General features: G+C 71.4%; 47 protein-coding genes, 1 tRNA gene and 1 pseudogene. 25 read left to right on the top strand and 24 right to left on the bottom strand.

From position 1 onward, the window contains the following. The first annotated feature begins 123 nt into the window (after positions 1–123). Together ACRX5S_RS25790 and ACRX5S_RS25795 are read left to right on the top strand one after the other, a co-directional pair. Complete coding sequence (locus ACRX5S_RS25790; protein WP_436775471.1) at positions 124–735, top strand: XTP/dITP diphosphatase; 612 nt, start codon at positions 124–126, stop codon at positions 733–735. Positions 736–829: 94 nt separating this feature from the next. Next, complete coding sequence (locus ACRX5S_RS25795; RefSeq protein WP_436775472.1) at positions 830–2,491, top strand: molybdopterin-dependent oxidoreductase; 1,662 nt, start codon at positions 830–832, stop codon at positions 2,489–2,491. A gap of 50 nt (positions 2,492–2,541) precedes the next feature. On the opposite strand, the gene ACRX5S_RS25800 is transcribed toward ACRX5S_RS25795, so the two are convergent. The 3 genes from ACRX5S_RS25800 to bcp all read right to left on the bottom strand — a co-directional run bounded on the left by ACRX5S_RS25800 (position 2,542) and on the right by bcp (position 4,144). Beyond that, positions 2,542–2,621, bottom strand: a tRNA-Leu gene (locus tag ACRX5S_RS25800). 42 nt (positions 2,622–2,663) lie between these two features. After that, positions 2,664–3,521, bottom strand: a complete 858-nt coding sequence (locus ACRX5S_RS25805; protein WP_436775473.1) for an HNH endonuclease signature motif containing protein — start codon at positions 3,519–3,521, stop codon at positions 2,664–2,666. 149 nt (positions 3,522–3,670) lie between these two features. Then, positions 3,671–4,144: a thioredoxin-dependent thiol peroxidase gene (bcp, locus tag ACRX5S_RS25810; RefSeq protein ID WP_436775474.1), complete on the bottom strand. Its 474-nt coding sequence runs from the start codon at positions 4,142–4,144 to the stop codon at positions 3,671–3,673. Between the two features lie 218 nt (positions 4,145–4,362). Here bcp and ACRX5S_RS25815 point away from each other — a divergent pair. The 7 genes and pseudogenes from ACRX5S_RS25815 to ACRX5S_RS25845 all read left to right on the top strand — a co-directional run bounded on the left by ACRX5S_RS25815 (position 4,363) and on the right by ACRX5S_RS25845 (position 9,908). After that, positions 4,363–5,492 (top strand): annotated as a pseudogene (locus ACRX5S_RS25815) (energy-coupling factor ABC transporter permease). Positions 5,493–5,703: 211 nt separating this feature from the next. Then, positions 5,704–6,471 carry a cobalt ECF transporter T component CbiQ gene (gene cbiQ / locus ACRX5S_RS25820; protein ID WP_436775613.1) on the top strand — a complete coding sequence of 256 codons (768 nt, stop codon included), beginning with the start codon at positions 5,704–5,706 and terminating at the stop codon, positions 6,469–6,471. 11 nt (positions 6,472–6,482) lie between these two features. After that, on the top strand, positions 6,483–7,469 hold the full coding sequence (locus tag ACRX5S_RS25825) for an energy-coupling factor ABC transporter ATP-binding protein (RefSeq protein WP_436775475.1): 987 nt from the start codon (positions 6,483–6,485) through the stop codon (positions 7,467–7,469). A gap of 106 nt (positions 7,470–7,575) precedes the next feature. Continuing rightward, the gene (locus ACRX5S_RS25830) at positions 7,576–7,986 is read left to right on the top strand and encodes a DUF3618 domain-containing protein (protein WP_436775476.1); all 411 of its coding nucleotides are present in this window, start codon (positions 7,576–7,578) and stop codon (positions 7,984–7,986) included. Positions 7,987–8,160: 174 nt separating this feature from the next. Further along, entirely contained in the window at positions 8,161–8,463 is a 303-nt protein-coding gene (locus ACRX5S_RS25835; RefSeq protein ID WP_235057120.1) for a GroES family chaperonin, read from the top strand. A 327-nt stretch (positions 8,464–8,790) separates the two neighbouring features. Further along, positions 8,791–9,117: a DMT family transporter gene (locus ACRX5S_RS25840; protein ID WP_436775477.1), complete on the top strand. Its 327-nt coding sequence runs from the start codon at positions 8,791–8,793 to the stop codon at positions 9,115–9,117. Positions 9,118–9,260: 143 nt separating this feature from the next. Next, positions 9,261–9,908 (top strand): RICIN domain-containing protein, encoded by a 648-nt coding sequence (locus ACRX5S_RS25845; protein WP_436775478.1) that lies wholly within the window; start codon positions 9,261–9,263, stop codon positions 9,906–9,908. Between the two features lie 13 nt (positions 9,909–9,921). On the opposite strand, the gene ACRX5S_RS25850 is transcribed toward ACRX5S_RS25845, so the two are convergent. Together ACRX5S_RS25850 and ACRX5S_RS25855 are read right to left on the bottom strand one after the other, a co-directional pair. After that, on the bottom strand, positions 9,922–11,373 hold the full coding sequence (locus ACRX5S_RS25850; protein WP_436775479.1) for a catalase: 1,452 nt from the start codon (positions 11,371–11,373) through the stop codon (positions 9,922–9,924). Positions 11,374–11,378: 5 nt separating this feature from the next. Beyond that, a complete protein-coding gene (locus ACRX5S_RS25855; protein ID WP_436775480.1) occupies positions 11,379–11,840 on the bottom strand; it encodes a Fur family transcriptional regulator in 462 nt (153 codons plus the stop codon). Between the two features lie 149 nt (positions 11,841–11,989). Here ACRX5S_RS25855 and ACRX5S_RS25860 point away from each other — a divergent pair, with 149 nt between their 5' ends. Next, entirely contained in the window at positions 11,990–13,081 is a 1,092-nt protein-coding gene (locus tag ACRX5S_RS25860; protein WP_436775481.1) for an LLM class flavin-dependent oxidoreductase, read from the top strand. Between the two features lie 83 nt (positions 13,082–13,164). On the opposite strand, the gene ACRX5S_RS25865 is transcribed toward ACRX5S_RS25860, so the two are convergent. Together ACRX5S_RS25865 and ACRX5S_RS25870 are read right to left on the bottom strand one after the other, a co-directional pair. Further along, complete coding sequence (locus ACRX5S_RS25865) at positions 13,165–15,036, bottom strand: ABC transporter ATP-binding protein (protein ID WP_436775614.1); 1,872 nt, start codon at positions 15,034–15,036, stop codon at positions 13,165–13,167. Positions 15,037–15,110: 74 nt separating this feature from the next. Then, complete coding sequence (locus ACRX5S_RS25870; RefSeq protein WP_436775482.1) at positions 15,111–16,970, bottom strand: ABC transporter ATP-binding protein; 1,860 nt, start codon at positions 16,968–16,970, stop codon at positions 15,111–15,113. 264 nt (positions 16,971–17,234) lie between these two features. On the opposite strand from ACRX5S_RS25870, the gene ACRX5S_RS25875 reads away from it, so the two are divergent. Then, on the top strand, positions 17,235–17,804 hold the full coding sequence (locus ACRX5S_RS25875) for a nucleotidyltransferase family protein (protein WP_436775615.1): 570 nt from the start codon (positions 17,235–17,237) through the stop codon (positions 17,802–17,804). Between the two features lie 71 nt (positions 17,805–17,875). Beyond that, positions 17,876–19,849 carry a hypothetical protein gene (locus ACRX5S_RS25880; protein ID WP_436775483.1) on the top strand — a complete coding sequence of 658 codons (1,974 nt, stop codon included), beginning with the start codon at positions 17,876–17,878 and terminating at the stop codon, positions 19,847–19,849. A gap of 49 nt (positions 19,850–19,898) precedes the next feature. Here ACRX5S_RS25880 and ACRX5S_RS25885 read toward each other — a convergent pair whose 3' ends face one another. Beyond that, positions 19,899–20,675, bottom strand: coding sequence for an IclR family transcriptional regulator (locus ACRX5S_RS25885; RefSeq protein WP_436775484.1), 777 nt, complete (start codon positions 20,673–20,675; stop codon positions 19,899–19,901). A gap of 381 nt (positions 20,676–21,056) precedes the next feature. Here ACRX5S_RS25885 and aceB point away from each other — a divergent pair, with 381 nt between their 5' ends. Both aceB and ACRX5S_RS25895 read left to right on the top strand, forming a co-directional pair. Next, positions 21,057–22,661, top strand: a complete 1,605-nt coding sequence (aceB, locus tag ACRX5S_RS25890) for a malate synthase A (RefSeq protein WP_436775485.1) — start codon at positions 21,057–21,059, stop codon at positions 22,659–22,661. A gap of 162 nt (positions 22,662–22,823) precedes the next feature. Beyond that, positions 22,824–23,213, top strand: a complete 390-nt coding sequence (locus ACRX5S_RS25895; RefSeq protein ID WP_436775486.1) for an allophanate hydrolase-related protein — start codon at positions 22,824–22,826, stop codon at positions 23,211–23,213. 60 nt (positions 23,214–23,273) lie between these two features. On the opposite strand, the gene ACRX5S_RS25900 is transcribed toward ACRX5S_RS25895, so the two are convergent. From ACRX5S_RS25900 to ACRX5S_RS25930, 7 genes are all read right to left on the bottom strand, one after another. Beyond that, entirely contained in the window at positions 23,274–23,804 is a 531-nt protein-coding gene (locus tag ACRX5S_RS25900) for a hypothetical protein (RefSeq protein WP_436775487.1), read from the bottom strand. A gap of 322 nt (positions 23,805–24,126) precedes the next feature. Further along, the gene (locus ACRX5S_RS25905) at positions 24,127–25,539 is read right to left on the bottom strand and encodes an 8-oxoguanine deaminase (protein ID WP_436775488.1); all 1,413 of its coding nucleotides are present in this window, start codon (positions 25,537–25,539) and stop codon (positions 24,127–24,129) included. A gap of 14 nt (positions 25,540–25,553) precedes the next feature. Then, entirely contained in the window at positions 25,554–26,465 is a 912-nt protein-coding gene (gene pucL / locus ACRX5S_RS25910; RefSeq protein ID WP_436775489.1) for a factor-independent urate hydroxylase, read from the bottom strand. A gap of 4 nt (positions 26,466–26,469) precedes the next feature. Next, the gene (gene uraH, locus ACRX5S_RS25915; protein WP_436775490.1) at positions 26,470–26,820 is read right to left on the bottom strand and encodes a hydroxyisourate hydrolase; all 351 of its coding nucleotides are present in this window, start codon (positions 26,818–26,820) and stop codon (positions 26,470–26,472) included. After that, positions 26,817–27,398: a 2-oxo-4-hydroxy-4-carboxy-5-ureidoimidazoline decarboxylase gene (uraD, locus tag ACRX5S_RS25920; RefSeq protein WP_436775491.1), complete on the bottom strand. Its 582-nt coding sequence runs from the start codon at positions 27,396–27,398 to the stop codon at positions 26,817–26,819. Before uraD ends, uraH begins: the two co-directional genes overlap by 4 nt. A gap of 284 nt (positions 27,399–27,682) precedes the next feature. Beyond that, on the bottom strand, positions 27,683–28,048 hold the full coding sequence (locus ACRX5S_RS25925; protein ID WP_436775492.1) for a helix-turn-helix domain-containing protein: 366 nt from the start codon (positions 28,046–28,048) through the stop codon (positions 27,683–27,685). Further along, positions 28,045–28,293: a thiamine-binding protein gene (locus ACRX5S_RS25930; protein ID WP_436775493.1), complete on the bottom strand. Its 249-nt coding sequence runs from the start codon at positions 28,291–28,293 to the stop codon at positions 28,045–28,047. Before ACRX5S_RS25930 ends, ACRX5S_RS25925 begins: the two co-directional genes overlap by 4 nt. 150 nt (positions 28,294–28,443) lie before the next feature. On the opposite strand from ACRX5S_RS25930, the gene ACRX5S_RS25935 reads away from it, so the two are divergent. The 7 genes from ACRX5S_RS25935 (at position 28,444) to ACRX5S_RS25965 (ending at position 38,662) form a co-directional block, all read left to right on the top strand. Further along, positions 28,444–29,289 (top strand): hydroxypyruvate isomerase family protein, encoded by an 846-nt coding sequence (locus ACRX5S_RS25935; protein ID WP_436775494.1) that lies wholly within the window; start codon positions 28,444–28,446, stop codon positions 29,287–29,289. Then, the gene (locus ACRX5S_RS25940; RefSeq protein ID WP_436775495.1) at positions 29,286–30,251 is read left to right on the top strand and encodes a 2-hydroxy-3-oxopropionate reductase; all 966 of its coding nucleotides are present in this window, start codon (positions 29,286–29,288) and stop codon (positions 30,249–30,251) included. The genes ACRX5S_RS25935 and ACRX5S_RS25940 overlap by 4 nt, the downstream gene beginning before the upstream one ends. Beyond that, positions 30,251–31,972, top strand: coding sequence for a glyoxylate carboligase (gcl, locus tag ACRX5S_RS25945; RefSeq protein ID WP_436775496.1), 1,722 nt, complete (start codon positions 30,251–30,253; stop codon positions 31,970–31,972). The genes ACRX5S_RS25940 and gcl overlap by 1 nt, the downstream gene beginning before the upstream one ends. A gap of 398 nt (positions 31,973–32,370) precedes the next feature. After that, positions 32,371–33,531, top strand: coding sequence for a glycerate kinase (locus ACRX5S_RS25950; protein WP_436775497.1), 1,161 nt, complete (start codon positions 32,371–32,373; stop codon positions 33,529–33,531). Further along, the gene (gene allB / locus ACRX5S_RS25955) at positions 33,528–34,880 is read left to right on the top strand and encodes an allantoinase AllB (RefSeq protein WP_436775498.1); all 1,353 of its coding nucleotides are present in this window, start codon (positions 33,528–33,530) and stop codon (positions 34,878–34,880) included. The genes ACRX5S_RS25950 and allB overlap by 4 nt, the downstream gene beginning before the upstream one ends. A 1,161-nt stretch (positions 34,881–36,041) precedes the next feature. Further along, positions 36,042–37,124: an allantoicase gene (gene alc, locus ACRX5S_RS25960; protein WP_436775499.1), complete on the top strand. Its 1,083-nt coding sequence runs from the start codon at positions 36,042–36,044 to the stop codon at positions 37,122–37,124. Between the two features lie 80 nt (positions 37,125–37,204). Then, positions 37,205–38,662, top strand: coding sequence for a catalase (locus ACRX5S_RS25965; protein WP_436775500.1), 1,458 nt, complete (start codon positions 37,205–37,207; stop codon positions 38,660–38,662). Positions 38,663–39,210: 548 nt separating this feature from the next. On the opposite strand, the gene ACRX5S_RS25970 is transcribed toward ACRX5S_RS25965, so the two are convergent. Next, the gene (locus ACRX5S_RS25970; RefSeq protein ID WP_436775501.1) at positions 39,211–40,041 is read right to left on the bottom strand and encodes an SAM-dependent methyltransferase; all 831 of its coding nucleotides are present in this window, start codon (positions 40,039–40,041) and stop codon (positions 39,211–39,213) included. A 224-nt stretch (positions 40,042–40,265) separates the two neighbouring features. Here ACRX5S_RS25970 and ACRX5S_RS25975 point away from each other — a divergent pair, with 224 nt between their 5' ends. Further along, a complete protein-coding gene (locus ACRX5S_RS25975) occupies positions 40,266–43,082 on the top strand; it encodes a TPR end-of-group domain-containing protein (RefSeq protein WP_436775502.1) in 2,817 nt (938 codons plus the stop codon). Between the two features lie 379 nt (positions 43,083–43,461). Here ACRX5S_RS25975 and ACRX5S_RS25980 read toward each other — a convergent pair whose 3' ends face one another. Both ACRX5S_RS25980 and ACRX5S_RS25985 read right to left on the bottom strand, forming a co-directional pair. Next, positions 43,462–44,514, bottom strand: coding sequence for a helix-turn-helix transcriptional regulator (locus ACRX5S_RS25980; protein WP_436775503.1), 1,053 nt, complete (start codon positions 44,512–44,514; stop codon positions 43,462–43,464). Beyond that, positions 44,511–45,335, bottom strand: coding sequence for a DUF4097 family beta strand repeat-containing protein (locus ACRX5S_RS25985; RefSeq protein ID WP_436775504.1), 825 nt, complete (start codon positions 45,333–45,335; stop codon positions 44,511–44,513). The genes ACRX5S_RS25980 and ACRX5S_RS25985 overlap by 4 nt, the downstream gene beginning before the upstream one ends. A 247-nt stretch (positions 45,336–45,582) precedes the next feature. Here ACRX5S_RS25985 and ACRX5S_RS25990 point away from each other — a divergent pair, with 247 nt between their 5' ends. After that, positions 45,583–46,458 carry a DUF4184 family protein gene (locus ACRX5S_RS25990; RefSeq protein WP_436775505.1) on the top strand — a complete coding sequence of 292 codons (876 nt, stop codon included), beginning with the start codon at positions 45,583–45,585 and terminating at the stop codon, positions 46,456–46,458. Positions 46,459–46,648: 190 nt separating this feature from the next. Here ACRX5S_RS25990 and ACRX5S_RS25995 read toward each other — a convergent pair whose 3' ends face one another. The 4 genes from ACRX5S_RS25995 to ACRX5S_RS26010 form a co-directional block, all read right to left on the bottom strand. Continuing rightward, positions 46,649–46,825 (bottom strand): DUF6104 family protein, encoded by a 177-nt coding sequence (locus tag ACRX5S_RS25995; protein WP_436775506.1) that lies wholly within the window; start codon positions 46,823–46,825, stop codon positions 46,649–46,651. Positions 46,826–46,949: 124 nt separating this feature from the next. After that, positions 46,950–50,756: a multifunctional oxoglutarate decarboxylase/oxoglutarate dehydrogenase thiamine pyrophosphate-binding subunit/dihydrolipoyllysine-residue succinyltransferase subunit gene (locus ACRX5S_RS26000; protein ID WP_436775507.1), complete on the bottom strand. Its 3,807-nt coding sequence runs from the start codon at positions 50,754–50,756 to the stop codon at positions 46,950–46,952. 330 nt (positions 50,757–51,086) lie between these two features. Continuing rightward, positions 51,087–52,202, bottom strand: a complete 1,116-nt coding sequence (locus ACRX5S_RS26005; RefSeq protein ID WP_436775508.1) for a HAMP domain-containing sensor histidine kinase — start codon at positions 52,200–52,202, stop codon at positions 51,087–51,089. After that, on the bottom strand, positions 52,199–53,053 hold the full coding sequence (locus ACRX5S_RS26010; protein ID WP_436775509.1) for a response regulator transcription factor: 855 nt from the start codon (positions 53,051–53,053) through the stop codon (positions 52,199–52,201). The genes ACRX5S_RS26005 and ACRX5S_RS26010 overlap by 4 nt, the downstream gene beginning before the upstream one ends. 341 nt (positions 53,054–53,394) lie before the next feature. Between ACRX5S_RS26010 and ACRX5S_RS26015 the strand changes: the two genes are divergently transcribed. Continuing rightward, a complete protein-coding gene (locus ACRX5S_RS26015; protein WP_436775510.1) occupies positions 53,395–54,285 on the top strand; it encodes a phosphatase PAP2 family protein in 891 nt (296 codons plus the stop codon). A 134-nt stretch (positions 54,286–54,419) separates the two neighbouring features. Further along, positions 54,420–55,961, top strand: coding sequence for an MFS transporter (locus tag ACRX5S_RS26020; RefSeq protein WP_436775511.1), 1,542 nt, complete (start codon positions 54,420–54,422; stop codon positions 55,959–55,961). Between the two features lie 73 nt (positions 55,962–56,034). Here ACRX5S_RS26020 and ACRX5S_RS26025 read toward each other — a convergent pair whose 3' ends face one another. Both ACRX5S_RS26025 and ACRX5S_RS26030 read right to left on the bottom strand, forming a co-directional pair. Next, positions 56,035–57,207, bottom strand: coding sequence for a T4 RnlA family RNA ligase (locus tag ACRX5S_RS26025; protein WP_436775512.1), 1,173 nt, complete (start codon positions 57,205–57,207; stop codon positions 56,035–56,037). Positions 57,208–57,332: 125 nt separating this feature from the next. Continuing rightward, positions 57,333–57,602, bottom strand: a complete 270-nt coding sequence (locus tag ACRX5S_RS26030) for a hypothetical protein (protein ID WP_436775513.1) — start codon at positions 57,600–57,602, stop codon at positions 57,333–57,335. Positions 57,603–57,671: the final 69 nt, after the last annotated feature.

Here is a 57,671-nt window from a genome sequence, read left to right on the forward strand (position 1 = left end):
GGGCCTCACGGCCCCGCGTACCGGCCTCAGCCGTGTCCGGCCGCGCACCGCACCCGGCCCCGGCCCGCCGACCGGCGGAAATGCACCGGAGGCACCCCGCGGATTTGCGTAGGCTTGCGGTCCATGAGCCGTCTTGTTCTCGCCACCCGCAACACCCACAAGGTCACCGAGCTCCAGCACATCCTCAAGGACGCCGGGCTCGACGTCGAACTCGTCGGCGTCGACGCGTTCCCCGACGTCCCCGACGTCCCGGAGACGGGCCTGACGTTCGCCGCGAACGCCCTGCTCAAGGCACACGCCGTGGCCCGCGCCACCGGCCTCCCGGCGATCGCCGACGACTCCGGCCTGTGCGTCGAGGCGCTCAACGGCATGCCCGGCATCTTCTCCGCCCGCTGGTCCGGCACACACGGCGACGACCGCGCCAACCTCGAACTCCTGCTCGCGCAGCTGTCCGACATCGCCGTCGAGCACCGCGCCGCCTACTTCGCCTGCGCCGCCGCGCTCGCGCTGCCGAACGGCACCGAGCGCGTCGTCGAAGGCCGCCTCAACGGCACGCTCACCCACGCACCGCGCGGCACCAACGGCTTCGGCTACGACCCGATCCTCCAGGTCGACGGCGACAGTCGCACCACCGCCGAGCTGACCCCGGACGAGAAGAACGCCGTCAGCCACCGCGGCAAGGCGTTCCGCGCCCTCGTGCCGATCGTCACCGAGCTGGTCACCGACCGCGCCTGAGGCGGTCGTTCACGAATCGGTAAGGCCCGGGCACGGGCTTTCCGCGCGTCCCGGGGCGATGATGAGGGCACCACGACTGTGAGGAGTAGTCGCCGTGCCCCTCTCACCGGCCGTCCGACGCGTGCTCACCGTGCACGGCCCCGCCGCGCTCTGCGGCGTGCTCGCGGGCGCGGCCGCGGTGGCCGCGTCGGAGTTCGCCGCGGCGTTCGTGCGCCGCGAGGCCGCGCCGCTGGTCACCGTCGGCCAGTCCGTCATCGACCGCACGCCGCGCGGGCTCAAGGAGTACGCGATCCGCGAGTTCGGCACGAACGACAAACTCGTGCTGCAACTCTCGGTCGGCGCGATCCTGCTCGTCTTCTCGGCCCTGCTCGGCGCGGTGGCCCGCCGGTGGCTCTGGGCGGGGCTGGCCGGCGTGGGACTGCTCGGCGTCCTGATCGTCGCGGCCGCGGTGTCGCGCCCGGCGGACGAGGGCACCGACGTCATCCCCGCTCTCGTCGCGGTGGCGGTGGGCGCGGCGACCCTCACACTCCTCACCAGACCGGAACTCCTGCGGCGGGAACCCCCCGAGGCGTACGACGACTTGGTGACCCGTCTCGCCGCCGACTCCGCACCGGCCACCACCGCGCCCGGCCCCGTGACCCTCCCCTCCGATACCTCCACCGCCGCCGACACCCCCACCGCCGCCGGGCCCTCCCGCCGAACCCTCGTCCTCGGCACCGCCGGAGCCGCCGCACTGCTCGCCGGGATCGGACGCTGGCTCCAGGAGATCCGATTCGACGTCAGCGGCTCGCGCAACGCCGTCGTCCTCCCGCCCCCGGCCGCCCCGGCGCCCGCACAACCCCTCGGCACCGAACTCGGCATCCCCGGGCTGAGCCCGCACATGACGCCGAACAAGGACTTCTACCGCATCGACACCGCCCTCGTCGTGCCCGAAATCCGCGCCGAGGACTGGAAGTTGCGCATCCACGGCATGGTCGACCGGGAAATCGAGATCGACTTCGCGACGCTGGCCGCGCGCCCCACCATCGAGCGCCACATAACCCTGTGCTGCGTCTCCAACGACGTGGGCGGCCCCTACATCGGCACCGCCAAGTGGCTCGGTGTCCCGCTGGCCGACCTGCTCCGCGAGGCGGGCGTCCGTCCGGACGCCGACCAGCTCGTGAGCCGCTCCTCCGACGGCATGACGATCGGCACCCCGACCGCCGCCGTCATGGACGGCCGCGACGCGATGCTTGCCATCGGCATGAACGGCGAACCCCTCCCGATAAAGCACGGGTTCCCGGTCCGCATGGTCGTCCCCGGACTCTACGGCTACGTCTCCGCGTGCAAGTGGATCGTCGAGATAGAAGCCACCCGCTTCGCCGACTACGACGCCTACTGGGTTCCCCGCGGCTGGTCCGCCCAGGGCCCCGTCAAAACCCAGTCCCGCATAGACACCCCCAAGAACATGGCCAAGGTCCCCCGAAACCGCGGCCGCGTCCCCGTCGCGGGCGTCGCCTGGGCCCAGCACACCGGCATCGCCGCCGTCGAGGTCCAGATCGACGACGACCCCTGGCAGCAGGCCCAACTGGCCGCCGAGGACTCCGTCGACACCTGGCGCCAGTTCGTCTGGTACTGGGACGCCCCCCGCCCCGGCCCCCACCGCATCCGCATCCGCGCCACCGACAAATCCGGCGCGGTCCAGACCGAGGAAGAAGCAAGCGTCGCCCCCGACGGCGCCACCGGCTGGCACACCATCGCCCTGACCGTCACCTGACCCAAAACCGAAGGGCGGCCACCCAATCAGGGTGGCCGCCCTTCGCAGTGTGCGGCCGGTGGGATTCGAACCCACAAACCCGCAGGTCACAGGACCTAACCCTGCTGCGTCGCCTTTGCGCCACGGCCGCGTCTCGTAATTCCAGCGGCCGGGGCCGGGGATTACGTGCGGTTCATCGTAGTGGAGTCCCACCGGTGCCACGTGAAGCGAGGGAGGAATTACGCCCGCAGAACGTGTCGGTCTGGCTGTGGCAGTTTGGACAGAGGTACCGAAGGTTGTCCGGGCGGTTGTCCCGCCAATCACCGTTGATGTGGTCGACTTCGAGGATGATCGGCTTGCCGTTCCACTCCGCGCCGATGCCGCAGACCACGCACTTGGGTGCGCGCCCGATCTCGGCGAGGGCCCGGCGCAGTTGGTGGACCTTCGTCCGCCGATCGCGGCCAGGGTCGTGCCGGAGGATGTCGGCGGCACCGAGCTTCGGCGCCCGCCTGCCCTTGTTGTGGCCCTGCCCCGGCAGCCCTGAGAGGTCGACGGAGTGCTCGCTCGCCCAACGCCGCACGAGCCGGTATGAGTTCGTCCCGTGAGACAGCCCGAGGGCGCGGGCCACTCCCGCGACGGACCGGGACTCCGCGACGGCCTTCCTCAGGGCGTCGGGGTCCACCGTGTGCCGCATGCCGATTGTCGTGAAGTGGCTGACATCGATTCCGAAGTCCGCGCACCGCTTCCGGATGTAGCCGTAGGCGCTCGGGTACGGCTCCACGCCGAGAAACCGCAGCATCTCCGGGACGCTGCTGCTGCGCGCCGCTGCTTCGGCGAGCTCTTCGCGCGTGTAGGTGTGCCGCTTGTGGTGCTTGCCGAGGTGTGTGAAGTGACTGGTGTCGATCCCAAGCCGCTGGACCTGGCGGCTGATGTGGGTGTGGTGGCCGCCGATGATCGGCAGACCGAGCCGGCGGAGCATCTCGTTGATGCTCCGGGATTCGGCCGCCAGCTCCGCGAGCAGCTCAGGCGGGTACTTCCGGTGTGTGGCCATCGTCGTTCGTCCTCCCCGTAGGGCGTGGCGAAGCCCCCTCGGGGTGGTCAACGACGAACAGGTGTGCGGGTTTCGGGGTGTGATCACACTATTTTCTGACTCTGCGTCATGGGCCGGGCCGGTGGCGATCCGGCCCATGACGGGGAGGATCAGGCGGCGATCTTCAGGTCTTTGAGGAGCTTGGCGACGTGGCCGGTGGCTCGGACGTTGTACCAGGCTTGTTCGATCTTGCCGGATTCGTCGACGACGAAGGTCGAGCGGATGACGCCGGTGACCTTCTTGCCGTACATCGTCTTCTCGCCGAAGGCGCCGTAGGCCTCCAAGGTGGATTTGTCCGGGTCGGAGAGCAGGGTGACCTTCAGCGACTCCTTGTCGCGGAACTTGCCGAGCTTTTCGGGCTTGTCGGGGGAGATGCCGAGGACGTCGTAGCCGGCGTCGGCGAGGAGGGCGAGGTTGTCGGTGAAGTCGCAGGCCTGCTTCGTGCAGCCGGGGGTGAGGGCGGCCGGGTAGAAGTAGACGATCACCTTGCGGCCCTTGTGGGCGGACAGGGAGACGTCGTCGCCGTCGGCGTTCTTGAGGGTGAAGGCGGGGGCGGTGTCGCCGGGCTGGAGTCGTTCGCTCACCGGGGGCCTCTCTCTGGGTTCTTGGCCGGATCTGGTGCGTGCTGCCGCGGATGCGCGGGGGCCTGACCCGGCCACGCTAGGTCCGGCTCCGAATCACGGCAAACGCGATGTGCCGAGGGTCGCTAATTGCGCATCTGTTGCAGGTGCGACCGCTCCTCATAAAATCGGACGGCTCGGCGGTCGGCCAGTGGCCATGTGTTCTTTCGGAGGAGGTCCCCATGCACGTACCCGATGGGTTCATCAACGCCCCCGTGTCGGTGGCTGCGGGGGTGGTCGCCGCCGCCGGGGTCGCGGTGTCGCTCCGCGGCGCGCGGCGCGAGCTCGACGAGCGGACGGCGCCGCTGGCGGGCCTGGTCGCGGCGTTCATCTTCGCGGTGCAGATGCTGAACTTCCCGGTCGCGTCCGGGACCAGCGGGCACCTGCTCGGGGGCACGCTCGCCGCGATCCTGGTCGGGCCGTACACCGGTGTGCTGTGCATGTCGGTGGTGCTGCTGATGCAGGCGGTGTTCTTCGCCGACGGCGGGCTCAGCGCGCTCGGCGTGAACATCACGATCATGGGTATCACCACGGCCGTCGTCGGCTACGGCCTGTTCCGGCTGCTCGCCGGGGTGCTGCCGCGCACGCGGCGGTCGCTCGGCGCCGCGTCGTTCGTGGCCGCGCTGGTGTCGGTGCCGGTGTGCGCCGCGGTGTTCACGCTGGTGTACGCGATCGGCGGCACGACCGACGTGCCCATCTCGAAGGTGGCCGGCGCCATGATCGGGGTGCACGTGCTCATCGGCATCGGCGAGGCGCTGATCACCGCGGCCACCGTGTCGAGCGTGCTCGCGGTACGCCCCGACCTCGTGTACGGCGCGCGCGGCCTCGCCCGTCCGCTGGAACTCCGCACGGGTGCGCAGGAGTCCGCCCCCGCCGCGCAGCAGGCTTGAGACCGGTCCGGGAAGAGGTCAGGGATATGGCGAAGATTCGTACGCGCACGCTGCTCATCGCCGGCGCGATCGTCGCGCTCGTCCTCGCGGGCATCGTGAGCTTCTACGCGAGCGCGCACCCGGACGGCCTGGAAAAGGTCGCGGGTGACAAGGGCATGGACACCAAGGTCGAGGAACACGCCCTCGCCGACGCCCCGTTGGCCGACTACGGCGTGGAGGGCGTGGACAACGAGCGCATCTCCGGCGGCCTGGCGGGCGTCCTCGGCGTCGCCGGGACACTGGTGGTCGGCAGCGGCATCTTCTGGGTCGTCAAGCGCCGTGGCGCGGTGGACGGTTCGGCGGACGACCGGGCCCATGGCGGAACGGGCGGCAGGGGCGAGACGGGCGAGCCCCGGGTCGGCGCCGCAGCCGACGGGTCGTGACGCCGGTCGGCGGGCTGGCGACCCAGCACGGTCCGGGGACCCATCACGGGCCGGGGACGCACCACGCGTGGGGGACCCACCACGGGTTGGGGACCCAACCTGGGCGGGCGACCCACTCCGGGCCGCGGACCCACCCAGGGCCGCGGATCGGCCGCCGGTCGAGGGACCGTTGCGCTCCGCGGATCCGCCGCAGGTCGGGGCCGGTGCGCTGATGGGCGCCGGGCACGCGCACAACCTGTACCGGGCGGGCGATTCCCCGCTGCACCGCTTGCCGCCGCACTGCAAGTTGGTGGCCGTGGTGCTGTTCGTCTTCGCGGTCGTGGCGACGCCGCGCGAGCGGTTCTGGGCGTTCGGCGTGTACGCCCTGCTGCTCGCCGCCGTCGCCGCGGTCGGCCGCGTCCCGCTCGGGTACGTCCTGCGCCGCGTCGTCGTCGAGATCCCCTTCGTGGCGTTCGCCGTCGCGCTGCCCTTCCTTGCTACCGGCCCCAAGACGGAGTTCCTGGGGCTCACGGTGAGCCACAGCGGCCTGCTGGGCGCCTGGAACATCCTCGCGAAGGGCACGCTGGGCGTCGTCGCGTCGATCCTGCTCGCCGCCACCACGCCGCTGCGCGACCTGCTCCTCGGCATGGAGCGGCTGCGGATGCCGCAACTCCTCGTGCAGATCATGCAGTTCATGCTGCGGTACATGGACGTCATCAGCGGCGAGATGGGCCGCATGCGGGTGGCCCGTGAGTCGCGCGGCTTCGTGGCGCGCGACGTACGCCAGCTGCCGGTCGTGGCGAAGTCAGCCGGGGCGCTGTTCATCCGCTCGTACGAGCGCGGCGAGCGCGTGCACCTCGCGATGCTCAGCCGGGGCTACGAGGGCACGATGCCGCGCATCGTCGAGGTGGAGGCGTCCGGGCGGCAGTGGGCGGCCGCGTCGGCGCTCCCGCTGACGGCGGCGCTGGCCTGCGCGGCGGCGTGGTTGGCCGGTGGGTGAGGATGGGCCCCATGGGTGACACGACAGGGACCGAGGCAGGGACCGCGGCAGGGACCGAGGCAGAGCCCGAGTCGGGGCCCGCGACCGGGGCCGGGCCCGATCCGGGGCCCGAGGCCGCCGCCCCCGCGGGCCACGCCGCCCCCGCGCACCCGCCCGCGGCCCCCGGCGTACCCCCGTCCCTGGAGGTCGAGGGTCTGGCCTTCGCCTACCCCGACGGCCACCAGGCGCTCTTCGGGGTCGACATGTGCGTCGGGCGCGGGGAGCGCGTCGCGCTGCTCGGGCCGAACGGTGCGGGCAAGACCACGCTCGTGCTGCACCTCAACGGCATTCTCTCGGCGGCCACCGGCACCGGCCGCGGCACCGTGCGCGTGGCCGGCCTGGAGGTGGCCAAGCCGAACCTGCGGGAGATCCGCCGCCGGGTCGGCATCGTCTTCCAGGACCCGGACGACCAGCTCTTCATGCCCTCGGTACGCGAGGACGTCGCCTTCGGCCCGGCCAACCTCGGCCTGCGCGGCGCGGAACTGGACGAGCGGGTCGCCGAGGCGCTGGGCCGCGTCGGCATGGAGCGCTACGCCGACCGGCCGCCGCACCACCTGAGCTTCGGTCAGCGCCGCCGCGTGGCGGTGGCCACGGTGCTCGCGATGCGGCCGGAGATCCTGGTGCTGGACGAGCCGTCGTCCAACCTCGACCCGGCGAGTCGCCGCGAGCTGGCCGAGATCCTGGACGGGCTGGACGTGACGGTGCTGATGGTCACCCACGACCTCCCGTACGCGTTGGAGCTGTGCCCCCGCGCGCTGGTGCTGTCCGGCGGTGTCATCGCCGCCGACGGGCCCACGCGCGAACTCCTCGCGGACCGCGACCTGATGGACGCGCACCGGCTGGAGCTGCCGTACGGGTACGCCCGTCCGGACTGCCCCCACTGCGCCCCGCGCGACGCCCGCGGCGGCCCGTGGCGGCCGCCGGCACCCGGGCCCACCTGCGGGGTCGAACACGGCTGAGAACCACCCGGATGCCGCGTCCTGGTCCGGATACCTGCTTGACTTGGGGGCACACGCGGAAGACGGCGTGATTCGTGGTGCGGCAGCGGAAGCGAGAGGACGGGCTGTGGGCGAGAACGGGCACGGCGGGCCGGAGCGTTCTGCGGCGGATTTGGAGCGGGCCGGCCGGGCGGCTCTGGGGCGCCAGGTGACGGTCCAGGCGGAGAAGACCCGGGTGGAGCCGGCCGACGGTTCGTCCGGGGCGGAGGTGAACGCCGCGCCGCGCAGCCCGCAGGAGATCGAGGCGGACATCGAGCGCGCGCGGACGAGCCTCGCGGCGACGCTGGACGAGCTGGTGGACCGGGTCAAACCGGCGAATGTCGCGCGGCGTACCTCGGACAAGGTCCGGGCGCAGTTCATCGACACCGACACCGGTGCCCCGCGCATGGAGCGCATCGCGCCGATCGCGGGGGCCGCGGTCGGACTGGTCGTGCTGGTGGCGCTGCTCAAGCGCCGCGGCGGCGACAAGAAGAAGTAGCGGGCACGCGCGGGCGGATCCGGGCGGCGGTCCGGATCCGATCCCTGCCCTGGTGTCACACTCGGGCGCTCGGGCGGGTACTTTTCATGCGTGAGCTCCGACGCGTCCCAGACTTCCGCTTCCCTTTCCCAGGACGGCCCGGTGGCCGGCCTCGGCGAGAAGCTGCCCATCCGCATGCTGCACGACCGCGTTCTGGTCCGGCAGGACGCCGGGGAGGGGGACCGCCGTTCCAGCGGCGGCATCCTGATCCCGGCGACCGCGCAGGTCGGCAAACGGCTCGCGTGGGCCGAGGTGATCGCGGTGGGCCAGAACGTGCGCACCGTCGAGCCGGGCGACCGGGTGCTGTACGACCCCGAGGAGCGCGCCGAGGTCGAGGTGCGCGGGGTGGCGTACGTACTGCTGCGCGAGCGGGACCTGCACGCGGTGGCGGCCGAGCGCGTCGAGGCTTCCGGAGAGGCGACCGGCCTGTACCTCTGAGGCCGCGTACCTCCGAGGCGGCGTACCCCTGAGACCGCATACCTCTGAAGCCGCATGCGCCTGAGGCCGTCTACCTCCGAGGCCGCGTACCTGCGAGGTTCGTGCTTTCGAAGCCGCGTCACCCTGACACGGCGTTCCTCCGAATGCCGTGTCTCCGAGACCCGTCCCACCGCGCCCCGACCCCGGTGACCAACCTCACCGCGCCCGGGTTTTGCCTCCCCGACCCCGTTTGAGAGGCTGGAGGCGGCCGGGCCGACGATGTGGTCCCGCCCCCGACGAGGTGCGACGTACCGGGCCATGACGACGACGCGTGCGAGGTGCGTTGTCATGGCGTGGGTCCTGCTCGGTATCGCCGGTCTTCTGGAGGTCGGCTGGGCGATCGGCCTCAAGTACACCGAGGGCTTCACGAAGCTCGTCCCCAGCGTTCTGACCGGTCTCGGCATCGCCGGGAGCATGGTGCTGCTGTCGATGGCCGCCAAGTCGCTGCCGATCGGCACCGCGTACGGCGTCTGGGTCGGCATCGGTGCGGTGGGCTCCGGCCTGCTGGGCATCGTCATTCTCGGCGAACCGGCGACCGCCGCAAGGCTGTTCTTCCTGAGCCTGATGGTCGTCGCGATCGTCGGCCTGAAGTTCACCGGCGGCGCGGGCCACTGACCCGGACGCCTGTCCGTCCTCCGTCCGGCCGACGCCCCCGAATCGTCCGTTGCCCGCCCCACGGCTGACCCGCGGGGCGGGTTTCTGCCAGGATGGCCGCCCTGAGGGGCCGCGACGGGTGGCCCGGGAGGAGTCGAGCGGACATGGTGTCGCGCCGAATAGTGGCCATCGCGCTGGGGGCCACCGCGCTGGTGGGCCTGCTCTTCGGCGGGGTGTTCGGGGTGCTGGGCGGCGGGGACGACGACAAGTCGCCCGCCGCGGCTGCGTCCCCGACGTCCGCCCCGCCCGGTCCGAGCCCGTTGTCCGCGGCCCCGTCGAGCGCTCCGCCGTCGTCGAGCCCGCCGTCCACGAGTGCGAGCCCCAGCAAGTCGCCGACGACGTCCAAGCCGCCGTCGCTCAAGTCGGGCACGACGTATGTGCTGACGCTGGGCGGCCGGGCCATGGACGTCTACGGCGGCGACAAGGACGACAACACGCCCGTCATCGTCTACACGTCCAACCCGGACAAGGCGAACCAGCAGTGGACCGTGCACGACGCCGGAGGCGGCTACGTGTACCTGGTCTCGCGCGTGAGCAACAAATGCCTCGACATGCAGGGCGGGCACGCGGTGCAGGACGGCTGCGGCAAGGAGCGCCAGCAGTGGCAGGCGCGGCCGAGCGGCAAGGGCTTCGTGCTGGTGAACCGGAGCGGCCAGGCGCTGGCCGTGGGCGAGAAGGTGCGCGGTCAGCAGGGCCTGCGCCTGGTCCCGGCCGCCAGTGGGGCGGTCTGGACGTTCACGCAGGCCCGCTGACCGGCGCGGCGGTTCAGCCGCCGTTGTAGAGCTTCGAGACGCGCGCTCCGAGGTCCGCGTCGACGCTCGTCCAGTACGCGATCACCTTGGGGAGGATCTCGGCGGTGACCGGGCCGTCACTCTTCATGTGGCCGACGATGTTCGAGGCCAGGTTGGCGCGGTCGGTCTCGGACAGCACGTCGCGGTACAGCGTGCCGGGCTGGCCGAAGTCGTCGTCCTCGGCGTGCAGGCGGTACGCGGAGCGGATGATCTCACCGGTGACCCCGTAACCCTCGTGCGCGTAAAGCTCGGGGGCGGCGACGGGGCCGCCGTACGAGTTCGGGGCGTACACCGGGTCGCCGTAGTTCTCGTACCTCATGGCGCCGTCCTTGTTGTACGAGTGGACGGGCACCTTGGGCCGGTTGACCGGGAGCTGGAGGTAGTTCGGCCCGATCCGGTACCGGTGGGTGTCCGGGTAGCTGAACAGGCGGCCCTGGAGCATCTTGTCGGGGCTCGCCGCGATGCCGGGCACCAGGTTGGCGGGTTCGAACGCGGCCTGCTCGACCTCGGCGAAGTAGTTCTCGGGGTTCCGGTTCAGCGTCATCGTGCCGATGTCGATCGGCGGGAAGTCGCCGTGCGGCCAGACCTTGGTGAGGTCGAACGGGTTGAACCGGTAGTCCGCGGCCGCCTCGAACGGCATGACCTGCACCTGGAGGGTCCAGGACGGGTGGTCGCCGGACTTGATCGCGGTGAACAGGTCGCGGATGTGGAAGTCGCGGTCCTCGCCGGCCATCGCGGCGGCCTCGGCGTCGGTGAAGTTCTCGATGCCCTGGTTCGTCTTGAAGTGGTACTTGATCCAGAACTTCTCGCCGCCCGCGTTGATCCACATGAAGGTGTGCGAGCCGAACCCGTGCATGTTGCGCCAGGTGCGCGGCGTCCCGCGGTCGGACATCAGGAACGTGACCTGGTGGGCCGAGGCGGGCGTGCCGGTCCAGAAGTCCCACTGCATGTTGTGGTCGTGCAGGTGGGTGTCCTGGCGGCGCTTCTGCGAGTGGATGAAGTCGGAGAACTGGCTGGGGTCCCGGATGAAGAAGATCGGGGTGTTGTTGCCGACCAGGTCGTAGTTCCCGTGCTGCGTGTAGAACTTGATGGCGAACCCGCGCGGGTCGCGGACCGTGTCGGGGAACCCGAGCTCGCCCGCGACCGTGGAGAAGCGCAGGAAGAGCGGGGTTTCGCGGCCGGGTTGGAAGAGGTCGGCCTTGGTGTACTGGCTGACGTCCGCGGTCATCTTGAGGATGCCGTGGGCGCCGCCGCCCTTGGCGTGGACGACGCGCTCGGGCACCCGCTCCCGGTTGAACTGCGCCATCTTCTGGATCACATAGTGGTCCTGCATCAGCAGCGGGCCGTTGCTGCCCACCGACTGGGAGAATTCGTCGCTCGGGGCGGCGATGCCGGCGTCGGTGGTGGTCGTGGGCCGATCGGTCATGCCGTTCACTCTTTCTGGGTGGGAGACCCTGGACCGGCGGCCGAAGCGCGGCAGTCCGGGCAGCGGCCCCAGAAGGTGACCTCGGCTTCGTCCAGGTCGTATCCGTGCGCGTCGTCGGGGGTCAGGCACGGCGCCGCGCCGACGACGCAGTCCACGTCCTCGACGGCGCCGCATCCCCGGCACACGATGTGGTGATGGTTGTCCCCGGTGCGCGCCTCGAAACGGGCCGGATGGTCGGCGGGGACGATCCGCCGGGCGAGGCCCGCGCGGACCAGCGCGTGCAGTGTGTCGTACACCGCCTGGGTCGAGACGCTGCCGAGCCGGCTGCGTGCGGCGCGCGCCAGCGACTCCGCGTCGCTGTGCGGCCGGGTCCGGATCAGGTCGAGGATCGTGGCACGCGCGGCGGTGACCCTCAGCCCCGCCTCGCGCAGCTGTTGGGGTATGTCCTCGCGGGACGTCCCGGCCATGATTTCCAATATAGGTACATTCTGGACTAGTTCAAGAGAACGCGCATGATCAGAATGTGCCGGCCCCAAATATGCGGAGATCCACGGCCTTGGAGCCGTTCCGGAATGCCCGCCCCGGAAAGTCCGGGGGACCCGCCGGAACAACACGCATGCTGGTCACGTTGCCCCTTGACGTGCCTTCTCATGCCTCGACTCCGTCGATACCGCTGTCCGTGCTGGACGTCGCCCCGGTCGGAACGGGCTACACCGCGACCGAGGCCCTGCGCACCACGACCGAACTCGCCCGGCGCGCCGAGCAGTGGGGCTACCACCGGTTCTGGGTGGCCGAGCACCACAACATGCCGGGCATCGCCAGTTCCTCGCCGCCGGTCCTGCTCGCCCACCTCGCCGCGCACACCACCACGCTGCGGCTGGGGTCGGGCGGCGTGATGCTGCCCAACCACGCGCCGCTGGTCGTCGCCGAGCAGTTCGGCACGCTCCAGGCGCTGCATCCGGGACGCATCGACATCGGTCTCGGACGGGCGCCGGGCACCGACCAGCACACCGCGCGGGCGCTGCGGCGCACCGCCGAGGCGCTGTCGGTGGACGACTTCCCGCAGCAGCTCGGCGAGCTGATCGGGTTCCTGACCGGGTCGTTCCGCGAGGGGCACCCGTACTCGCGGATCCACGCGGTGCCGGGCCCGGCGTCCGGCATCGAGCCGGGCGGGGAGCGGGACGCCTCGCGGGCGCCGATCTGGCTGCTCGGGTCGAGCGGCTACAGCGCGCAGCTCGCGGGCATCCTGGGCATGCCGTTCGCGTTCGCGCACCACTTCAGCGGCGAGCACACGCTGCCCGCGCTGGCGCTGTACCGCGAGCACTTCCAGCCGTCCGAGGATCTGAAGGAGCCGTACGCGATGATCGCCGCCGGGGTGATCGCGGCGGGCACGGCGGAGGAGGCGGAGCGGCTGGGGCGCGCCCAGGCGCTGGGCATGCTGCGGCTGCGCGGCGGGCGTCCGGGGCTCCAGCCGAGCCCGGAGGAGGCCGAGGAGTACCCGTGGACGCCCGCGGAGCGTGACTTCGTCGAGTCGTACCAGCGGCAGCACGTGATCGGGGACGCCGACACGGTGCGTCGCGGGCTGTCCGACCTGGTCGAGCGGACGGCGGTGGACGAGCTGATGGTCATCAGCAACGTGCACGGGCACGCGGCGCGGCTCGCGTCGTACGAGATCATCGCGCGGGAGTGGGGGCTGCCGGGGGTCTGAGGCCGTCGGGGACGCGGGAGCGTCGGCCGCGCCGGACGGCGGTGGGCCGCCCGGCGCGTGCCGGGGCGCTGTTCCGGCGCCCGTCAGACCAGCGACTCGCGCCAGGCCCGGTGGAGGGCGCCGAAGCGGCCCTCGCCGCCGGGTGACCCGGCCACCAGGTCGTCCGGTGTGCCGTCCTCGACAATGCGGCCGTCGTGCACGACGAGCACGCGGTCGGCGATCTCGACGGTCGACAGGCGGTGCGCGATGATCACCGCGGTCCGGCCCTCAAGGACCGTCGCGAGCGCGCGCTGCACGGCCCGTTCGCCCGGGATGTCGAGCGACGAGGTCGCCTCGTCCAGGATCAGCACCGCCGGGTCGGCGAGCAACGCCCTTGCGAAGGCCACGAGTTGGCGCTGTCCGGCGGACAGTCGCGCGCCGCGCTTGCGCACGTCGGTGTCGAAGCCGTCCGGAAGGGCCGCGATGAAGTCGTACGCGCCGAGCGCCCGGGCGGCGTCCTCGACCTGCGCGCGCGTGGCGTCCGGCCGCCCGATGGCGATGTTGTCCGCCACCGAGCCGCTGAACAGGAACGACTCCTGCGTGATCATCGTCAGCTCGCCGCGGAGCTGAGGCGTCGTCAATTCCCGTACGTCGACGCCGTCCAGCCGCACCGTGCCGGCCGTGGGGTCGTAGAACCGGGCGAGCAGCTTGGCCACCGTCGACTTGCCCGCGCCGGTCTCGCCCACCAGGGCGACCGTCTGCCCGCGCGGGATCGTCAGGTCGAGGCGCGGCAGCACGGTCACGCCGTCCTGGTAGCCGAAGCGGACGTCCTCGAACGCCACCGTCCGCCCCTTGCCGGAACGCTCGGGCAGTGCACGGGACTTGGCCGGTTCGGCGACGCCCGGCCGGTGCGCGAGCAGTCCGGCGATCTTCTCCAGCCCGGCCGCCGCGGACTGGTAGGTGTTGAGGAACATGGCCAGCTCGTCGAGCGGTTCGTACATGCGCCGGATGTAGAGCGCGAACGCCGCGAGCACGCCCAGCTCCAGGCCGCCGTCGGCGACCCGGTGCGCCCCGACGACCAGCGCCGCGACGAGTGTCAGGTTGCCGACCAGGAGAAGGAACGGCGCGAACCACGCGAAGAGCACGATGGTTTCGGTGTTGACGTCGGTGTAACGGCGGTTCAGGGCACGGAAGATGCCGATGTTGCGCGGCTCGCGACGGAACGCCTGGACCGCCCGGATGCCGTTGAGCGTCTCGATGTACTGCGTGGTCAGCGCCGCGCTGGTGGTCCGGGTGGCGCGGTATGCCCGGGTCGAGCGCCGCGAGTACCACACCGTCCCGGCCGCCAGCGGGACCAGCCCGGACAGCACGAGCAGCGCGAGCGGCACGTCCAGGACGAACAGGAAGGCCAGCGACACCCAGAAGCTCAGCATCACCTGGGTGATGCCGTCCACGCCGTCGTCCAGGAGCTCCTGCACCGCGTCGACGTCGCCGGTCGCGCGCGACACGATGCGACCGGACGTGTAGCGCTCGTGGAAGTCCAGGCTGAGGCGCTGCGCGTGGCCGAAGATGCGGCCGCGCAGGTCGAACAGCACGCCCTGGCTGACCCGGCCGCCGAGTACCTGGAAGGCCAGATTGGCGGCCGCCGCGACCAGCCCGCAGACCGCGTACGCCGCCACGATCCAGATCAGCGTGGCGTGGTCGCCGGCGATCGCGTCCGGCACCGCGCGGTCGATCGCGAGGCCGATCAGCAGCGGCCCGACGACCATCGAGGCCTGCTGGACCAGCGTGACGGCCGCGACGACGAGCAGGGTGCGGCGGTGCGGCGCGATCAAGGACAGCAGCAGGCGGCGCGCGTCGCCGGCGCGGGCCCGGCCCAGGGGGGTCTCGGCGAGCGGGGTGCCGGCGTCCTCGGCCTCCGCCTCGCGCGCGAGGTCGTCGTCGGACCGCGTGCTGATGCCCCGCCAGGACGTCAGGTCGACCCCGTCGGGCTCCTGGGGTTTGCCGTACGCGCCGTTCCCACGCCGGGCCCGGCCGTCGCCTCCGCTGCTCACACTGCCTCCTCGGCCGGTTCGTGCCCCGTTTCCGTCCCCGTCTCCATCTCTGTCTCGTCCGCCGCGGACCGGAGCCGCGGGGTGTCGGCGGCCATCAGGTGCCGGTATGCCGCGCTGCGCTGGAGCAGTTGGTCGTGTGTGCCCAGGGCGGCGATGCGTCCGTCGGTCAACAGGGCCACCCGGTCGGCGAGTTGCACGGTGCTCGGGCGGTGCGCGACGACGAGTGCGGTCGTGGTGGCCAGGACGTTCCGCAGCGCGCGTTCGACCTGGGCCTCGGTGTGCACGTCGAGCGCGGACAGCGGGTCGTCCAGCACCAGGACGGCCGGGCGGGAGACCACCGCGCGGGCCAGGGCGAGCCGTTGGCGCTGTCCGCCGGACAGGTCGAGGCCCTCCTCGCCGATGCGCGTGTCGAGCCCCCAGGGCAGGTCGTGGGCGAACTCCGCCTGGGCGACCCGCAGTGCGCGCTCCACGTCGGCCTCGGTGCCCTCCGGGAAGCCGAGCAGGACGTTCTCCCGCACGCTCATCGAGAACAGCACCGGTTCCTCGAACGCCACCGACACGATGCGGCGCAGGCGTTCGATCGGCAGGTCGCGCAGGTCGACGCCGTCGAGGGCGATGCGGCCGCCGGTGACGTCGTACAGGCGCGGGATGAGCGAGGTCAGCGTGGTCTTGCCGGAGCCGGTGGGGCCGACGAGGGCGATCGTCTCGCCGGGGCGGATCGCCAGGTCGACGCCGCGCAGCAGGTCGGGGGTGCCGGGCGGGGTCTCGGGGAAGCGGAAGCGCACGTCCTCGAAGGCGAGTGCGCCGCCCACCCGCACGGGGTCGACGGGGTTGTCGCGCTCGGGGGTGTCGCCGCGCGCGTCCATCACCTCGAAGTAGCGGTTGGCGGCGGCCGCGGCGTCCGTCGCCCCGGCCAGCAGCCAGCCGAACGACTCCACGGGCCAGCGCAGGTACATCACGACCGAGAAGAACGCGATCAGTTCGCCGGTCGTCATGGCGCCGTCGGCGACCTGGAGCACGCCGACCAGCATGGCCGCGGCGACGACCAGTTCGGGGATGGCGATGAGGACGGCCCAGATGACGCCGACGAGGCGGGCCTTGCGCAGTTCGGTGCGGCGCAGTTCGCGCGTCATGGCGTCGAACTTGCGGTCCATCGCCCGGTTGCGGCCGAACGCCTTGAGGATCCGGATGCCGAGCACCGACTCCTCCATGAGCGTCGCGACGTCCCCGGCCTGGTCCTGGGCGCGGCGGGTGACCACGCGGTACCGCTTCTCGAAGTAGTGGCTGAGCACGATCACCGGGACGGCCATCGCGGTGACGATCAGCGCGAGAAGGGGGTCGAGCGTGAAGAGGATGACCGAGCCGACGACGAACGTGGCGGCGTTGACGAACAGGTAGACCAGGATGAACGACAGGAACTGCCGCAACTGGCCGAGGTCGCGGGAGGCCCGTGAGAGAAGCTGCCCGGACTGCCATTTGTCGTGGAAGCCGATGGGACGTGTCTGGAGGTGCTCGTACAGCGCGTTCCGCATCGTCTCCTCGACGCGGGTGAGCGGACGTGCGGTCAGCATGCGGCGGCCCCAGTAGAACGCCGCCTCAAGGAGGCCCAGCCCGGCCAGCAGCAGGGCCCACGGCCACAGCGCGCCGGTGTCGCGGTCGGCCACCGGGCCGTCGATGATGCCGGCGATGACCAGCGGGATCATGAGACCCGTGACGGTCGAGCACAGGGCCATCGAGCCACTGGCGATCAACCGCCCGCGCGCCGGACGGACGAACGGGCGCAGGCGGAGGAGACTCGCGGCGGTCGACTGCGTGGGACTGGTCCCGGTCGATGCCGTGGACGAGGGGTCGGCCATGATCCCCGACCGTACGTCGGCCGGGCGGGACGGTCATCTGGTTTTCCGGCGGGTTAGTGTCTATTTGGAACTGTTCCGGTGTGTGGGTGTCGTGGGAGGTCCGGTGGGGGGCGGGGCGCTGTGACGGGTGGTGCCGGGCGCGGGGTCGGGGGCGACTCCGGTGCCGGTGCCGGTGCGGGTTCCGGTTCTGGTTCCGGCGTCGGTGCCGGTTCCGGTTCCGGTTCCGGTTCCGGTCGTGCTCACGGTTCCGGACCCGTTGTCGGCCTGCTGCTGGCTTCCGGGGGCGGGTCCCGGCTCGGCGGGCGGCCGAAGGCACTGCTGCCGTACCGCGGGCGCCCGCTGGTCGAGCACGGCGTCCGGCTGCTGCGCGACGGCGGCTGTACGGGGGTCTCGGTGGTCCTCGGCGCGGCGGCCGACCAGGTGCTCGCGGACGCGGATCTGACCGGGGCTCAGGTCGTCCGGAACGCGGACTGGGAGACGGGGATGGGCTCGTCGCTGCGGGCCGGTCTCGCCGAGCTGCCCCGGGACGCCTCGGCGGTGGTCGTGGCGCTGGTGGACATGCCCGGTGCGGGGGCCGCCGCGGTGGCCCGGCTGATCGGCGAACACCGGGAGCGCGGCGCGGAGTTGGCGGCCGCGGCGTACGGCGGTCGGCGCGGCCACCCGGTGCTGTTCGCGGCGCGCTGGTGGGACGCGGCGGCGGAGGACGCACGCGGCGACGCCGGGGCACGCGGCTTCCTGGCCGCGCATGCCGCGGACCTGCGGCTGGTGGAGTGCGGGGACGTCGCGCAGGCGTACGACATCGACACCCCGGACGACCTCGGTCGCCTCGGCTGACCCCCGGGGACCGGCCCGCGCCGAGGCGTCTGGCACATTCGACACCGGGCCGGATGCGGGGAGGTGGGCGGGTGGCGGTCGTGGAACCGTCGGCGGAACTGTTGCTCGTGTACGCGGACCCGCGCGTCGCCGAGCGGGTGCGTAGGCGGCTCGGGGCGCCGGGGCCGCGCGGGTCCCGCGACGGCGATGCGGCGGGTGCGGCTTCGGCGAACGCCGTATCGGCGAACGCCGCCGCGGCGGGCGTCACTTCGGTGAGGGCCGCGAGTGCCGCCGAACCCGCCGTCCCCGAGCACGCCCCTGCCGACGCGGCGTCGGCCTTGGCCTTTGCGCCGCCGCCGGGGCAGAGCGAATACCCGGTCGAGTCACTGGAGTTCGCCCTGCGACGGGGTCTTGTCACGCCCCGGGACGTGGCGTTCCGGGGCGCACCCGGGTGGGCGGCGATCCGGGCGCTGGAGCGGTTCGCGCTGTCGGCGGACGGCACCCTGCTCGCCCCCGTCGACCGGGTCCTGGCGGAGGCCGCCGAGCTGCTTCCGGGGCCGGACGCGATGGCTTGGCGGTGGCTGATCACCCGCGCGCCGGACTATCCGGGGACGTTCCCGCAGTTGTGCGCGGAGGCAGCGGAGGCAGCCGACGCGGCCAGGACTGCCGACGCGGCCAAGAGCGCCGGTGCGGACGCGGGCGGACGTAGCGGCCCGGGTATGCCGGGCGGCGGTCCGTGGACCGGCACGATTCTGCTCGGCAGGTACGCGAGGTCGGCTTCTTCCGGGCTGCCGTGCATCGGGCTCGCCAGGGAGGCACGGGCGGCTGTCGGGCTGCCGTCCATGACCGCGTGGCACGTGCATTCCCCCGGCGGCATGCTGGGCCGCGTCGACGCCGACGTGCTCGCCCGCGTGATGCCGATGCTGCCCATGGAGGCCCTGCACGGCATGCTCCACGGCGCGGCACTGCCGTTGCCGCTGGTCCTCGCCGTGATCCGCCACGAACCGAAACTCGCGGCGGTGTTCGCGAGCCGGGTGCGCCGCAGCGCGGAGGCTGTACGGGAGTTGTCCGATCTGGCCGAGCCGATGGTCAACTACGGGCTGCTCGAACATGATCCCGACCCCGCGGACAGCCACCTCGTGCACATGGCCACGCGCAACAACGCCCCCAGGCGTGTCCGGCTTTCACCGTGGATCCGGGACCGCCTTCGCGAGTCGGGCTCTCCGGTGCGCGGCCAACTCGTGCACGCGGTGGTCGGCCACCACCCGGACCTCCTGCGTGCGGCCCTCCGTGAGGCCCCCGAACAGCTGGGAACGGCAGGGGTGTTGCGTGCCCTGCTGAGCCTGTGGGAGTGCGTCGGGCGGGCGGCGCTCCTGGACCCGCGGGTGTCGTCGGTCCTTGCCCCCGAGGCTGCCGCCGTGGCCAGGCGCGCCGTCCGAGCATTGGACGGCCGCCGGGTCCTCCGCGGCGAAGTCGCGTACCACGAACACCCGTTGCGGCGGGTCGCCGCGATCCGCGCCAATCCGGAACTCGCCCGGCGCCATGTCCCGGCCGCCTTCTGGCCGCACGTCGCCGCCGAGCACGCCCGGGATCCACTGCCCCGCGAGGCCGTTCGCACCCTCGCCCGGCACCGTGCCTGCCCCGACGCATTCGGCGTCGACGCGGCCCGTGCGGACGAGGAGGCCGCCGCGGGTCTGGCCCGCCGCTCCCGCGCGCACGCCCTCGCCGCGCTGAGGTATCCGCTGCACGAGCCCGCCTGGTTCGTACCGGCCGACCGTGTACGCCCACAGGCGCCGTGGTACGTCGGGGCGTTGTCGGACGGGCTGATCACCGCTGCCGAGTTCGTCGAGCTCACCCGCCCCGCGGAGCGAACTCTCAAGGCGATACGCGCCTTTGGCGTGTACTTCCCCGAAGCACGGGCCGTGGCCCACGAAGCCGTCGCCGCACACGCGGCGAAGACGATAGGCGACAACCCGGACGCCTGGACGGTCGCCATCCGCCTGGCCCCGGACTTCAGCGGTACGGTCCCCGAACTCCTGGACACCGCAGCGGCGGTGTTCGCCTGAGTTCAGCGGCAGGGGGTACCTGCACCGGCCCGGCGGCCCGCCCGATGTCCTAACTGTCCTCCGCGGCCTCCGGTGTGCCGCCGAGGGCGGCTCCCAGGCGGGTGGCGATCTCCTGGGCGGTGGCCACGAGTTCCTTCTCGTCGATGGCCCGGATGCGGCCCTCGGGGCCGGAGACGGACAGGGCGGTGGCGGTGGGGGCGCCCGGGACGACGACGGCGATGCAGCGTACGCCCAGTTCCTGCTCCTGGTCGTCGACCGCGTAGCCGCGTTCGCGGATCGCCGCGAACTGCCTTAGGAGGTCCGCCGGTTCGGTGACGGTGTAGGCGGTGTGCGCGGTGAGCGGACCGTGGCCGAGGGTGCGGGCGGCCTGCTCCTCGGGGAGTTGCGCGAGCAGGGCCTTGCCGACCGCGGTGCAGTGCGGCTGGACGCGGCGTCCGACCTCGGTGAACATGCGCATCGAGTGCCGGGACGGCACCTGCCCCACGTACACGACCTCGCCGGACTCCAGCACCGCGAGGTTCGCGGTTTCGCCGGTCGACTCCATCAGCTCGGCGAGGTACGGACGGGCCCACGACCCCAGCAGCCGCCCGGCGGTCTCGCCGAGGTGGATGAGGCGCGGTCCGAGGGTGTAGCGGCGCGACGCGTCCTGCCGCAGGTAGCCCATGCGCACGAGGGTGCGGACCAACCGGTGGATGGTCGGCATCGGCAGGCCCGACCGGGCCGCGAGGTCGCTCAGGCCCAGCACGCCGCCCGCGTCGGCGAGAACCTCCAGCAGGTCGAACGCCCGTTCCAGGGACTGCACACCCCCGGTTGCCCGCTCGGCCATCCTGACTCCTCCGCATTCCGGTGCCGCGTCCCCGCCGAAGGTCGCCGGAGGACTTCTCAACAACTTGTTGAAATTCCGTATGACAGAAACTAATCTCCACTCTACAGAACTCACCACGACCCGGGAGCGAGGAACGAGGACACCGATGTCGGCCCCGAGCCCTGGCTGCTCCACCGCCCTGCGCGTCGTGGCGCCCGATCGGCTCAACGCGGGTTTCATCGTGTCGAGTGTGCTCGATCCCCAATTGACGGGCGCGGCGGCAGGGGTCGCCCGCGCCGCATGAGTCCGAACCGGGCCCCGACCCGAACCACGGTTCGAACCTGAACCCGAGTCCGAGCCACCACCGTCCTTTCCGCCCGTGGGAAAACAGAGGAGTGTCACATGACCGCACCGGTCGTCACCGTGACCGGCGGCCCCGTGCCGCGCGGGGAGGAGATCCTGACCACCGAGGCGCTGCGCTTCGTCGCGGACCTCCAGCGCCGCTTCGGCGGCCGACGCGCCGAACTCCTCGCCAAGCGGCAGGAGAAGCGCGCCGAGATCGCCCGCACCGGCCGCCTGGACTTCCTGCCCGAGACCCGCGGGATCCGCGAGGCCGAGTGGCGAGTGGCAGCCGCGCCGCCCAAGCTCCGCGACCGGCGGGTGGAGATCACCGGCCCCGCCGACCGCAAGATGACGATCAACGCGCTCAACTCCGGGGCCAAGGTGTGGCTCGCGGACTTCGAGGACGCCTCCGCGCCCACCTGGCACAACGTCGTCGCGCATCAGCGCAACCTGGTCGACGCGTACGAGCGGCGGGTGGACTTCACGACCGCCGAGGGCAAGGCGTACACCCTCAAACCGGACGACGAACTCGCCACCGTGGTCATGCGGCCGCGCGGCTGGCACCTCGACGAGCGCCACGTGCTGGTCGACGGAACCCCGGTCTCGGGCGCGCTGTTCGACTTCGGGCTGTACTTCTTCCACAACGCGGTACGCCTGCTCGCGCGCGGCTCCGGGCCGTACTTCTATCTGCCGAAGACCGAGAGCCACCTCGAAGCGCGACTGTGGAACGACGTGTTCAATCACGCGCAGGACGTGCTCGGCATTCCGCGCGGCACGATCCGCGCGACGGTGCTCATCGAGACCATCACCGCGGCGTTCGAGATGGACGAGATCCTCTACGAACTCCGCGACCACGCCTCTGGTTTGAATGCGGGTCGCTGGGACTACCTCTTCTCCATCGTGAAGAACTTCCGGGACGCGGGTGAGGCGTTCGTGCTCCCGGACCGCAACTCGGTCACGATGACCGCGCCGTTCATGCGCGCGTACACCGAACTGCTCGTCAAGACCTGCCACCGGCGCGGTGCGTACGCCATAGGCGGTATGTCGGCGGTGATCCCCTCGCGTCGCGACGCCGCCGCCAACGCCGCCGCGCTGGCGAAGGTCCGCGACGACAAGGACCGCGAGGCGGGCGACGGCTTCGACGGGTCGTGGGTGGCGCACCCGGACCTGGTGCCGGTCTGCCGTGAGGCGTTCGACGCGGTGCTCGGCGGCAACGAGGCCCAACTGGACCGGCTGCGCGACGAGGTCGAGGTGACCGCGGACCAGCTCCTCGACGTCGCCTCGGCGGGTGGCGGGACCACCGCGGTCGGCCTGCACAACGCCGTCGGCGTGGGCCTGCGCTATCTGGAGGCGTGGCTGCGCGGACACGGCGCGGTCGGCGTGTTCGGCCTCATGGAGGACGTCGCGACCGCCGAGATCTCCCGCTCGCAGGTGTGGCAGTGGGTCAACAACGGCGTGGTCCTCGCGGACACCGGGGAGAAGGTCACCCCCGAACTGGTACGCCGCCATCTCACCGAGGAACTCGGGCATCTGCGCGAGGAGTTGGGCGACACCGCCTTCGAGGCCGGACGCTGGACGGCGGCCCGAGACCTGTTCCTCCAGGTGGCCCTCGCCGACGACTTCCCCGACTTCCTCACCCTGCCCGGCTACGCCCTCCTCGACTGAGGCGCGCCGGGCACCACGAGCGCGGAACGGCCGGGCGGTGGCCCGACGGTCGCGGGGGCGCGTCCCGCCGAGACGCCTCCGGCCGTTCCGCACCCTGCCGAATCACCGACCGACCCGCTTTTTGATTCGCAGTCAGATCCGTTCCAGAACCCAGGAGTCCGCATGGCTCGCATGTTCCTCAACGGCCAGGCGATGGAAGGCGGCCCCTTCCACCACCACCTCAAGGGCGCGCCGCTGGTCATGAAGACCCGCACCGCCCCCGGCCACCGCTTCTTCTCGATCGCCGACCGCTGCCCCGGTCTGCTCCCCGACCCGAGCGTGGACACCCAGATCGAGGGCGAGGTCTACGAGGTCCCGATGGAGGTGCTGCGCGACGAACTCCTGCCCACCGAGCCCGCGGAGTTGGAGTTCGGCATCATCAAGCTGGAGGACGGCTCGGCGTCGTTCTCGATGGTGCTGCGGGTGGGCGAGCTGGAGACCGGGAAGCACAGGGAGATCACCGAGTTCGGCGGCTGGCGCAACTACCTGAGGACTCTGGGCCGCGAGAGCTGACGGTTCATTGTCGGTGGAGGGCGGCCGCGGCGCCTGTCGGCCCGCTGCCCGGGTCCGCGTTCAGCCCTCTGCCAGGTCCTCGGCTCCGCCCTCCGCCCGGTCCTGCGCGACGGTCTTCTCCAGCCGGGCGATCAACCGCAGCACCTCGGCCCGGTTGGCGGACGCGGTGATCCACGCGGGCAGCCGCGACACCAGCGTCATCCGGATGCCCTCCTCGGTCCACGCGTCCGCGCGCAACTCGGCGCCGACGTAACGCCGGATCAGCGCAAGGTGGTTGAGGTTGTACGCCCACAGCAGGCCGTGCCGCGTCGAGGACTGGAGCCACAGCGGCAGGTAGAAGTACGGGTCGTACATGTGCGTGGCCTGCGAGTTCGGCATCGAGTACACCCCGGAGTCTTTGTCCCTGGTGTGCCCGCAGTCCGCGCAGAGCAGGCGGCGCGACTGGAAGGGCGACAGGACCTCGCGGCGCGGATAGGCCACCACCCGGGCCGGCGACTCGCACTTGGGGCAGCGGATCAGGATCTCGTCCATGAAGTCGTAGATGGTGGACAGGTCGTCGCGGAAGCGGGGCGGGGACTCGGAAGGCACCATCGCTTCGGGCACTCCTCTCACGGCACGGAAAAGGGGGCGCGAGCATCCGGGCGGAATTCGCCGTACGCCTGATTCCCGTTCTCCGATGGGGAGTTCGGAGGGAGAACCCTCTTGCGGTGTGCGGCGACGAACGTCTGCGTAGCGCCATGGTTCCGACCGTGTGCGCCGTGTACATGAGCTCGCGTACTCAGATTTCCTGGTGTGCTGAGCGCATGTGTGCGGGGCGTGCGCGTGTGCCGTGGGTCGCCCGAGTACGCGGCAGCGGCCCCGACGGATTGCGGTCACTCCATCGGGGCCGAGGTGAACGGCGCTTGACTCCGGGTCAGGTCGTCAGGCCCGCGCGCCGGGCCAGGGTCGCGGATGCGGCCGCGACGTCGCGCGCGACCGCGTCCTCGTCGACGCGCGTGAGCCGGCCGTCCTCGACAACCGGGACCCCGTTGACGAGCAGCAGCGCGAGCGGTGCGGCCGCGCCCAGGACCAGCGCCGCGACCTTGTCGGCGATGCCGGCGTGCAGGACGCCGTCCATCCGCCACAGCGCGAGGTCGGCCAGCTTGCCCGGCTCGATGCTGCCGATCTCCGCCTCGCGGCCCAGCACCCGTGCGCCGCCGATCGTGCCGACCCGCAGGGCCTGCCGCGCGGTCATCGCGTCCGCGCCCCACTTCACCCGGTTGAACAGCAGCAAGTTCCGCAGCTCGGTTCCGAGTTCGCCGGACTCGTTGGACGCCGCGCCGTCGACGCCGAGCCCGACCGGCACACCCGCGCGCAGCAGGTCGGGTACGCGCGCGATCCCGGCCGCCAGGCGGGCGTTCGACGACGGGCACGTCGCGACGCCCGTCCCCGTCTCGGCGAACTTGGCCACGTCCGAGTCGTTCATGTGCACCGAGTGCGCCATCCATACGTCGTCGCCGAGCCATCCGACCGACTCGAAGTAGTCGGTCGGACCCATGCCGAAGAGTTCCTTGCAGAACTCCTCCTCCTCGACCGTCTCCGAGCCGTGCGTGTGCAGTCGCACTCCCTTGCGGCGGGCCAACGCCGCCGCCTCGCGCATGAGTTCGGTCGACACGGAGAACGGCGAGCAGGGCGCCGCGGTGATCCGCAGCATGGAGTCGAACGACGGGTCGTGCCACCGGTCGATCGCCGCTTCGGTGGCCGCCAGCGCGTCGTCGGTGTCCTCGACCGCGTTGTCCGGCGGCAGCCCGCCGTCGTTGCGGCCGCGGTCCATCGACCCGCGCGTGGGCTGGAAGCGCAAGCCCAGTTCGGTGACCGCGGCGATCTCGGCGCCGAGGATGTCCCCCGCATCGCGAGGGAAGACGTACGCATGGTCCACCGCGGTCGTGCAGCCCGACTTCAGCAGTGCGGCGGCCGAACCCCGCGCGGCGGCGTGGCAGAGCCCGTCGTCGATCAGCGCCCAGGTCGGATACAGCTCGACGAGCCAGTCGAAGAGGATCGCGTTCTGCGCCAGGCCCCGGGTGAGCCACTGGTAGAAGTGGTGGTGAGTGTTGACCAGCCCGGGGGTGACCAGATGTCCGGACGCGTCGAAGCGGCGTACCACGCCGGTGACTTCGGGGGCGGCGCCCTCGCCGACCGACTCGATGCGGTTGCCGGCGACGACGATGTGGCCGGACGCGTACTCGGTGTCCGCGGCGTCGACGCTTGCGATGACCGCGTTCTCGATGACAATGCGCTCGATGACGGTGCGCTCGATGACGGCGCGCTGCGCGGGGTCGGTGCTCACGGCACGGCCGCCTCTCAGTCGACGGGGATGACCGGTTCGACGCCCTCGCGGTGCACGGTGCCCTCGATCAGGCCGTAGGGCCGGTCCGCGGCGAAGTAGACCTCGTTGTCGTTCTTCTGCCCGAACGGCTCCAGGTCGACCAGGAAGTGGTGCTTGTTCGGCAGCGACAGCCGAATCTCGTCGATCTCGGGGCGGCTGTTGAGCACCCGGTTGCCCATCGCGTACAGCGTCTGCTGGAGCGAGTAGGAGTAGGTCTCCGCGAACGACTCCAGCAGGTGCCGCCTGACCTGCGCGTAGGACCGCTCGAAGTTGACCGGGGCCAGGTCGTCGCCGGTCCATGAGAACCGCCAGCGGGCGTTCACCTCGGTGGCGAGGATGCGGTCGTACGCCTCCTTCAGCGTCGTGTAGCGGTCCTTGATGTAGCCCCAGAACTCGGACGCGGTGGTGTTCATGACCACCAGCCCGGTCAGTCCGGAGATGATCCGGAACTCCGCTCCGTCGTAAGTGACTTCGCTGGTGCGCACCTCGCCGCCGTCGCGGACGAAGGAGTGCCGGACCTCGTCGGCGCCGATGAAGCGGTTGCGCGAGTCGGCGGTGGTGATGCGGTTCCAGGCGTACTCCTCGACGCGGATCCGCGCGCGGTGGATGGTCGGCTGCGAGTCCACGAAGTGCCGGGCGAGCAGCACGGCGAAGTCCTCGGCGGATTCGATGCCGTGCTCCTGCGCGAAGGCGTAGACGGTGTTCTTGGTGGTGTCGGTCGGCAGCACCGCGGCGTTCCCGCCGGTCAGGTGCGTGTCGGCGAGGTCGCCGGACAGGGCGACGCTCACGTTGAGGTCCTTGACCTCGTGCCGAGTGCCGTCGCGGCGAACCCGGACGATCCGGTTCTCCGCCTTTCCGTACTGGTTCTGGCCAAGCACCATCGGCATGGGTCTAACTCCCTCGGTAAACGGAATACCCGAACGGGTTGAGGAGCAACGGGACGTGGTAGTGGGGGCGCGCCGGGTCGGTGGTGAACACCACCTGCACCTCGGGGAAGAAGGCGTCCTCGCCGCGGGCGGCACGGTACGCGGCGACGTCGAAGCGCAGCCGTACCGTGGCGGAGGCCGCGGGGTCGTCGGGGAGCACCTGGGGAAGGTCGGGGCACCGGCCGTCGGAATCGGTCCGCGATGTGCCGAGCACCCGCCATGCGCCGTCCTCCGCGAGGACGGCGAGTTCGACGGGGACGTCCGGCGCCGGGTCGCCGGCGCTGGTGTCAAGGATGTGGGTCGATACGGCGGTCATGCGAGCACCAGCTTTTCCAGGCGAATGCGGTTGATCTTGCGCAACTCCTCGCGGGCGACGGCCCGTTCGGTGGCCGCGTCGTTGCGGAGGCGGGTGCGCAGAGCGGCGAGCATCTCGGCGGCGCCCTTGCCGGTGGCGCAGATCAGGAACACGTGGCCGAACCGGTCGAGGTACTCCCGGTTGGCGTCGGCGAGTTCGGCGAGCAGGTCGTCGCCGACGCCGCGTACGCCTGCCTGCTCGCGCTCCGAAGTGGCGTCGCCCGCCCGGGGTTTCCCGATCACGGCATGCCCGGCCATCGCCTCGTCGAGGTCGGCGGAGGTCAGTCCCGCCATCGCGATGTCGGACGCGCCGAACAGCTCGTCGGTGTCGCGGTACGGGCGCCGCGACGCCACCGCGTCGAGCCACGCCCGGCTGGTGCAGACCTCGCCGAGCAGCTTCAGAGCTTCGTCGAGGGGGGCGGCGTTGAGCCGTCCGAGCCCGGCGGGGGCACCGGCGCGACCGCCGGACGCGGCCTCGGCACCGGTCTCGACGGAATGGGAAGACCGCTGGTCAGATGGGGTTTCCGGTAGATCGGCCACGCCGGACCTCCTGGAAGGGGAACGGAGTCATCGCGTCCGGATCGTCGGAACCGCGCTCAGCGTGAACCGTAGGTCGGCATGTGACATGCCGTCAACAGTTTGTTGAAGTGGATCAGCCGGGTGGGCGAACGCCCGGTCTTGGAGGTTCGTACAGTCGACAACCGGCCGTGCGCCGCCCCGTGCCCCCGGCCCGGGCTCCCGCCCCGTGTCCCCGCCCCGTACTCCCGGCCCGTGCCCCCGCCCCGTCCGATCCGCCCGCCCGCCGGCCGCCCTCCCGGCCCGTCCTACTGGGACTGCTCCCGGTTCAGGTAGTTGTAGACCGTGAAGCGGCTGACCCCGAGGGCCGCCGCGACCGACTCGACGCCGTGCCGGATGGTGAACGCGCCGCGCTCCTCCAGCACCCGCACCACGCGCTGCTTGTCCTCGCGGCCGAGCTCGGCGAGCGGTCCGCCGAACTGGCGCACCATTTCGGCCAGCAGGCGGTCGAGGGCGGCGCCGAGGTGCGGCAGGCGTACAGCCACCACCGGGTCGCCGTCCCAGTGCAGTACGACGTCCTCGCTGCGGGCCTCGCCGGCGGCGACGAAGTCCGCGCCGAGTGCGTCCACGAGCGGCTTGACGGCGTCCACCAGCGGGTGCGACGGCTCGTTCATCGGGCGTCCTCCGGTACCGCGGTGACCTGCACGGAGATGCGCGTGGCGCCCACCGCGAAGGTGTCCCGGAACAGCCGGTCGACGACCGCGAGCACGGTCTCGGCCTCGCCCACCGCGCTGGTGCCGAACGGTCCGACCTCGACCTCCAGGCCCGCCTCGTCCACGATGCGCCGCGCTGTCACGGCGTGCGGCGGGAAATCCGGCATTTCAAACGGTTCGGTGGTGAACTCCATCTTCAATCGCACGGCCTGAACCCTAACCACCCCCTGTCGACTAATCCAGGATTCCTCGGAGCGCGGGATTGACAAACTGTTGAAGCCGCGTGCCATCATTCCGTTAAGCAGAATCCTGCTTCCGCATCGTGGAATTCACCCGTTCGATCCGTGGAAGAGGTGATGACCGTGCGCGCAGTGCCGCGCTTCGATGTCAACCTTTCGATCCTGTTCACCGAGCTGCCGCTGCTGGAGCGGCCGCGGGCCGCAGCCGAGGCCGGCTTCACCGAGGCCGAGCTGTGGTGGCCGTTCGACGGGCCGACTCCGGCCGATGCGGAGCTCGACGCGCTGGAGCGCGCGCTCGCCGACGCGGGCATCGCGCTGGTGGGCCTCAACTTCGACGCGGGCCACATGCCCGGCGGCGACCGCGGGCTCCTGTCGCGGCCCGCCGACTCGGCCCGCTTCCGCGCCAACATCGACGTCGCGGTGGGCTTCGCGACCCGTCTCGGCTGCCGGGCGCTCAACGCGTTGTACGGCAACCGCGTGGCCGGCCTCGATCCCGCCGTGCAGTCCGAACTCGCCCTGGAGAACCTGGCATTGGCCGCCCAGGCCGCACATCGCGAGGGTGCGGTCGTGCTGGTGGAGGCGGTCAACACCGTGGAGAACCCGCACTACCAGCTCGACTCGGCGAAGGCCGCCGTCGAGGTGGTCGACGCGGTCAACGCCGCGACCGGCCTCGGCAACACCCGTTTCCTGCTCGACCTCTACCACCTCGCCACGATGGGCGAGGACCTGCCGGCCGTGATCGCCGCGTACGCCGACCGCGTCGGCCACGTGCAGATCGCCGACAGCCCCGGGCGCGGGCAGCCCGGCACCGGCGGACTCGACTTCGACGACCTGTTCGACCGCCTCGCCGCGGTCGGCTACGACGGCCGCATCGGCCTCGAATACAAGCCCGTGGGCGGCCCCAGCGCCGACAGCTTCGGCTGGCTGCCGCGCGAGAACCGCTCCGGGAGGGGACACGCATGAGCACACCGAAGAACGGCAAGACCAGCGGGACCAGCGGGACCAGCGGGACCAGCAAAATAGCCTTCATCGGCCTGGGCATCATGGGCTCGCCGATGGCCGCCAACCTGCTCAAGGCCGGGTACGACGTCACCGGCTTCAACCTCACCCAGCCGCCGATCGACAAGCTCGTCGAGGCCGGGGGCCGGGGCGCCCGGTCGATCGCCGAGGCGGTGCGCGACGCGGACGCCGTCATCACCATGGTGCCGGCGGACCCGCAGGTCGAGGAGGTCATGTTCGGCGAGGGCGGCGTCCTCGACAACGTGCGCCCCGGCACGCTCGTCATCGACATGAGCTCGATCAGGCCCAGCACCTCGGTCGCGGTCGGAACGGCCGGCAGCACGCGCGGACTTCGGGTGCTGGACGCCCCGGTCTCGGGAGGGGAGGCGGGCGCGGTCGAGGCCGTCCTGTCCATCATGGTCGGCGGCGAGGCGGCCGACTTCGCCGCGGCGCTGCCGCTGTTCGAGGCGCTCGGCAGGACGATCGTGCACGTCGGGCCCTACGGCGCCGGGCAGACCGTCAAGGCCGCCAACCAGCTCATCGTGGCCGGCAACATCCAACTCGTCGCCGAGGCCCTGCTGTTCCTCGAACGTGCGGGCGTCGACACCGAGGCCGGGCTGAAGGTGCTCGGCGGCGGCCTCGCCGGCAGCACCGTGCTGGCCAGGAAGGGCGACTCGATGCGGGCCAGGCAGTTCAAGCCGGGCTTCCGCATCGACCTGCACCACAAGGACATGGGCATTGTCTCGGACGCCGCCCGCGAACTCGGCCTCGTGCTGCCCTTCGGCGCGCTCGCCACGACGCTGGTCGCCGCGCTGCGCGCGCAGGGCGGCGGGGATCTCGACCACAGCGGGCTTCTGCTCGGCCTCGAACGGCTCAACGGCCTTGCTGACACGAGTGGTTCGGGCAACGGAAAGGACGGCGTCTGATGGCTCCGAGACTGATGCCCGTGATGGACGCCGTCGTCCACGTCCTCAAGTCGGAGGGTGTGGACACCGCGTTCGGCTGCCCGGGCGCCGCAATCCTCCCGCTCTACAAGGCCCTTGAGGACGACGGCACGATCGAGCACCTGATCGTCCGCCACGAGGAGGGCGCCACGCACATGGCCGACGGCTGGGCGCGTACCAACGGCAACGTCGGTGTCGCGATCGGCACTTCGGGCCCGGCCGGGACCAACATGATCACCGGCCTCTACACCGCGATCGCCGACTCGATCCCGATCGTGTGCATCACCGGCCAGGCCGTCTCCGCCAAGCTGCACCAGGAGGCGTTCCAGGCGGTCGACATCGTGGAGATCGCCAAGCCGGTCACCAAGTGGGCGGTGCAGGTCAAGGAGGCCGCGCAGGCCCCGTGGATCTTCCGCGAGGCGTTCCGCATCGCCCGGTCGGGCCGTCCGGGCCCGGTGCTCATCGACCTGCCGCTGGACGTCCAGCAGCAGAAGATCCTGTGGGACCCGGAGTTGGACGCGCCGCTTCCGGTCGCCGAGGTGCACCCGCACCTGCCGCGCGTCGAGGCCGCCCTGGACATGCTGCTCGCCGCCGAACGCCCGCTGCTGCTCTCCGGCGGCGGCGTCATCATCGGCGACGCGCACGAGGAACTGGTCGAGCTGGCCGAGCTGTTGCAGATCCCCGTGCAGGTCACGCTGATGGGCAAGGGCTCGATCGACGAGGACCACGCGCTCTACAGCGGTATGACCGGCATCCAGACCTCGCAGCGGTACGGCAACGCCTCGTTCCTGGAATCCGACCTCGTGCTGGCCCTCGGCGCTCGCTTCGGCGACCGGCACACCGGAGCGCTGGACGTCTACCGCGGCGACCGCAGGTTCATCCACGTCGACATCGAACCGACCCAGATCGGCAAGGTCTTCCAGCCCGACCTGGGCATCGTGTCGGACACCCGGCTGTTCCTCCGGGCCATGCTGCGCGCCGCCAAGGAACGCGGGCTGCGCCGCGAGGCGGGCCCGTGGGTGGCGCGGATCCAGGAGCTGCGCGCCACGCTGACGCGGCGCGAGGACTTCGACAGCGTGCCGGTGAAGGCGCCGCGCGCGTACAAGGAGATCAACGAGGTCTTCGACGCCGGGACGTACTTCGTCACCGCGATCGGGCTCTACCAGATCTGGGGCGGCCAGCACCAGAAGGCGTACCTGCCGCGCCGCTACCAGATCTGCGGCCAGGCCGGGCCGCTCGGCTGGGAGATTCCGGCGGCGATCGGCGTCAAGAAGGCGCTCAAGAACAGCGACCCGGACGCCGAGGTCGTGGGCATCGTCGGCGACTACGGCTTCCAGTACCTCGTCGAGGAGCTGGCGGTGGCGGCGCAGTACAACGTGCCGTTCGTGATCATCATGCTCAACAACGAGTACCTGGGCCTGATCCGCCAGGCGTCACTGCCGTACGAGATGAACTACCAGGTGGACATCCACTACGACGACTACGGCACCGACAACGTGAAGATCATGGAGGCGTACGGCTGCTCCGGCGTCCGGGTCTTCGAGCCGGGCGAGATCCGCCGGTCGCTGGAGTGGGCGCGCAAGGAGGCGCAGGCCACGTCCCGGCCGGTGCTGGTGGAGATCATGATCGAGCGCGAGGCCAACACGCCGCACGGGCCGGCGATCGACGCGGTCCGGGAGTTCGAGCCCGTGCCGCAGGGCTGAGCGGCCTCGGGGCCGGGGTCGGGGCTGGTCCGGCACCGGACCGGGCTTGCGCCTGGACGCCCGCAGCCCGAACAGCGCACAGACCGGCGGGGCCCGGTGCCGACCCTGGACCGTCTTCCCACAGGGCCCCGTCCGCGAGGCGCCGCCCGGTCCCCACCGACCGGGGCCGGGCGGCGTCTCACCCCGCAGTCCCCACCCGGCGGCACCTGATCCGGTGTCGCGGCCGTGCCGCCGGGTGGAACACCTCTTCATGACCTAATGTCCCGATTGTCGGCGCCCGGTGCCTGTCCGTCCGCACCGATCGGACCGTCCGTCCGGCCCCTGCGGTCGTGTGATCACACGATTTCCCGCGGACCCCGACCCGCATAGCGTCTGCGACATCCGGAAAGGAGCAAGCCGTGGCAGCCCCGACGATCGTCGTCGCCCCCGACAAGTTCAAGGGCACGCTCACCGCGGCCGAGGCCGCCGGACACATCGCCGACGGCATCCTGCGGGTCCTGCCGGGCGCCGACGTACGCCGCCTCCCGGTGGCCGACGGCGGCGACGGCACGGTCGACGCGGCGGTCGCGGCCGGGTTTCGGCGGGTGCGCACCCGCGTCGCGGGGCCCACCGGACAGGCCGTGGACGCGTCCTTCGCGGTACGCGGCACCACCGCCGTCGTCGAACTCGCCGAGGCGTCCGGACTCGTCCTGCTCCCCGCGGGGGAGCCGGCGCCGCTGACCGCGAGCAGCTACGGCGTCGGCCAGTTGATCGCCGAGGCGGTGCGCGTGGGGGCGCATCGCGTCGTCCTCGGCCTCGGCGGAAGCGCCTGCACCGACGGCGGGGCCGGCATGGTGCAGGCACTCGGCGGGCGGCTGCTCGACGCTCACGGTGTCGAGCTGCCGCCCGGCGGGGCCGCGCTGCGTTCGCTGGACCGGATCGACGCCGCGGGCCTGCCGCGGCGGTACGCGGACACCGAGGTCGTCATCGCGTCGGACGTGGACAACCCGCTGCTCGGCCCGAAGGGCGCCGCCGCGGTCTACGGTCCGCAGAAGGGCGCCACCCCCGACGACGTGCGGGTGCTCGAAGCCGGGCTGACGTGCTGGGCGGAGGTGGTGCGCCGGGACGTCCCGACCGGCGCGGAATCCGCTTCGCCCGGCGCCGGCGCCGCCGGCGGGGTGGGCTTCGGCGCCCTCGCGTTCCTCGGCGCGACGCTGCGCCCAGGCATCGAACTCCTCCTTGACCTACTGGAGTTCGAGACTGTTGTCGCCGGTGCCGCGCTCGTCGTCACCGGGGAGGGCCGTCTCGATCCGCAGACCCTGCACGGCAAAGCGCCCGCAGGTGTCGCCACGGCCGCCGCCCGTGCCGGGGTGCCGGTCGTGGCGGTGTGCGGCCGTCTGGAGCTGACGCCGACTCAGCTCCGGACGGCCGGAATCGTCCGGGCGTACGCGCTGGACGACCTCGCCCGGCAGGACACCGGCGGCGACCCGTTCGCCGGGGCCGCGCGCTACGCCGAGGAGGCGGGCGTCCTGCTGGCCAAGGATTTCACGGCAGTTGTGCACAAGGAGGCCGCCTGGTGACCACCCATTCCGCCGCGCCCGGAGCCTCGCGCGTTCTGCGCTCACGCCGCGTCGTCACCCCGGCCGGCGAGGCCGCCGCCGACGTGGTCGTCGCGGGCGGGCGCATCACGGATGTCGCTCCGTACCGCTCGGTTACCGCTTCCGCCGTCGAGGACCTGGGCGAACTCGCCCTGCTGCCGGGCCTGGTGGACACCCATGTGCACATCAACGAGCCGGGTCGCACCGCATGGGAGGGCTTCCCGAGCGCGACCCGCGCCGCCGCCGCGGGCGGTGTGACCACGCTCATCGACATGCCGCTCAACTCCATCCCGCCCACGACGACCGTGAACGCGTTGCACGCCAAACAGGATTCGGCGCGCGGCCGGGTGTACGTCGATGTCGGCTTCTGGGGCGGCGCGGTGCCCGGCAATCTCAACGACCTCGAACCGCTGCACCGCGCCGGGGTGTTCGGCTTCAAGAGCTTCCTGTCGCCGTCCGGCGTCGATGAGTTCCCGCACCTGACCCGCGACCAGTTGGACGAGTCGCTGGCCGAACTGGCCCGCCTGGACGCCCTCGCGATCATCCACGCGGAGGCGCCCGAGGTCCTGGACGCGGCGCCGCAACGGCCGGGCCGGGCGTACGCCGACTTCCTCGCCTCACGCCCGGACGCCGCCGAGGCCGTCGCGGTCGGCGAACTCCTGGACGCCGCACGGGAGACCGGGGCCCGCGTCCACGTTCTGCACGTGTCCTCCGCCGAGGTGCTGCCACTGCTGGCGAAGGCCCGCACCGACGGGATCCGGGCGAGCGCCGAGACCTGCCCGCACTACCTCACGCTGGCCGCCGAGCAGGTCCCCGAGGGCGACACGGCGTTCAAGTGCTGCCCGCCGATCCGCTCGGAGTCCAACCGGGACCGGCTCTGGGACGGGTTGCGCGGCGGGGACTTCGTCGCCGTGGTCTCCGACCACTCGCCGTGCACCGTCGACCTCAAGCGCCTGGAGGAGGGCGACTTCGCCCTCGCCTGGGGTGGAATTGCCTCGCTGCAACTGGGACTTCCGGCCATATGGACCGAAGCGCGGCGCCGCGGGCACAGTCTCGCGGACGTGGCCGGGTGGATGTCCACCGGCCCAGCGCGGTTCGCGGGGCTGCGCCGGAAGGGCGTCATCGCGCCGGGCCGGGACGCCGACCTGGTGGCGTTCGACCCGGACGCGGCCTTCGTCGTGGACCCCGCGGGCCTGCACCACCGCAACCCGGTCACGCCGTACTCCGGCCGCGAACTCACCGGCGTCGTGCGCACCACGTGGCTGCGGGGTGTGCCCGTCGACCTCGACGGCCCGCCCGCGGGCGAACTCCTGGAGCGCGACCCGTCGTGATCACCGCCGCCGAACGCCGCTTGCGCGGCCACGCGCCGCCCCTTTTTGGGCGGCCGGAGCACACATTTCCGCGACTGTGCTCGTTCCTCGCTCCGTCGTGGAAATGCGCACTCCGGCCTTGGACCCGTCCGCACCTGCGCTCGCCGGGGCTCGCTCCGGCGCGGCCGGGTCTACCTGGCGGCCTCCGGCCGCTCTCCTCGCTGCCGCGGCTGTCTTGCGGGCGGCCGGAGCACACATTTCCGCGACTGTGCTCGTTCCTCGCTCCGTCGTGGAAATGCGCACTCCGGCCTTGGACCCGTCCGCACCTGCGCTCGCCGGGGCTCGCTCCGGCGCGGCCGGGTCTACCTGGCGGCCTCCGGCCGCTCTCCTCGCTGCCGCGGCTGTCTTGCGGGCGGCCGGAGCACACATTTCCGCGACTGTGCTCGTTCCTCGCTCCGTCGTGGAAATGCGCACTCCGGCCTTGGACCCGTCCGCACCTGCGCTCGCCGGGGCTCGCTCCGGCGCGGCCGGGTCTACCTGGCGGCCTCCGGCCGCTCTCCTCGCTGCCGCGGCTGTCTTGCGGGCGGCCGGAGCACACATTTCCGCGACTGTGCTCGTTCCTCGCTCCGTCGTGGAAATGCGCACTCCGGCCTTGGACCCGTCCGCACCTGCGCTCGCCGGGGCTCGCTCCGGCGCGGCCGGGTCTACCTGGCGGCCTCCGGCCGCTCTCCTCGCTGCCGCGGCTGTCTTGCGGGCGGCCGGAGCACACATTTCCGCGACTGTGCTCGTTCCTCGCTCCGTCGTGGAAATGCGCACTCCGGCCTTGGACCCGTCCGCACCTGCGCTCGCCGGGGCTCGCTCCGGCGCGGCCGGGTCTACCTGGCGGCCTCCGGCCGCTCTCCTCGCTGCCGCGGCTGTCTTGCGGGCGGCCGGAGCACACATTTCCGCGACTGTGCTCGTTCCTCGCTCCGTCGTGGAAATGCGCACTCCGGCCTTGGACCCGTCCGCACCTGCGCTCGCCGGGGCTCGCTCCGGCGCGGCCGGGTCTACCTGGCGGCCTCCGGCCGCTCTCCTCGCTGCCGCTCGTCGATCACAAGCGCTCGGGCGGCGGCCGTATCGCGGGATGGGCCGATCGGAGCTGATCCGTCCCATCGTCGTCAGCGCACGAGACCGGAGTTCCGCATGCTCGAACAGTCCAAGCCCGCCCTGTCCGTGGACGCCTCCTCGGACTTCGCCGACCTGGTGAACCTCGCCGGACGCCCGCTGGGCGCCGGGGTGATCGCCGCCAACGACGAGTGGTTCGCCGACAAGGAGAACCTCCTGCTCGCCGAGGCACCCGTGTTCCGGCCGCACACGTTCGGCCCCAAGGGGCAGGTCATGGACGGCTGGGAGACGCGCCGGCGCCGCGGCGCCTCCGCGGAGGAGCCGCACGTCCACCCCGACGACCACGACCGGGCGGTGGTGCGGCTCGGCGCGGCGGGGATCGTCCGCGGGGTAGTCGTCGACACGGCGCACTTCACCGGCAACTACCCGCCGTTCGCGTCCGTGGAGGCCACCTACGTGCCCGGACACCCGTCCCTCGGCGAGGTGTTGGCGGACGACGTGGTGTGGACGGAGATCGTGCCGCGCAGCCCGCTCAAGGGCGACACCGCGCACCGGTTCGACGTCGCGGGGGAGCGGTTGTTCACGCACGTACGCCTCAACATCTTCCCGGACGGAGGCGTCGCCCGGCTGCGGGTGCACGGCGAGGTCGTGCCGGACGCGGACTACCTCGACGGCCTCACGCTCGACCTGCTCGCGGCCGAACTCGGCGGCGTCGCCGAGGCGGCCAGCGACCGCTACTTCTCGTCCCCGCACAACATGAACGCCCCCGGACGTTCGCGGGTGATGGGGGAGGGCTGGGAGACCCGGCGGCGCCGCGACGACGGGCACGACTGGGTGCGCCTGCGGCTCGCGGGCCCGGCGCTGCTCTCCGCCGTCGAGATCGACACCGACCACTACAAGGGCAACTCCCCGGGGTGGATCCGCCTCGTGGCGACCGGTGGTGACCCGGCGGACGAGTCGGGCTGGTGGGAGGTGCTGCCGCGGACGCGCGTCCAGCCGGACACCCGGCACCGGTTCCGCGTCGCCCCGGAGCGCGCCGCGCGACACGTGCGCATCGAGGTCTACCCGGACGGCGGCGTCGCCCGCCTGCGGCTGCTCGGCCGCGTGACCAAGGACGGACTAGCCGAACTTCGGCGCCGGGCAACGGAGTTGACCGCCTGACGCAACCCACGACCAGTCGCGCCCGAGAACACCGCGAACAGAACACAGAATCGCGTGACCTGATAGGGAGTCAGCACCCCATGACCGACCAGATATTGACGACCGAGTCCGGCGCGCCGGTCGCGGACAACCAGAACTCCGCGCAGGCGGGCATCGGCGGACCGGTCCTGATCCAGGACCAGTACCTCCTGGAGAAGCTGGCCCGCTTCAACCGCGAGCGCATCCCGGAGCGGGTCGTGCACGCGCGCGGGTCGGGCGCGTACGGCTTCTTCGAGGTCACCGACGACGTGACGCGCTACACCAGGGCGCACTTCCTCGGCGAAGTCGGCCGCAGGACCGAGACGTTCCTGCGCTTCTCCACCGTCGCCGGCAACCTCGGCGCCTCCGACGCGGTACGCGACCCGCGCGGCTTCGCCCTCAAGTTCTATACGCAGCAGGGAAATTACGACCTGGTCGGCAACAACACACCGGTCTTCTTCATCAAGGACCCGCTGAAGTTCCCGGACTTCATCCACTCGCAGAAGCGCGACCCGTTCACCGGCATCACCGAGGCCGAGAACGTGTGGGACTTCTGGTCCCACTCACCCGAGGCCACCCACCAGGTCACCTGGCTCTTCGGCGACCGCGGCATCCCCGCCTCGTACCGGCACATGAACGGCTACGGCTCGCACACCTATCAGTGGGTAAACGAGGCCGGCGACGCGTTCTGGGTGAAATACCACTTCAAGACCAACCAGGGCGTACGCTCGCTCACCAACGAACAGGCGGCCGAACTCGCGGGCGGCGACGCCGACTCGCATCAGCGCGACCTGCACCAGGCCATCGAGCGGGGCGTGTTCCCGTCCTGGACCCTCCACGTGCAGGTGATGCCGGCCGCCGACGCCGCGCACTATCGCTTCAACCCGTTCGACCTCACCAAGGTCTGGCCGCACGCCGACTACCCGCTCGTCAAGGTCGGTCGCCTCGTCCTCAACCGCAACCCCGAGAACGTCTTCGCCGAGGTCGAGCAGGCCGCCTTCTCGCCCAACAACTTCGTGCCCGGCATCGGCCCGTCGCCCGACAAGATGCTCCAGGGACGGCTGTTCGCGTACGCCGACGCGCACCGCTACCGCCTCGGCGTCAACCACACCCAACTCGCCGTCAACGCCCCACACGCGACGACCGCCCGCAACCACGGCCGCGACGGCGCGATGGCCGCCAACTCCGGTGGCCGCGCCAAGAATTACGAACCCAACAGCTTCGGCGGCCCCTACGAGACCGGTGAGCCCCTCGCCGCCCCCACCTCCGTCGTCGGCTTCACCGGCACCCATGAGGCCCCGTCCCACACCAAGGACGACGACTTCTTCCAGGCCGGCGAGCTCTACCGCCTCATGTCCGACGACGAGAAGTCCCGACTCATCGCCAACCTCGCGGGCTTCATCAGCCAGGTCCAACGCGACGACATCGTCGACCGCGTACTTCCCCACTTCCACGCCGCCGACCCCGACTACGGCCGCCGCCTGGAAGACGCCGTACGCGCCCTCCGCGAAACCGCCTGACGACCCCCTGACTGGCCGCCGTCCGGAGAGTGTTCCTCCGCGCTCCGGGCGGCGGTCCCCTGCCGCCCGCGGACTCGACCGTGCCCGAGTTCGTCGTCCAGCGAATGCGTGGCGTCCTCGCGCTGCACCGGATCGGCGTAGAAGCGAGCCGTGGCACGCCAGGACACAATCGCGCGATGCACGGGGCGCGGCGCTGCGGAACTTCTGTGAGGCCGAAGACGCGATGGAGAAGGCTGAATCACAGGCGAAGGCGTTCGGGTCGTATGACCCTTCGGCACCGCGCGCTCGACGACTATCCGCACGTGCAGTCGGGCCGATGCGACGATTGGTTCCGGGCGATGGTGGCCGCCATCAAGCCCTACCGCCGCAATGCGAACGCGCGCGAGCTGTGGGGAAGGGGGGGNTATCCGCACGTGCAGTCGGGCCGATGCGACGATTGGTTCCGGGCGATGGTGGCCGCCATCAAGCCCTACCGCCGCAATGCGAACGCGCGCGAGCTGTGCGACAGGGCGCGAGGGATGCGCCCTGTCGCAACCGGCTGATCCTGCTCAGGACTTGCGGGCCACTCCGCCGTACTCGATCCACTCGGTGGTCTCCTGGACCGGGGCCGGGCGGCCGTCGGGGCGCCAGGCGGAGATCTCGCCGAGACCCGGGTCCAGGATGTCCAATCCTCCGAAAAACGCGGTGACTTCCTCGGTCTTGCGGACGCGTCCCCAATTGCCTTGTGTGGCGGTCAGCATGAAGTCGGTCAGGCGTTCGCGGACCGGGTCGTCGTCCGAGACCAGGTGCGAGACCACGATGAAACTGCCAGGTGCCAGCCGGTCCATGACGCGGCGGACCAGCGCCCCCGGGTCGTCGGAGTCCGGCACGCAGTGCAGCACCGACACGAACAGCGCGGCGACGGGCTGGTCGAAGTCGATCAGCTTCTGGACGTCCGGGTGGGCCATCACCGTGTCGGTGTCGCGCATGTCGGCGGTGATGACGGTGGTGGTCGCGTTGTCCGCGAGCAGCGCGCGCCCGTGCGCCAGGACGATCGGGTCGTTGTCGATGTAGACCACCCGCGACCCGGGGTCGACCTGCTGTGCGATCTGGTGCACGTTGTCCTGCGTCGGCAAACCGGAGCCGTGGTCCATGAATTGCCGCACCCCGAACTGCTCCGCCAGCACACGCACGGCACGCTGGAGGTAGCGCCGGTTGTTGATGGCGAGGGCCTGCGTGCCGGGTGCCGCCAGCGACAACTGGTCGGACGCTTCCCTGTCGACCGCGAAGTTGTCCTTGCCGCCCAGGTAGTAGTCGTACATCCGGGCCACACTGGGAACCGAGACGTCGATCCCGGTCGGAGCCCAGTCGTCGGCCGGTTCGGCATTGTTCGCGGACACGCGTACCCCCGAGCGTTTTTGACATAACGTCAGCTGACTGTGTGCAGGCGGAAGCCTACTGGAGAGTTCCGATTCGGGAGGCATCCGCCGGGCGTACCCCGCGCGTTGCCCGCTGCATCCCGCGCGTTCGCGTCGCGCCACGTGGATCGGTCGGAGGCGGCGCCTAGCATCCGGCGCGGTTGGACACGACGGTTTCGCCGCGACGACACGAGGACGTACCGAACATGAGCATGGGCAAGTTCACACCGTGGACCACGGGCATCGGATGGCAGGTCGCCGAGCGGGGAGCCGCGTTGTCCGGACCGCACGGCGCCCGAGCCTCGCTGCATCCCGGGGGAGGCGGGCTCCCGAACCACGAACTGCTCGTCATCGAGGGTGAAGTCGACGGCAATGCCTACATGTTTGCCGTCACCTCGGAGATCGCCGACAGCTACGCGTACGATCTCGGTACCGTCACGCACCTCGCCCTGCACGTCCCCCGCGCGGTGGCCGACGGCGCCGTGCTGCCGTGGGTCGACCGGATGCGCGCGGTCGCCGCGGTGTGGGTCCGGGACGAGGAGGGCACCTGGCTGGCCATGGGCGGTGGTACGGGCCGCGCCAAGGTGCCGGCACCGGACACCGCGGCCAAGCGACGTATCCAGGCCGTGTTGGCGCCCCTCGCCCAGGTGTCCGCGCCCGAGGCGGCCGCCGCGCGGGCGGCGCGAGCTGCGGAACTCCTGGCTGCCGCCGGGTGGAAGGCGGGCACCAAGCGCGCCGCCAGGTCCCGCGCCGGGACCCTCGCGCTGGCCCACGCGTCGTTCGAGAGCGCCGACGGGGCCAAACACCGTGTCGAATACGTCGTCACCGGATGGCCGATCGTTCCCGAGGGCCTGCTCTGGCGCTACACCGTCCCCACGACGCCGGGGGCGCCGACCGTCGAACGCATTCGGCTTGTCGACCTGACCGGCGCCCTCGACCCGGAGATCCCGGAGGCCGCGTTCGGCGAATCCGCCGACGTCGACGGGGCCCTGGTCGCCGCGGTCGCGTCGGTCGTACGGGCCGGTGCTCCGGCCGCGAACGTCGGCTCCAACGTCCGAGTGACGGCCGAACTCGCGCTGACCGCACTGGCATCCGTCCTCGACATCGGAGGCGGCAGCAAGTTCGAGCGCCGACTTGTCGGTTACCGACAACACCCCGGAGCCGGCTTCCCGAAGCCCGTGCCCGTCAAGCTGTCCGAGGCGGTCTCCGCCGTACGCGCCGCACCGACGGACGCCGAGGCCTGGGTCGCCCTTGCCGAGAGCCTGGTCGAGAAGGAGAACTGCGGTGCCGCCGCGCGGGCCTACGCCAAGGCCGCCGACCTCGGCACCGGCGACGGCTGGCCGCTGCTCCGGCGCGCCTGGCTGCGGCGTGCGCTCGATCCCGAGGCCGCCGTCACCGAACTCGACCGCGCGGCGGAGGCCGGGGGATGTGTCGGTCAGGCACGGCACCTCCAGGCCCATATAGTGCGCCGATATCTGGGTGACCAGGAGCGGATGGACGCGGTTTTCGCCCGTATGACCGAGGAAGCCCCGGAGTATGTCGAGGGTTGGCTCAGCTGGGGCCTGTACCTGGCCAAGGACGGCCAGGCCGAGAAGGCCGTGGACCTGCTGACCCGCGCTTTGGAACTCCACCGGGAATCCAAGGTGTTCTACTACCTCGGGTACGCGTGGCTCGTCGCCGGTCGGCGGGAGGCCGCACTCGACTCACTGGAGGAGGCCGTCCGCCTCGCGCCCTGGACCGTTGGCGAGATCGTCGGCGACGAGGACCTGTCCGCACTTCGCGGTGACGAACGGTTCGAGAGCCTGGAGAAGCTCGCGGCCGGCGCCGACGAGGCGCGCCACCGCGATGCGCGCGAGGCACTGCGCCCGCAGAACCCGCCTGCGCCGGACGGCGATTCCCTGGCCCGGGCCACCGATCTCGCCACGGTCACCACCGTCCTCGGGATCCACTGCCTCAAGGTGTACGACGCCGACGTGCCGCACGAGGGCCTCCGCAGGTTCCTCGCAGGGACCGGAATCCCCTACTCGGCAGGCGCGTTCAAGAGCGCCTCGATACGCGGCCGCTCCCGCGACGGACTTCGCAGGTACACGCTCGACGAGTACCTGCACCGAATCGAGGGCGACCACATCCCGTCCGGTCTCGGCGGGCTCGTGATCGTGGGCGAACTCGATCGGGGAGCCGAAGTCGGGGTGGACGGCGAGACCGGCGATGTGTACCGCATTGCCCGTGACTTCCGGCTCACCTGGCTGGCACCGAGCCTCGACGCGTTCCTGCGGCCTTACTGCCTGCCCAAGGACACCTGGGTCTGGCGCGTCACCGCGGGCCACATCGACCGCCTGACCGCCCCGGACGTCGCCCACATCGGTCCCGGCCGACTCGTCCTGGTCGCGGACGGACTCGGCAAGGACGAGCTGACGCACCTGTTCGCCTTCGTCCGCAACCACGGCGAACTGCTGGACCAGTTGCGCATCATCGACTCGTGGCAGGGCAAGGCCGGCGAGCTGGGCGACATCGACCTCGCCGAGGCCTGCCCGAACCTCCGCGCCCTGCACGTCACGGGCGGCGCGGTGAACGGGTCCGTCTTCGCGCACCCGGCCCTGCACACACTCAACCTCTCGATCTGCAAGTACGCCGGCCCCACCCGCGAAATCCGCCTGGACACGGGGTCCTTGCTCAAGACGATCTCCCTTGAGGACTGCGCGTTCGAAGCGGACACCCTGTACGTCGGCCCGGGCTCGCCGTTGCAGAGCTTCTCCGCGACCATCGACGAGGACTACGGCTTCACGTTCCCCGAGAACCTGGAGTTCGACAACTGCCCGGACCTCTCCGGCATTTACCTGTCCCTGGACGCGGGGGTGTGGCACCTCGTGCTCCGCGGCAGCCTTCCCCGCCTCCGTAGGGTCGACCAGAACGCCCGCCCCTACGGGTCCTTCACGTACAAGGTCCTCGGCGCCACCCCCGCCGAGACCAAGCAGTACACGACCCTCGTCAAGAAGGGTGCCCGCTACGCCAAGGCCTGGTGACCTGCCACCCGCGGGCCCCGATCGGCAGCCCGCAAGCCACCGTTCGTCCGCAGGCCACCGTCCCTCCGCGAGCCACCGTCCGTCCCCGCCCCGACGGACGACGCCCGAAGGCCCGCAGAACCAGGTTCCCGCCTGCGGGCCCTTCACCGCACACATGGACGTGCATTGGCGGTGGGGTGATTCCCGGAGCGCGGTGGCCCCGTTGCGGTGAGGCGCCGGTGAGGGTGTACGAGACAGCGGGCAGCGCGCCGTTGCCGTCGTACAGCAGGGTGAACGGGCCCAATGCGGCGATGATGCCGGAAGGACGCACGTGCGTGCGAACGCCCGGCCGGCTCCCGGTGGTTCGGGAGTCGGCCGGGCGTTCGCGGGTGGATGTGCGTCAGTCCTCGTTGAAGATGTTCTTGAGGTCGGAGCAGGCCTGCACCAGGATGTCGCGGGCTCGGTCGACCTGGCTCGGGGTCAGGCCGGCGTGCCCGGCGGCGGTGTCGATTTCGGTGCGGAAGCGGTCGAAGAGGCGCTGCACGTGGAGGTCGAGGTCGGGCACGCTGTGCCTGCCACCGCCGCCCTTGCCGCCGTTGGGACCGCCCTTGGGGCCGCCCCTGGCACCGGACTTCGGGCCTGACTGCGGACCGGACTTCGCTCCCGGCCGGGGGTTGGACGTGCTGTCCGTGTCGGAATCCGAGTCGGAGTCGGGGTCCGAAGTGGGCCCCGGGCGCGGGCCGTCGCCGCCGGTGCCGTGGGCCGGGTCGCCGGTGGGGTCGGTCTCCGCGCGCCAGGGGTCGGCGCGCTGGTCGTCGGCCTCCGGGTCGGGGCCGAAGCGCTTGCGGATCTCCTCCTCCAGCAGGTGGGCCCGCTGTTCGGTGAGGCCCGCGAGGCCCTGGGCCAGGCCCTCGGCGAGGTCGACCATCTTCTGCGACAGCGCCGGACCGAGGCTCTTGGCCCACGCCGACATCGGGTCGTCCTTGCCGCCTCCGCCGGGGACCCGCCACGGGGGAGGGGAGGACGGGCGGCCGCCGCGGGAGCCGCCGGGGCGGGCGGAGTCGTCGCGTACGTCCCGTGCCGCCTGGCGCAGTTCGTCGCGCAGGTTGCGGGCCGAGGTGCGGACCTCGTCGCGGATCTCCCGCGCGCGCTCGTAGACCGACTCGCGGATCTCGGTTTCCAGGGCGTCCAGTTCCGCCTGGCGCTCGCTCAGTTCGGCGCGGCCCGCCTCGGTGATGCGGTAGACCTTGCGGCCGCCCTCGACCGAGTGGGTGACCAGGCCCTCCTGCTCCAGTTTGGCGAGGCGCGGGTAGACGGTGCCGGCGGAGGGCGCGTACAGGCCGAGGAAGCGGTCCTGGAGCAGCCTGATGATCTCGTAGCCGTGGCGCGGGCTCTCGTCCAACAGCTTGAGGAGGTACAGCCGAAGGCGTCCGTGGCCGAAGACCGGGGTCATACGCTTACCTTTCCTTCCGGTGCGGGACGCCGCAGCAGGGCGACGTCGCCGGACACCGAGTTGATCCTCAGACGGCCCGTCCCCCCGCCCAACGTGCCCACCAGCCGCGAGGTTCCGAACGCGGTGCGGGCGGTCAGGCCCTCGAACGCCGAACCGACCGTGCCGCCCGACGAGCGGACGTCGACGTCCATGTCGCCGTCGTGCGGCAGACGTACCGTCAGCGCGCCCGAAATCGTCGACAGGTGCACATCGTTGCGCCCGAACGCGTCGAGGTCCATGACCATCGCGCCGGAGACCGAATGTGCCCGGACGCGTCCGCCGGTGCCCTCCACGAGGGTGAGGTCCCCGGAGACGGTGGCCACCTGGAAGTCGCCGGCCAGCGATTCCGCCTCCACGCTGCCCGCGACGGTCGCGGCGTCGACCGAACCGGTCAGGCCGACCAGCGTGATGCCGCCCGCGACGCTGCGCACCGTGACGCTGCCGTGGACCCCGGAAACCGTGCCGTGAGCGGACATCACCGCGACGTCGATCGTGCAGTCCCACGGCACCGCGAGCGAGACCGTGCAACTGCGGCCGTGGACCTGGCGGTCGAGCCAGGTCTTCGGGTTCTTCCAGGCGAGGTCGTCGTAGCCGACCACGAGTTCGGCGGACGCGTCCTCGTGGTGGACGTCCAGCGGCGGCCCCTCCACCGCCGAGACCTCCAGCCGTGCCGGTCCGTCGGTGCCGACCACGTCGACGATTCCGGCGACCGCGCGCACGCGTACGACGCGTACGGGGTCGAAGTCGAGCACCTGCGGTTTGGCGACGGTCCACTGGGACATGAATCCCCCCTCCCCTTCCGGCCGTGCGCGGCAGGGCGCACCATGGCCATGCGGATGGTCCGGTGGCCGCGATACGCGATATATCGCGTGCTCCCGCAATCCACGATATATCGCGTTGACGAGGCGTCAAGAGGCCGGGAACCACCGGCTGTTCCCGCGAGTCCTACAACCGGGGCGTCAGCGGGCCGGGAGAGTGTGGACCGTGCGGTCCCGGACGACCGCCCCGCAACCACACCCAGGACCGCGCATGCCCTTCACCGTGAGCCATATCGCCGCCGTGCTGCCCATGCAGTCGGGGACACGTACCGGCACCGGGGCGCGGCGCGGACCGCTCGTCGCGTCCGCTATGGCCTTCGCCACGATGGTCCCGGACGCGGTGCTCTTCTTCGACTTCGGCTTCCTGCCGTTCTCGTTCACCCGGGACGACACCCACGCGGTGGTGCCGGGCGTCCTCATGTACAACCTGGCGCTCACCGCCGTCGCGGTCGCCGTGTGGCACCTGCTGCTCCTGCGCCCGCTGCTCGCCCTGCTCCCCGAGACGGTACGCGCGCGCGTCGAGACCCCGCTGCTACCGCGCCTCCCCGCCGAGCTGCGCGCGGCCCGCCGCGAGGGCCGTTCTGCCTTCCGTGAACTCCTCGGCGCCGCCGGATGGTTCGCCCTCTCCGCGTGGATCGGCGCGATGACCCACGTCTTCTGGGACGCCTGGACCCACTTCAACGACCCCGGCGTCGCCGACGTCGCCCCCTGGCTGCGCGAACCGAGCTTCCTGCCGGACGACCGCCCGTGGTTCAGCGTCCTTCAGTACGCGAGCACCTTCGTCGGCCTGATCGCCCTCACCTGGTGGTCCCTGCGCCGCTATGCCGCTCTCCCGGCACACCCCCCGCGCCCCGCCCTGCGCATCCCCGTCCCGGCCCGCCTGGCCGTCGTCGGCGCCCTCGTCCTCACCGGCCTCGCCGGAGCCATCCGCGCCTCACACGGCTACACCGAACAGCCCTTCGACGTCTTCGGCTTCCACCTCGCCACCGGCTTCGGCCGCTGGACCGCCGCCGCCCTCCTCCTCTACGGCACCACCGCCATGCTCTGGCAATCCACCAAACCCTCCCACCGCCTCCCCACCCCCTGACCGCGGCACTTGCCAGAACCCACCGCGACCGGCAGTGGCTTCAGCCCGGTCCACGCGAACCAATGAACCCCTGGCGACGCGCCACCCCAGTACTCTCCGGGGTCAATGATGTGCCCATGGCCACAACCTGCGCGGTGTCCGCGCAGAGCGTCGACGACGCTCTGGAGAACGCCCGGGTTGAGTTCCGAGGTCAGTCGTCCTCGTCGTCGAGGCGGGCGAGCCAGGTGGCCAGGCGTTCGACGGGGGTTTCGAACTCGGGGTTGAGGTCGACGAAGGTGCGGAGGTGGTCGGCCAGCCAGGCGAAGGTGACTTCCTCCTCGCCGCGGCGGCTCTCCAGTTCCTCGATGCCTCGGTCGGTGAAGTACACGTGCTCTCCCGTGGGACGGCGCTCGGTGGGATGAACGGACGGGTCCGCCCCGGCGCATCGTAGGCGCCGGGGCGGACCCGTCGGTAATGCGGGCCCGGACCGGTGCGGGTCCGGGCCGCGGGTGCTACTTGAAGGCCTCGGCGACCAGTTCCTGCTGCTCGGCCTCGTGGCGCTTGGCCGAGCCGACCGCGGGCGAGGACGCCGCCGGGCGGGCGATGCGGCGCGGTGTCGGCAGCCCGGCCTCGACGAGGTTGAGGGCGATGAACGGCCACGGGCCCTGGTTGGCCGGCTCCTCCTGGGCCCACACGAGCTCCAGGCCGTTGCCGTACCGCTCCATGCCGTACCGGGTCAGCTCGGTGCGCATCTCCTCGACCGGCAGCGGGTAGAGCCGCTCGACGCGCACGATCGCGACGTCGTCGGCGCCCGCCTTGGTCCGCGCGGCCTCCAGGTCGTAGTAGAACTTGCCGGAGGTCATGACCACGCGCCGCACCTTCGTCGGGTCCACCGTGGTGTCGCCGATGACGGGGCGGAACTCGCCGGAGGTGAACTCCTCGATCTTCGAGGCCGCCGCCTTGAGGCGCAGCATCGACTTCGGGGTGAACACCACCAGCGGCTTGTGGTGCGGGTTGTGCGTCTGCCAGCGCAGCAGGTGGAAGTAGTTGCTGGGCAGCGTCGGCGAGGCGACCGTCATGTTGTTCTGCGCGCACAGTTGCAGGTAGCGCTCGATGCGCGCCGAGCTGTGGTCGGGGCCCTGGCCCTCGAAGCCGTGCGGCAGCAGCAGCACGACGCCGGAGTGCTGGTTCCACTTCTGCTCGGCCGACGAGATGAACTCGTCCATGATGGTCTGCGCGCCGTTGGCGAAGTCGCCGAACTGCGCCTCCCACAGCACCAGCGCGTTGGGACGCGCCAGCGAGTAGCCGTACTCGAAGCCCATCGCCGCGAACTCGCTGAGCAGCGAGTCGTAGACGGTGTACTTCGCCTGCTCGGGGGTGAGGTTCGCGAGCGGCGTCCACTCGCCGCCCGACTCGCGGTCCACCAGCACCGCGTGGCGCTGGCCGAACGTGCCGCGCCGCGAGTCCTGGCCGACCAGGCGGACCGGGTGGCCCTCCATGAGTAGCGAGCCGAACGCCAGCGTCTCGCCCATCGCCCAGTCGATCGTGCCGTCCTCGACCATGGCCGCTCGGCGCTGCAACTGCGGTTGCAGGCGCGGGTGCACGGTGAAGCCGTCCGGCAGCGAGATCTGCGACTCGACGATGCGCTTGACCGTCTCGGCGGCGATCGCGGTCTGCGCGCCCGCCGGGAACTCCGGCAGCGGCTGCGGCTCGGCGTGCGCGAGGGGCTGCGCGGTGGTGGCCTCCCGGACCTCCGCGAAGACCTTCTCCAGCTGGTCCTGGTAGTCCTTCAGCGCCTGCTCGGCCTCTTCGACGGTGATGTCGCCGCGGCCGATGAGCGCCTCGGTGTAGAGCTTGCGGACCGAGCGCTTCTTGTCGATCAGGTCGTACATCAGCGGCTGCGTGAACGACGGGTTGTCGGCCTCGTTGTGCCCGCGGCGGCGGTAGCAGATGAGGTCGATCACGACGTCCTTGTGGAACGCCTGCCGGTACTCGAACGCCAGTTGCGCGACGCGCACGCACGCCTCGGGGTCGTCGCCGTTGACGTGGAAGATCGGCGCCTCGACCATGCGGGCCACGTCGGTGGCGTACATCGACGAGCGCGACGCGGCCGGGGCGGCGGTGAAGCCGACCTGGTTGTTGATCACCACGTGCACGGTGCCGCCGGTGCGGTAGCCGCGCAGCTGCGACATGTTCAGCGTCTCGGCGACGACGCCCTGGCCCGCGAAGGCCGCGTCGCCGTGCAGCAGCAGCGGCAGGACGGTGAAGCCGGCGCCGGCCATGTCGATGATGTCCTGCTTGGCGCGCACCACCCCTTCGAGGACCGGGTTGACGGCCTCCAGGTGCGACGGGTTCGCCACCAGCGACACCTTGACCTGCGCGCCGTCCTCGGAGGTGAACGTGCCCTCGGCGCCCAGGTGGTACTTCACGTCGCCCGAGCCGTGCATCGACTTGGGGTCGATGTTGCCCTCGAACTCGCGGAAGACCTGCGCGTAGCTCTTGCCGACGATGTTGGTCAGCACGTTGAGGCGGCCGCGGTGGGCCATGCCGATCGACACCTCGTCGAGGCCCGCCTCGGCGGCCGACGACAGGATCGCGTCGAGCAGCGGGATGGTCGACTCGCCGCCCTCCAGCGAGAAGCGCTTCTGGCCCACGTACTTGGTGGCCAGGAAGGTCTCGAACGCCTCGGCCGCGTTGAGCTTGCGCAGCACGCGGAGCTGGTCCTCGCGGTCCGGCTTGGTGTGCGGCAGCTCGATGCGGTGCTGGATCCAGCTCCGCTGCTGCGGGTCCTGGATGTGCATGTACTCGACGCCGACGGTGCGGCAGTACGAGTCGCGCAGCACGCCCAGCACCTCGCGCAGCGTCATCATCGACTGCCCGGCGAACCCGCCGACCGCGAACTCGCGCTCCAGGTCCCACAGCGTCAGCCCGTGCTCGACGACGTCGAGGTCCGGGTGGCGGCGCTGCTTGTACTCCAGCGGGTCGGTGTCGGCCATCAGGTGGCCGCGCACGCGGTACGAGTGGATCAGCTCCTGCACGCGCGCCGTCTTGTTGACGTCGTCCTCGTGGCTGGCGGAGATGTCCTGCACCCAGCGCACCGGCTCGTACGGGATGCGCAGGGAGGCGAAGATCTCGTCGTAGAACCCGCCCTCGCCCAGGAGGAGCTGGTGCATCCGACGCAGGAACTCGCCCGACTGCGCACCCTGGATGATCCGGTGGTCGTAGGTGCTCGTCAGGGTGAGGATCTTGCTGACCGCGAGGCGGGCCATGGTGTCCGAGGACGCGCCCTGGAACTCGGCGGGGTACTCCATCGCGCCGACGCCGACGATCGTGCCCTGGCCGGGCATGAGGCGCGGGACGGAGTGGACGGTGCCGATGCCGCCCGGGTTGGTCAGCGAGACCGTGACGCCCTGGAAGTCGTCCACCGTGAGCTTGTTGGCGCGGGCCCGGCGCACGATGTCCTCGTACGCCTGCCAGAAGGCGAAGAAGTCCATCTCTTCGGCCTTCTTGATCGCCGCCACGACGAGCTGCCGGTCGCCGTTGGGCTTGGTGAGGTCGATCGCCAGGCCGAGGTTGATGTGCTCGGGCTTGACCAGGAAGGGCTTGCCGTCCTTCTCCTGGTAGCCGTGGTTCATCGCGGGCATCGTCTTGAGCGCCTGCACCAGCGCGTAGCCGATGAAGTGCGTGAACGAGACCTTGCCGCCGCGGGCCCGCTTGAGGTGGTTGTTCACCACGATGCGGTTGTCGATCAGCAGCTTCGCCGGAACGGCGCGCACGCTGGTCGCGGTCGGGATCGTCAGGCTCGCGTCCATGTTGCTGACGACGCGGGCCGCCGGGCCCTTGAGGGCCACGGTCTCGGGGCCCGCGCCTGCCGGGGCCGGCGCTGGGGCGGCCGACTTCGGGGCGGCGGGCGCCGGCGGGTCCGCGGGCGTCGGCTTGGCAGGGGCCGTGGTGCCTGCGGTCGCGGCGGCGTTGGTCGATACGCCGCTGGTGACCATCGGATGGCTGGACGCCGGTGCCGGTGTCGTCGCCGTCGAGCCGGCGGCTGCCGGAACCGCGGGAACGGTGGCGGGGGCTGCCGCGGGTGCGGCCTGGCTCGGTGCGGGCGCGGTGCCGGCGGCGCCGGTCGCACTCGGAGTGCTGGTGGTGATGGGACCGCTCCGGTTCGACGAGTCTGCGGCGGGTGCGGCTACCGCGTCTCCGCTGGGCTTGTAGTCGGCGAAGAAATCCCACCAAGCACGGTCCACAGAATTGGGGTCCTGTAGGTACTGCTGGTAGATCTCGTCGACAAGCCACTCGTTGGGGCCGAAGCTGGCCATCGGGTTGCTAGGGGACTGTGACGACACGGCGGCAACCGCCCTCTTCCGCTTCCTGGGGTGGTGGACAGCGGGAAACAAGGCTACGCCCTTTCGGCCATGGTGCGCAGGCCCTACGTCCTACGCGTCGCGTAGATCACAGAGAGATGACCGAAGGGCGGAGAATTGTCCCTTTGTAGGGGATTCTAGGTGACGGAACGTCATAACCGGAACGTCGGTGCCTATCCACATTCCGCCCCGACTCCGCGCTGAACACGCGCCCACCTGTGGTTGGCCAGTACACCTGTGCGAGAAGTCGGCTTGTGAGGATTTGTACATCGTCACGGAACGTCATCAATCGGACGTCCATGCTTCCAGGCGCGACACCCGCCCGTCGGACGGCAACACGACCCTGATCCGGCACCCGTACAGCGACTCCGCGACCGCGATCTCGCCGCCGTGCAGATCCACCGCCCAGCGCGCGATCGCCAGCCCGAGACCGGTCCCGCCGCCCTCGCGCCGGCCCCCCGCGCCGCGGTACGGCACCGCGGCCCCCTCGCCGCCGATCGCCGACCGGTCGCCGCCCCGGATGAAGCGCTCGAACACGCGCGTACGCTCCTCGCGCGGAATGCCCGGCCCCTGGTCCTGCACCTCAAGGCGCAGGCTGCCCGGCCCCTCGTCCTGGTGCGCGTGCAGGCTGACCCGGCCGCCCGGCGGCGAGTGGCGGCAGGCGTTGGCCAGCAGGTTGCTGACCACCTGGTGCAGCCGCTCGGTGTCCGCGACGGCCTTGAGCGCGGCCGGCTCGACGTCGACCACGAACACCACGTCGTGGCCCAGCGCCTCCGCCTCGCGCAGCACCGATTCCAGGAACGGCCGCACCGCGAACTCGCGCGGCCGCAGCGGCACGACCCCGGCGTCCAGGCGCGACAGGTCGAGCAGGTCCGCGACCAGGCGGCCCAGCCGCTCGGTCTGGGTGAGCGCCTGGCCCAGGTGCTCCTTGTCGGGCTCCTGGACGCCGTCGACCATGTTCTCCAGCAGCGCCTGGAGGCCCGCGATGGGCGTGCGCAGCTCGTGCGAGACGTTCGCGACCAGTTCGCGCCGGTGCCGGTCGACCTGTTCGAGGTCGGACGCCATGCGGTTGAACGCGCTCGCGAGCTGCCCCACCTCGTCGCGCGAGGTGTCCCGCACCCGCCGCGAGTAGTCGCCGCGTGCCATCGCGCGCGCCGCGGCGGTCATCTCGCGCAGCGGCGAGGTCATGCCGTGCGCGAGCAGCAGCGTCACGGACAGGCAGGCCAGCGACGTGACGACGAACATGTACCGGAACTGCACTTCGGCCCGCAGCCCGAGGATCATCAGCAGGGTCGAGACGAACACCGAGGTGACGACCAGCACCCCGAGCTTCGTCTTGATCGACCGCAGGGGGTCCAGCGGCCGGGCGTTCATCCACGTGGGCCGGGGCACGGGGGTCACCCGGCGAAGGGCGTGGACGGGCCGGGGACGGTGCCGGACGGCGTACCGGGCGCGGTGCCCGAGGTTCCGGGCGTGCCGGGCGTCTCCAGCGCGTACCCGACCCCGTGCACCGTCCGGATCCACTCCGCGCCCAGCTTGCGGCGCAGGGCCTTGATGTGGCTGTCGACGGTACGTGTGCCCGACGCGTCCACCCAGTCCCACACCTCCGCCAGCAGCTGCTCCCGCGACAGCACCGCGCGCGGCCGGGACGCGAGGCAGACCAGCAGGTCGAACTCGGTCGGCGTCAGGTGCACCTCCGCGCCGTCCAGGTGCACGCGGCGCTGCGTACGGTCCACGCGAAGTGCGCCGAGCCGCAGCGTCTCGGGCGCCGACTGCCGCGCGGCGGCCTCGGCCCGCTCCATCCGCCGCAGCAGCACGTGCACGCGCGCGACCAGCTCGCGCATCGAGAACGGCTTGGTCATGTAGTCGTCGGCCCCGACCGCGAGCCCGACCAGCAGATCCGTCTCGTCGTCGCGCGCGGTCAGCATGAGCACGGGTACGGCCGGGTGCGCGGCGTGGATGCGGCGGCACACCTCCAGGCCGTCCAGCCCCGGCAGCATGACGTCGAGGACGACCATGTCCGGCCGCGTCTGCTCGGCCAGCGCGACCGCGGCCGGGCCGTCCGTCGCCACCGCGGTCCGGAACCCCTCGGCGCGCAGCCGCGCGGCGACCGCCTCGGCGATGGTCGGCTCGTCCTCGACGACCAGGACGAGGCGCTGCTCCCCGGGGCCGGCCGCGGCTCCGGCCGTCGCCGCGGTGGTTGAGGAGTGCGGCGGGGCGGACGACGACGGGGACGCGTTGTGGTCGGTCATGGACCGCAGCGTACGGAGGGAACACCCGTGTCCGTACAGAGGTTGAGACCTTAGGGGACGGGCTCCGTCCTCAGGCGGATGTGCGCCCCATGGCCCGGCTCGTAGTCTCGGGTAGGTCCTCGGGGGTGTCCCGAAGCCGCGGATTCCCCGGGAAAGCGGCAACCGAATTCGGCCTCGCGGTGTCTGAGAGATTGCGGGCCGAAGGCCGCTGATTGTGTTGCAGGTTGACGGCGGGCTTAGGCTGGCCGACGGCCCAAATTCGCCACTTGGTGACTGCGGGCAGTGAAGTGGTTACGAAGACGGCATATCTGACTGTATGTCAGGACGGAGATGGGGGAGCGGTGATCAGCAGACTCAAGGCGAGGGCGAGCAAGCAGCCGGCTCTCTCCGTCACTGCCGTACCTGCCGCGAAAGTCGCCGAGCCCAAGCCGCTCACCGCGGAGGAGATCGCCGCGGCGAAGCGCGCCAAGCGCATCGGGTACGCGCGCGACGCCTTCCGCGAGCTGCTGCTCGTCGCCGCACTGTTCCTGGTGTACAAGTTCGGACGCGGGTTGGCGTCCGGCGAGACGAGCACGGCCGTCAACAACGCCAAGGAGATCCTGACCCTCCAGAACACCCTGCGACTTCCGGACGAGTCTGTCGTCCAGGAGTGGTGGATCCAGTCGGCGTGGCTGCGGGGGTTCGCCAACCAGTACTACGCCTGGGTGCATTTCCCGGTGACTGTGGCGTTCCTGATCTGGCTGTGGGTCCGGCACCGCGACCACTACAAGTGGATAAGGAATCTGCTGGCGATAATGACCGGCGTCGCGCTGGTCATCCACATTCTTGTGCCGCTGGCTCCGCCCCGGCTCATGAACGAGTACGGCTACAAGTTCGTCGACACCGGCATGGCCGACGGCACCTCCCCCTACTCCGGCGCCGGCGCCAAGATCGCCAACCAGTACGCGGCGATGCCCTCGCTGCACTTCGGCTGGGCCATCGTCGTCGCGATCGGCGTCATGGCCGTCTGGTGCAACCGCGACCCGCTGCGCCGCGCGGGCAGCAAGATCATCTGGCTGCACCCGGCGATAACGCTCCTGGTCATCGTCGTCACCGCCAACCACTACTGGCTGGACGCGTTCGTCGCGACCCTCCTGCTGGCCGTCGCGATGGTGATCGTCCCCTTCCCGGACCGCTCGCCGCACGCGAAGCTGGTCCGGATAATCCCCGCGCCACGCGTTCCCGTGCGCTGACCGCGCCGCTGAGAGCGACGTACTGCGGGCGTAACCGCAACGAACCCGAGAGCCCGTGCGAGCCCCGCTCGTACGGGCTCTTCCGTGCCCGGTCCAGCGCGCGACCCGCCCGCCGACGCACCATCATCGGGGGTATGGCTGACGCGGCGCGGGTGGGCGAGATCAGGTACGGCTCGGCGACCGGCCGGTGGATCCTGCTCACCACCGTGCTCGGCTCCGGCATCGTCATGCTGGACGGCACGGTCGTCAACGTGGCGCTGCCGACCATCGGCCGGGACCTGGACACGTCGGTGTCCGCGCTCCAGTGGATCGTCAACGCGTACACCCTCACGCTCGCGGGCCTGATCCTGCTCGGCGGCGCGCTCGGCGACCGCTACGGGCGCCGCAAGGTCTTCGTGATCGGCGTCGCATGGTTCGCGGTCGCCTCGCTGCTGTGCGGCATCGCGCCGAACGCCGAGATGCTGATCCTCGCCCGTGCCCTGCAAGGCATCGGCGGGGCCCTGCTGACACCCGGGTCGCTGGCCATCATCCAGGCGACCTTCCACGCCGACGACCGGCCGCGCGCGGTCGGCGCGTGGTCCGGGCTCGGCGGCGTGGCGACCGCGATCGGGCCGTTCCTGGGCGGCTGGCTGGTCGACTCGGTCAACTGGCGATGGATCTTCCTGATCAACCTGCCGCTCGCGGCGGTCACCATCGCGGTGGCGCTCAAGCACGTGCCGGAGACGTTCGACGTCCGGCAGTCCGGCCGCTTCGACATCGGCGGGGCGGCCCTCGCGGCGCTCGGCCTGGCCGGGGTGACGTGGGCGCTCATCGTCGCGCCGGACTCGCTGCCGACCGCGGTGATCGCCGGGATCGCGGGCATCGCGGCGGGCGTCGCGTTCGTGGTGGTCGAGCGGCGCGTACGCGAGCCGATGCTGCCGCTGGACGTCTTCTCGTCGCGCCAGTTCACCGCCGTCAACGTGGTGACGCTGTGCGTGTACGCCGCGCTCAGCGCGGTCCTGTTCTTCCTGGTCCTGCAACTCCAGACGGTCTCCGGTTACTCGCCGCAGAACTCCGGCCTCGCGACGCTGCCCATCACCGTGCTGATGCTGCTGCTGTCCGCGCGGGCGGGCGAGCTGGCCAAGCGAGTGGGGCCGCGTCTGCCGATGACGGTCGGGCCGCTGCTGTGCGCGGGAGGGCTGCTGCTCATGCTGCGGATCGGGGCGGACGCGCCGTACATCACCGAGGTGCTGCCGGGTGTCGCGCTGCTCGGCCTGGGGCTGTCGGTGACCGTGGCCCCGCTGACCGCGACCGTCCTGGCGTCGGTGGACGTGGCGCGGGCGGGCATCGCCTCGGGCGTCAACAACGCCGCCGCGCGGGCGGCGGGCCTGTTGGCGGTTGCGGGCCTCCCGGCGATCGTCGGCATGACCGGGGACGGGTACCGCGTCCCGTCGACGGTCGACTCGGGCTTCGACAAGGCCATGTGGATCTGCGCGGGGCTGCTGGTGCTCGGCGCGCTGCTGGCGTGGTTCACGGTGCGTTCGGACGCGTTGGAGGCGGCGCCGGACGAGGCACCGCACGCGGAGCCGGCGTGCAAGACCAATTGCGCGGTGGGGGCGCCGCCGTTGGAGGGGGACGTGTCGGCGGTGCAGTCGGGAGCGCGGGGCGAGCGGGGAGCTGCCGACTCGGACCTCTGACGCGTGGGGGTCTGATGCGTGGGCCTCTGACGCGGGGGTGTCTGGTGCGGGTGCCGCCCGGCCGACCGCCGGTTCAGCCGATCTCGGCAGGGCGGAACGGCGCGCCGGGCGGGGGCTTGACGGCCTGCCACGCCCAGCGGTCGATCGGCCGGTCGTCGAGCAGGAGAAACAGCGCGCCCTTGAGTGCCCGATAGCGCGGGTCCTGGACGCGCTCGGCGAAGGTGCGGCGGTCCGGCGTCGGGCCGATCTCCGCGTACGCCGCCCGCGCCGCCGCCATCCGGTCCGCGTGGGCGCCGCGTAGGCGCGCCGCGGTGTCGAGGACCCAGGTGCGGAACTCGTCCGGCATGCGATCGAACAACTCGGCGACCTCGGCTCCGGCCGCCAGGGCCTCCCACACCGAGCGCTCCGTGGTGTGGGTCATCGCGCCGTGCAGGCGTACGTAGTCGGCCAGCTTGATTTTCACGCGCAGGCCGGACGCGAAGCGTACGACCCAGCCCTCGGCCTGGACGCCGGACAGCGCGTCACCGTCCAGCCCCCGGCTGTCGTGCGCGAGGCGCAGCAGTTCGTCGAGCGAGCCGACCGTGTGCGGGCGTACGACCGCCGCGTCGCCGCCCGTCGTGCGCCACGCCTCCGCGGCCCGGGCGAGCGGCAGTTCGCCGCCGTCCGGGCCGAACGCGCCGAGCAGGACCATGCCCTCCCGGTCGCCGTTGTCGACCACGATGCGGTTGCCGGGGTGGATGATCTCGGCGAGGTACGTCGCGCCCGGCCGCAGCCCCGAAGTGTCGCGCCCGTCCAGCCACTTCCGGCCCCACACGGCCTGCTCGGACGCGAACGCCGACTTGGTCGCCACGTGCCAGCGGTCGGCGAAGTGGAAGACGATGCCGAGGCTGCCGTCGAGTTTGTCGTAGACCTCGAACGGCTCGTCGGTCGGCAGCGGCGGCGCGAACGGCGAACCGGCCTGGTGCTGGTCGGCGTTGAAGAACTTGCGGAACGGGTGCGCGATTATCTCGCCGGACGTGTCGTCGACGACGAGGCCGCGGCACCAGGCCGTGACTGGCGTCCAGTGATTGGAGAAGACGCAGCGAGGGGTGTACGCGTACACCGACAGGGGGAGTGCCGGGTGGGGCGTGCGCCGGACGTGACCGGCGGCGACCTCGGCGGCGAGTTCGTCGGGTGGGAGCAGGTCGGAGAGCGGGCGCCAGGTAGGTCGTGTGGTCGTCGTGGACGGCTCGGACCACGTGGACATGGAACCCCCTCGTCGGCACCGGCGGGCGACGGTCGGCACCGGATGGGGCCCGATTATGGGTGCGGCTTCGGGGGTCGCGCGCGGGGTTTTCGGGGCGGTGACGGGCGTCCGATGGTCGGGGGCCGTCAGAGACCGGTCAGATGATCGGTGTCCAGGCGCAGCGTCTGGTGGTCGGTGCTCGCGCAGCCCGCGTGGTCGACGGGGAGTGGGCCGCCGAGGTGGAACGCTTTGCCGAGGTCGCGTCCGCTCTCCCCGCAGTCGGACTGGAGCGCGAGGTTTTTGAGCAGCGGTTCGGCGGCGGCCTGGCCGGGGGCCGCCTGGGCGGATCCGGCGGAGGCGAGTCCGGCGGCCGCGGCGGCGGCGACGAGCGGTGGCACTACGAGGCGATTACGCATATTGGGTTCTTTCTTGGTCTTTGATGTGTCTGGTCCGTTTCTAGTGGACAAACGGCGAGTGCCCGCGAG

Origin of the sequence: Yinghuangia sp. YIM S09857 (genome assembly GCF_051388915.1) — a bacterium.
Lineage (GTDB): Bacteria > Actinomycetota > Actinomycetes > Streptomycetales > Streptomycetaceae > Yinghuangia.

Coding starts and splice junctions, on each gene's coding strand:
- pucL (WP_436775489.1), bottom strand. CDS start 26,465: ATGCCGATGGTGCTTGGCCAGAACCAGTACGGAAAGGCGGAGAACCGG.
- ACRX5S_RS25850 (WP_436775479.1), bottom strand. CDS start 11,373: ATGACCGATCGGCCCACGACCACCACCGACGCCGGCATCGCCGCCCCG.
- ACRX5S_RS26020 (WP_436775511.1), top strand. CDS start 54,420: ATGGCTGACGCGGCGCGGGTGGGCGAGATCAGGTACGGCTCGGCGACC.
- ACRX5S_RS25975 (WP_436775502.1), top strand. CDS start 40,266: ATGAGCATGGGCAAGTTCACACCGTGGACCACGGGCATCGGATGGCAG.
- ACRX5S_RS26010 (WP_436775509.1), bottom strand. CDS start 53,053: ATGACCGACCACAACGCGTCCCCGTCGTCGTCCGCCCCGCCGCACTCC.
- ACRX5S_RS25845 (WP_436775478.1), top strand. CDS start 9,261: ATGGTGTCGCGCCGAATAGTGGCCATCGCGCTGGGGGCCACCGCGCTG.
- ACRX5S_RS25885 (WP_436775484.1), bottom strand. CDS start 20,675: ATGGCCGAGCGGGCAACCGGGGGTGTGCAGTCCCTGGAACGGGCGTTC.
- ACRX5S_RS25925 (WP_436775492.1), bottom strand. CDS start 28,048: ATGAACGAGCCGTCGCACCCGCTGGTGGACGCCGTCAAGCCGCTCGTG.
- gcl (WP_436775496.1), top strand. CDS start 30,251: ATGGCTCCGAGACTGATGCCCGTGATGGACGCCGTCGTCCACGTCCTC.
- ACRX5S_RS25895 (WP_436775486.1), top strand. CDS start 22,824: ATGGCTCGCATGTTCCTCAACGGCCAGGCGATGGAAGGCGGCCCCTTC.
- ACRX5S_RS25835 (WP_235057120.1), top strand. CDS start 8,161: ATGCTGCACGACCGCGTTCTGGTCCGGCAGGACGCCGGGGAGGGGGAC.
- ACRX5S_RS26030 (WP_436775513.1), bottom strand. CDS start 57,602: ATGCGTAATCGCCTCGTAGTGCCACCGCTCGTCGCCGCCGCCGCGGCC.
- ACRX5S_RS25985 (WP_436775504.1), bottom strand. CDS start 45,335: ATGTCCCAGTGGACCGTCGCCAAACCGCAGGTGCTCGACTTCGACCCC.
- ACRX5S_RS25860 (WP_436775481.1), top strand. CDS start 11,990: ATGCTGGTCACGTTGCCCCTTGACGTGCCTTCTCATGCCTCGACTCCG.
- ACRX5S_RS25940 (WP_436775495.1), top strand. CDS start 29,286: ATGAGCACACCGAAGAACGGCAAGACCAGCGGGACCAGCGGGACCAGC.
- ACRX5S_RS25805 (WP_436775473.1), bottom strand. CDS start 3,521: ATGGCCACACACCGGAAGTACCCGCCTGAGCTGCTCGCGGAGCTGGCG.
- ACRX5S_RS25935 (WP_436775494.1), top strand. CDS start 28,444: ATGACCGTGCGCGCAGTGCCGCGCTTCGATGTCAACCTTTCGATCCTG.
- ACRX5S_RS25825 (WP_436775475.1), top strand. CDS start 6,483: ATGGGTGACACGACAGGGACCGAGGCAGGGACCGCGGCAGGGACCGAG.
- ACRX5S_RS25840 (WP_436775477.1), top strand. CDS start 8,791: ATGGCGTGGGTCCTGCTCGGTATCGCCGGTCTTCTGGAGGTCGGCTGG.
- ACRX5S_RS25990 (WP_436775505.1), top strand. CDS start 45,583: ATGCCCTTCACCGTGAGCCATATCGCCGCCGTGCTGCCCATGCAGTCG.
- cbiQ (WP_436775613.1), top strand. CDS start 5,704: ATGGGCGCCGGGCACGCGCACAACCTGTACCGGGCGGGCGATTCCCCG.
- ACRX5S_RS25790 (WP_436775471.1), top strand. CDS start 124: ATGAGCCGTCTTGTTCTCGCCACCCGCAACACCCACAAGGTCACCGAG.
- ACRX5S_RS25965 (WP_436775500.1), top strand. CDS start 37,205: ATGACCGACCAGATATTGACGACCGAGTCCGGCGCGCCGGTCGCGGAC.
- alc (WP_436775499.1), top strand. CDS start 36,042: ATGCTCGAACAGTCCAAGCCCGCCCTGTCCGTGGACGCCTCCTCGGAC.
- ACRX5S_RS25870 (WP_436775482.1), bottom strand. CDS start 16,970: ATGGCCGACCCCTCGTCCACGGCATCGACCGGGACCAGTCCCACGCAG.
- ACRX5S_RS26025 (WP_436775512.1), bottom strand. CDS start 57,207: ATGTCCACGTGGTCCGAGCCGTCCACGACGACCACACGACCTACCTGG.
- ACRX5S_RS25980 (WP_436775503.1), bottom strand. CDS start 44,514: ATGACCCCGGTCTTCGGCCACGGACGCCTTCGGCTGTACCTCCTCAAG.
- aceB (WP_436775485.1), top strand. CDS start 21,057: ATGACCGCACCGGTCGTCACCGTGACCGGCGGCCCCGTGCCGCGCGGG.
- ACRX5S_RS26000 (WP_436775507.1), bottom strand. CDS start 50,756: ATGGCCAGCTTCGGCCCCAACGAGTGGCTTGTCGACGAGATCTACCAG.
- ACRX5S_RS25900 (WP_436775487.1), bottom strand. CDS start 23,804: ATGGTGCCTTCCGAGTCCCCGCCCCGCTTCCGCGACGACCTGTCCACC.
- ACRX5S_RS25855 (WP_436775480.1), bottom strand. CDS start 11,840: ATGGCCGGGACGTCCCGCGAGGACATACCCCAACAGCTGCGCGAGGCG.
- uraH (WP_436775490.1), bottom strand. CDS start 26,820: ATGACCGCCGTATCGACCCACATCCTTGACACCAGCGCCGGCGACCCG.